Here is a 57,671-nt window from a genome sequence, read left to right as displayed (position 1 = left end):
ATCAATCGGCAGTAAGCCTTTCGCGTAGTTCGTCTCGTCGAATGAAGGACACTTACCTTGTTCTTTCGCCAGTGCTACAGATGCTTTCAATAGGTAGTACTGTATTGCTTCGAACGTACGGTGAGTTAGGCCGTTCGCGCTACCGTCAGAGTATTTCACGCCATTCTTCGCTAAGTAGTAAGCAAAGTTAATCACACCAACACCTAGCGTACGACGGTTCATAGTCGATTTGTATGCCGCTGGTAGAGGGTAATCTTGGTAATCAAGCAGTGCATCTAACGCACGAACAACAAGATCGGATAGCTCTTCGAAATCATCTAGAGACTTGATAGCACCTAAGTTGAATGCAGAAAGCGTACACAGTGCGATCTCGCCTGAGTCATCTTCAACGTTAGTTAATGGTTTCGTTGGCAGTGCGATTTCTAAACATAGGTTCGACTGACGAACTGGAGCGACTTCAGAATCAAATGGGCTGTGAGTATTACAGTGGTCCACGTTCTGGATGTAGATACGACCCGTTGATGCACGCTCTTGCATTAGCAGAGTGAACATTTCAATCGCTTTAACCGTTTCTTTCTTGATTGAAGGATCGTTCTCGTACTTCACGTATAGACGCTCAAACTCTTCTTGGTTTTCGAAGAATGCGTCGTACAGACCAGGTACATCAGATGGTGAGAATAGCGTAATATTGCCGCCTTCAACTAAACGTTGGTACATCAGTTTGTTTAACTGAACACCGTAGTCCATGTGACGAACACGGTTTTCTTCAACACCACGGTTGTTCTTAAGTACCATTAGTGAGCGTGCTTCACCGTGCCACATTGGGTAGAACACAGTAGCTGCGCCACCACGTACACCACCTTGTGAACAACATTTTACTGCTGTTTGGAAGTACTTGTAGAACGGAATACAACCAGTGTGGAATGCTTCACCACCGCGAATTTCTGAGCCTAATGCACGGATACGACCTGCGTTGATACCAATACCAGCGCGCTGAGATACGTAACGAACAATTGAGCTTGCTGTTGCGTTAATAGAATCAAGACTGTCGCCACACTCGATCAGAACACATGAGCTGAACTGGCGAGTAGGGGTACGCACGCCAGACATAATTGGCGTAGGTAGAGAAATCTTAAATGTCGATGTCGCATCGTAGAAACGTTTGATGTAATCAAGACGCGTCGCTTTTGGATATTTCGCAAATAAGCACGCTGCTACAAGGATGTATAAGAACTGAGCACTTTCGTAAATTTGGCCCGTAACACGGTTCTGTACGAAGTACTTACCCTCTAGCTGCTTAACTGCCGCGTATGAGAAGTTTAGGTCGCGTTTATGGTCGAGGTACGCATCAAGTTCGTCGAGTTCTGCTTTTGTGTAGTCTTCTAGAATATGTTGATCGTACTTACCCATATCGACGAGGCGAGACACGTGATCATAAAGCGTTGGTGGCTCGTATTGGCCATACGCTTTTTTACGCAGATGGAATACCGCTAGGCGAGCAGCTAGGTATTGGTAATCCGGAGTCTCTTCAGAGATCAGGTCTGCCGCAGACTTGATGATTGTCTCGTGAATATCTGTCGTTGTGATGCCGTCGTAAAACTGGATGTGAGCGCGAAGTTCTACTTGAGAAACCGAAACATTATCTAGACCTTCTGCAGCCCAAGTGATAACGCGGTGGATTTTATCCAGATCGATACTTTCTTTACGGCCATCACGCTTGGTGACGGTAAGTTGTTGGTTCATTCTGCTTTATTTCCCTAAGAAAACTGATAAAAGCCGTATTTTTGTTTGTTTATGTGCAATATGAGTAAAGCTTGCGGCGGCTTTGTGATCAAAGTCTATCTATATATTGTCGCTTAAACACAACATATAGGGGTTCATTTGTTTGCGGGTTACAAGATAGTGCTATTACACTGATTTATCAAGGTACAGATCGGGGATGACTTGTGGATAACTGACAAAATGAAAAAAATCAGTAAGTGAACACTAACCGATGAGAAAAGGGCAGACTTGAATGGTTAAAAGTACGGTTTCGAGATCGGTTTAGAAATAACCGCATGCAAAAATATTTTCCTTGATCTTTGGCCGTTTTTATCTACGAAAAATGGCTTGGTCAAAATGGAATCTAGAGCACGAATTTTAGCCATAAAAAGACAAAAAAAGCGGCAACTTTGTGCTACCGCTTCCGATTCATTTTCTTTAAAAAATGTCAATCACAAAACTCATTTTTTAACTTAATAGCGTTCAGTATTTTTTAGTATGAACGATGTAGTTTACATCTACATTACGACCGAGTTTGTAGCTATCATTTAGAGGGTTGTAATGAAGCCCAGTAATGCCCATTTCCGTCAGGTCAGTTTGGTCTATCATCTTCATCATTTCGGCTGGCTTGATAAACTTATCGTGCTCATGAGTGCCTTCAGGAACAATCTTAAGAAGCTTCTCAGCACCGACAATAGCAAATAAGTACGACTTAATGTTTCGGTTCAAAGTTGAGAAAAACACGTGACCACCGGGTTTGACTAGCGCAGCACAAGAGCGGATAACGGAGAGAGGATCTGGAACGTGTTCAAGCATCTCCATACAAGTCACGACATCGTAAGTTCCTGCGTTTTCTATAGCGTGGTCTTCTATTGTGCTCTGAATGTAGGTCAGTTGAGTGCCTGTTTCTAATGCATGTAGTCGCGCGACTTCTAATGGTTCTTTACCCATATCAAGTCCCGTCACAATAGCGCCTTCTTTTGCCATGCTTTCAGCAAGAATGCCACCACCACAGCCGACATCAAGTGTTCGCTTGCCAAACAAGCCATTTGCTTTTTCAAGTACATAGTTCAAACGAAGTGGGTTAATTTGATGAAGCGGCTTAAACTCGCCTTCTAAATCCCACCATCGAGAAGCCATGTCCTCGAATTTCTTAATTTCACTTGGGTCGACGTTTTGTGCTTTAGTCATAATTGGTTTTATTGCATTCAATCTGAGTCCTTTAGAGGGCGCCAGTATACTCCAACGTTTTACACCCAAACAACCTCGATGTGCTTAGTTAAGGGACAATGACAGAGTTCACTGGCGCGGCAATCGAGACAGGTGCCTGTAATTTGTAAAGCGCTAACTATTGTTTTTGGTTCATCCTTGAACTGGTGCCAGTGATAATAACTCTAAAACCTGCATTTTCGCGTTGTGTGGTTAAAGGAATTTACCTCGCTTTTCCGCGTAAAGGGTCCGATTTTGCTCAATATTGACCGAAATATAACCACTAATCAGAAAGATATGGGATGAGTGTGCAAATTCTCGACATTTGATTCATAACCAAGCTCACAACCTGATAAAAGGAGAGGGAAAGTGATGCCGAAGTGATGAATTGTGTGTTATATTTTTGCACCTTACACGTATCGTAATTACGATCAGATAATAGAGGGATAATGGCTCTATGAGCGATTTAGCTAAAGAGATCACGCCCGTAAACATTGAAGATGAGCTTAGAGGTTCATACCTAGACTATGCGATGTCAGTCATCGTGGGTCGTGCTCTTCCAGATGTGCGTGATGGCCTAAAACCAGTACACCGCCGCGTTTTATTCGCGATGAACGTACTAGGCAACGATTGGAACAAACCATATAAAAAATCAGCCCGTGTTGTCGGCGACGTAATCGGTAAATATCACCCACATGGTGATAGTGCTGTGTACGACACAATCGTACGTATGGCTCAGCCGTTCTCGCTTCGTTACATGCTGGTCGATGGTCAAGGTAACTTTGGCTCGATCGATGGCGACTCTGCTGCGGCAATGCGTTACACCGAAGTTCGAATGGCAAAAATTGCCCATGAACTATTGGCTGACCTAGACAAAGAAACCGTAGACTACGTACCAAACTACGACGGTACTGAGCAGATCCCAGCGGTTCTTCCAACTAAAATTCCAAACCTATTGGTTAACGGTGCTTCTGGTATCGCAGTAGGTATGGCAACCAACATCCCGCCTCATAACCTTGGCGAAGTGATTGATGGCTGTCTTGCATACATCAATAATGAAGAAATCACTATTGATGAACTAATGGATTACATTCCTGGTCCTGATTTCCCAACGGCGGCGCTTATCAGCGGTCGTAAAGGCATTGTAGACGCGTACAAAACAGGTCGCGGCAAAATCTACATGCGTTCGAAAGCGGACATCGAAGTGGAGAAGAATGGTAAAGAGACCATTATCGTCACTGAAATTCCTTACCAGGTGAACAAAGCTCGCTTGATCGAAAAGATCGCTGAGCTAGTTAAAGATAAGAAAGTAGAAGGTATCAGTGCACTGCGCGACGAGTCAGATAAAGACGGTATGCGCATTGTTATTGAGTGTAAGCGCGATGCTGTGGGCGAAGTAGTTCTAAACAACCTTTACGCTCAGACTCAGCTGCAAACCACTTTCGGTATCAACATGGTGGCCCTAAACAATGGCCAGCCACAGCTATTCAACCTAAAAGATATGTTGAAGTGCTTTGTTGATCACCGTCGTGAAGTTGTGACACGCCGTACTATTTTCGAACTGCGTAAAGCGCGTGAACGTGCTCATATCCTTGAAGGTTTAGCTCTAGCGCTTGCTAACATTGATGAAATTATTGAGCTTATCCGTAAGGCACCTACACCGGCTGAAGCAAAAGCGGGTCTTATCGCTCGTGGTTGGGATTTAGGCAACGTTTCAGCAATGCTAGAGCGTGCTGGTACAGATGCTGCGCGCCCTGAATGGCTAGAGCCTGAATACGGTATTCGTGATGGTCAGTACTTCCTGACTGAGCAACAAGCACAAGCTATCCTAGATCTACGTTTACATAAACTAACAGGTCTAGAACACGAGAAGATTCTTGGCGAATACAAAACACTTCTAGAAGAAATCGCTGAACTCATGCATATCCTTGCGAGCACTGAGCGTTTGATGGAAGTGATCCGTGAAGAACTTGAAGCGGTTCGTGACGGCTTTGGTGACGCTCGTCGTACAGAAATCACAGCTGCGAGCCATGATATTGACATGGAAGAGCTGATCGCACGTGAAGACGTTGTGGTTACTCTATCTCACGGTGGTTACGTTAAGTACCAAGTACTGAGCGACTACGAGTCACAGCGCCGTGGTGGTAAAGGCAAGAGTGCGACTAAGATGAAAGATGAAGACCATATCGAGCGTCTTCTAGTGGCGAATACCCACGATAACATCTTGTGTTTCTCTACTCGTGGTAAAACATACCGCCTGAAAGTTTACCAATTGCCTCTAGCGAGCCGTACTGCGCGTGGTAAGCCAATCGTAAACATCCTTCCACTCGAAGAAGGTGAGCGCATTACCGCGATTCTACGTGTTGATGAATTCTCTGAAGACAAATTCATCTTCATGGCAACAGGTGACGGTACGGTTAAGAAAACGCCGTTGAACCAGTTTGCAAACGTACGTTCAAACGGCCTAATCGCTGTGAACCTACGTGAAGACGATTCGTTAATCGGTGTGGATATCACTAACGGCGAAAATGAAATCATGCTGTTCTCTAAAGCGGGTAAAGTGGTTCGCTTTAAAGAAGCAGAAGAGATTCCAGTACTTGATGAAAATGGTAAACCAGTTCTTGATGAGAATGGTCAGCCAGAGATCAAGTTTAAAGGTGTTCGTCCTATGGGTCGTACCGCCTCTGGTGTTCGTGGTATGAAACTGGCTGAAAATGACCAAGTTGTATCACTTATTGTTCCTTCGCACGAAGGCGACATCCTAACGGTTACAGAAAACGGTTATGGTAAACGCACAGCACTTAGCGAGTACCCGACAAAAGGTCGTGGCACTCAAGGTGTAGTTTCTATCAAAGTTTCTGAGCGAAATGGCCCGGTAGTTGGTGCTATCCAGGTTGTTGAAGGTGATGAAATGATGATGATCACCGACGCTGGCACGTTAGTACGTACTCGTGTGGGTGAAGTTAGCCAAGTTGGTCGTAACACACAAGGTGTAACGCTTATCCGTACTGCGGAAGATGAATCAGTTGTTGGTTTGCAACGTATTGAAGAAGTTGATGATGAAGAGCTGCCTGCTGATGAAGATGCAGAAGCGTTAGAGTCAACAGACGAAAATACGCAGCAAGACGCTCCAGCTGCTGATGATGCAGAGGAAGGTAACGAAGAGTAATCTTACATCGTTATCCTGATATGAAAAGCCGAGCCTTAGTTGCTCGGCTTTTTTGTATCTGTATCAACGCATTTAAAGTAAGAAATGCGTACACTGACGTTATCTTTGTTTACAGGACGTGTTATGTCTGTTTGGTTTTTCGCTGCCATCACTCTGATGGGGCTGTTTATCGTACTCTTATCACTGAGTGCATCAAAAGTTAAACCTGCTCAATGGTTTGGCTTTTGCCTGTTAGTACTTGTCGTGACGAGTGCCAGTTTCTTATTGCTGCATCAAACTCCGCCTAAATCAATACAAGCGGAAATGTCACGAATGATGACTGCTCGTGACATCATGAAAGAGATTCAAGACCAGTTGCGTGAAGATCCGAACAACGCTGAATTGTGGTTCCAACTCGGGCAGGGCTACCTGCTAGAGGGGGAATTTGATGGCGCGCTGATTTGTTTTGATTACGCGATCCAACTGACTGAGCCAGTCAGTGCCACGCAACTTGCCGCAAAAGCGACGACCTTGTACTACATTCACCAGCAATCAATGACGCAAGAAGTTAGCTTGCTTTTGGAGCAAGCTTTGCAGATAGAACCGCACAATGAAGCCGCTTTGTCTTTGATCGCAAATGATCATTTTCTGTCATTCCGATTTCAGGAAGCGATTGATGCCTGGGTACTATTATTAGATTCTAATGATCCAAATTTAGATAGGGTGCAAATCATTAACTCTATTAACAAAGCAAAAGAGCTGTTGTAAGCGTACAATTTAACAAGCGATAGAGGGAAAGGTGGGCAACGAATGAAAAATAAAGCACTAAGCATATTGGTTTTGCTGTGCGGCTCTGTGCTGGCGGGTTGTAGCTCTTCCGATCATTCTGGCTCTTCCTCTACGGTTTATTATTCATCGGGTTACTACGACCCGTGGTGGTACGATCATGACGACTACTGGATTTATTACTATCCGGGCTGTTGCGATAACGACGATGAATACAAAGAGAAACTGGAAGAGTGGTGGAATGGTTTAGATGAAGACCAACAGCAATCCATCAAAGACAAAATCGAAGATTGGAAAGACGACGATATGTCCGCCAATATCGATAACATGAAACGCCAACTTGACGATCATTGGCAATCACTGCCTGACGAGCAAAAGCAAGAGATTCGAACCCAATGGGAGAATCGTCCGGAGCATATTGAACCAGCGACTTTACAAGGCAAGGCGGTGAAAGAAAAGGTTCAACAAAGAAAAGCATTACCGGAAACGAAGATCCAGCGTCCAGTTGCTCGTCCAAATGTGCAGATACCTAAAGCACGTCCAAATATTCAACCTAGACCTAGGCTTCCTCGTCGCTAGTACATTCGATTTTTGTCTCTCGATAGAATCAGGATGAAGAGATAAAGATAATAAAGAAAGAAAAGGGGCGTTCAGTACGCCCCTTGTTGTATCTATAAGTTAACCGTTGCCAGTTAGACTAATACGTGGCTTCGCGTTCAGCTGCTGCTTTATCCCACTCTGGCGCTACTGTTTCTAGGAAGTGTTTCTTGTCTGCGTTCATCTTATCCATATCCATGCCCAGTGCTTGTTGTGCTTTCGCTTTGGTCGAGATATCTGGAATTTGAACAGGGTCAGTAATGCCTTTGGTTGCCAGTAAACGAACCAATTTGGTACGGGCGTCAGCAGCGCGGTCAACTGCAGTACCTAGTACTTCAAGTGCTACCTCAGGAGCATGCATGTGAACACCGTGAGAAGCAATCGCGTAGTCCCAACGCCATTGTGCATGGCGAATATCTTGTAGGATAGGTTCCATCTCTGCTTCTGTTGCACCTGCTTTCCACGCTGCTCCTGCTTCAAAGTGTGCCGCTACGATTTGCTTCTCGGCGGTTAGCTTCATGTTCAGTACTTGCGCTTTGCGAGTCGAGACGATGCCTTGTAGCTGCTCTTTAGTTTGGGTATGGCATTGCGCACAGGTGTCTTCAAAACGATCAAATGGGTTACCCACTTTGTGGTCTGTGTACACCGTACCGTCTTCTTTGGTCACTTTAGGCATGTGGCAGTCCACACACACCACTTTGTTTTTACCATGAATACCCGCTCTCCAAGTTTCGAAACCTGGATGTTGCGCTTTTAGCATCGGCGCTTTAGATACGGCATGCGTCCAATCTTTGAAATTCAACGCGTCGTAGTATTTCTCCATGTCATTAACGGTGGTGCCCATATCCCATGGGAATTTAACCGCTTTAGTTGGGCCGGTGAAGTAGTATTCAACGTGACATTGAGCGCAGACCGATGCTTGCTTATCTAGGCGAGACTGTTCATCAAAGTTTTTACCAATAGTATCAAAAGCACGCTCGACGTATGGGCGAGTCAGTGCTAGCGCAGGTTCGCCTTTCTTGAAGGCTTCAGAGCCTGTGTTGTGGCAATCGGAACAACCGATAGGGTTGATGATTTCTGAGCCTAAGCGTGCCCATTTACCTTCGAAATAACCGTCTTCACCACGTTCATCAATCACGCGAGCAACGTCTGGGCTTTTACAGCTCCAGCACGCCATCGGCATAGGCCCGGACTTCTCGTCGGTTGGTGCGCCGGTACGTAAGGTTTGGCGAACATCATCAAGTGCGTAAAAGTGACCGCGCGCTTTGTTGTAGTCTTTCGCGAAGCCATAACCTGCCCACAGGATAACCATGTTTGGGTCTTCACTTAGAGCATCTTCAATGTGCTCACTTTCGGATGTTGCTTTCCAAGAATGGTATTGATCAGGGTGGTTCTGTTCAAAGACATCGTTACGAGGATCGATAAAATCCTTCTCTTCTGCCGCTAACGGAGCGTCAACCAAAAATAATTGGCTGGCGAATAAGGTCGCAACCGCAATAGGTGCGCTCATCCAGTGTTTTATGCTCACAGTGTTATCTCCATATTCGTTTTTATTAGCAGCGTTGTGAGGAGCTATTCCAAATAAGAACTGGAGATCTACGATTAATAATATTGCTTAATTGGATAGATGAAATAGTGAGTGAATCTTGTCTTGTTTTAGATCAATTTACACCAGTGATCTCAGTCATGTTTGAATTTATATACCTCTAAAGTGGTAGTTGTTAAGTCATTGTTCTGCAATGCTTTGGGTTTTTAACCTTTTTAAAAATAGGGTGATTTAGTTCGCTTTTTGAGCAGGCGTTTCTACCCCTTATGAATAATAGAGGTATTATAAATATAGGTTTAGCGTTGTGGCTTTCCGAAATAAGAATTGATGTCATTTGAAGATCTAAAAAATATCTTCAGAGGAAATTAATTGTCGCTCAAATAAATAATTGAGAATAGTTATCAATTATTATCGAGCTAAGGAAAGAACAATATGGGCAATATAAAATTGACCATAGAGACAATGCTGAAACTTCTCTTCGTCTTTGCCATCTATGGTTTCTCCATCGCCGCCCATGCGACTTCTTCAGAGCCGATTGAAGGTGCTCAAGCTGAGCGTCATCAAGTCGAGTTGATCCGTGACCGTGACTACAAGTGTCTGCAATGTCATAAGGATGCAAAAGAGACTCTGAACCTTTCGCATGACCCGCAAGCTCTACTCAGCCAAGGGAAGCAACTTAATTGCACCAATTGCCATAGCAACATTGGTCCCGACCATCGTGAAGGTGCGCCTGATGTGATTAAGTTTTCTGCCGCGCAATCGAAAGAGGTACACGACAAAGTGTTCCTTGATCCAAGCATGATTCTTAAAGCCAACGGCCAATGTGTGGATTGCCACGCACCGACACAGCTGAGAGAAAGCCACTGGACGCACGATGTGCACGCCAAAAACCTCACTTGTTCAAATTGCCACGATGTACACGCAGCGAAAACCAAAGCGTTGTCGTACGACAGAAAACAACTGATCAAGCAGTGTGTGGATTGTCACTCTGAATTTGCCGTCGAACCTGAACTTGCCAAAGAAGAGGAGAGATAGCATGAAATGTTCGAGAAGAAACTTTTTAGCCGGCAGCGGCGCGTTGATTTTAACTACAGGCGTTGCAGGCACTTCCGTTGTTAGCTCCTCTCTCTATGCCAGCAACAGTGAACAAGCGAAACGCATGGGTATGGTTCATGATGAAAATGCCTGTATTGGCTGTACCGCTTGTACCGATGCTTGTCGCGAAGTAAATAAAGTCCCTGAAGGCGTAACGCGACTTAAAATTCATCGCAGTGAACCGATTGGCGAATTTCCAGATGTGGAATACCAGTTTACTCGCGAATCCTGTCAGCACTGTGATAACCCACCATGTGTGTACGTTTGTCCAACAGGCGCTGCATACAAAGATGAAGCGACCGGCATCGTGGATGTGCACAAAGAGAAATGTGTCGGATGTGGTTATTGCCTTGCCGCTTGCCCTTACCAAGTGCGCTTCTTTAATCCAGTCGATCACTCTGCGGATAAATGTAACTTCTGCCGTGATACCAACCTAGCGCAAGGTAAACAGCCAGCTTGCGTGGAATCTTGCCCAACAAAAGCACTCATCTTTGGTGATTTGAATGACCCAACTAGCGAGGTGAGCAAAGCTATCGAAAGCCATGTTGTCTATCGCGATAAATCGCATTTAGGTACGCAACCTAAACTGTACAAAATTCCGCATAGCAAAGGGGAGGTGTCATCATGAACGGCTTCGAAAGTGCATTCCACTTTGACTCGTTAGTCTGGGATTGGATCATCGCGATTTACTTATTCCTTGCTGGGATGTCAGCAGGTGCGGTGATGATTTCTATCTATTTAAAACGCAAAGTGATTGAAGGTGATCCCGCAAACAACGGCATCATGAAAGCTATGGCTTGGCTTGCGCCATTTGGCATCATTGCTGGGTTGGCAATTTTGATTTTCCATTTAACCAAGCCTTTAGAGTTTTGGAAGATCATGATCTACTACAACCCAACGTCTGTGATGTCGATGGGCGTGATCTTGTTCCAAGTGTACATGCTGGTGCTGTTTGTTTGGATCGGCGTTATCTTCCGCCATCAAATCATCAGCTTTTGTGAGGGTAAGTTACCGAGCAAACTGTTGGATTTTGCCGATGGCATTTTGATTAAGGCGGGGAAAGCCAACAACGCAATTGAATTGTTCTTGGGCTTCTTAGCCATCGTGCTTGCAGCGTACACTGGCTTTCTATTGTCTGCATTGAAGACTTACCCAATGCTAAACAATCCAGTACTGCCAATCTTGTTCCTGTTCTCTAGTTTGTCCTCGGGTGCAGCGGCATGCTTGATGTTCGGCATCTTGGTGTTTAAAGAGTCGACCAGCAGCCCAAGTGTGTCTTGGGTGCACGGATTTGAACGCCCTGTAGTGTTGTTTGAGTTGTTTGTCTTAGTGACATTCTTTACTGGACTGATCTTCAGCGGTGGTCAGAACGAAGTCGCGGCTTGGAATGCTATTTCGAGTGGATTCTGGGCTCAATGGTTCTGGGTTGGCGTAGTGTTCATCGGCATGATTACGCCTTTGACTCTCAATTGGTTAACGCCTTCAGAAGTGCGCCACAAAGGCAGTTACGTTTTTGTGGTCACGACGTTGAGCTTGGTTGGCGTACTTATGCTACGTACTTTCATTCTCTATGCCGGTCAAATGACCATAGTGTAAGGGGGAAAAATGGAGGCTGAGCTAGGGTTCTTCTTACTGATATTGGTGGCTGTAACATCGACTTGTGCATCGTTGCTGCATTGGCTACGTCGTGCTATGGGTAAGAAGGCGACATTGCCGCATCAAGTCGCGATGTCCCACATCATTAGCTTAGCTTCCATCATTTGTTTAGCACTTCTGATCGTCTGCTTCGTGCAAGACAACTTCGCGTTGGAATATGTTGTTACGCATTCCAACAGTCAACTTCCCGTGGCGTTCAAAATTGCTGCCGCTTGGGGTGGGCACCAAGGCTCCATGTTGTTTTGGGTCGTCACCTTGAGTTTATGGGCGTCGTTTATTGCATTTAAGTCACCGCTCAACGCCCAATATACTTGTGACTGTTTAGGAATCATGAACGTTCTTATTGCGACATTTGCTTGGTTCACGTTAATGACCTCTAACCCGTTCGAGTATGCCCAAGTATTGGCGTCGGAAGGACGAGATCTAAACCCAATGTTGCAAGATGTTGGGCTTATCATTCATCCACCATTGCTTTATCTCGGTTATGTCGGTTACGCAGCAATATTAGCTTTTGCATTAGCAGCGCTATTGGGTAAACAACCGATGAGCGATTGGTATGTGGTTGCTCGAAGCGCAGCGTTTTTTGCATGGGGAACGCTCACGTTGGGTATCTTGGTGGGATCATGGTGGGCGTACAATGAGCTAGGGTGGGGCGGCTGGTGGTTTTGGGACCCTGTGGAGAACGCTTCTCTACTACCTTGGCTTACTGGTACTGCTTTGTTGCACAGCGGTGTTGTCGCAACACGTAACAGAGGCGCAATTTGGAGCACCTATGCACTGGCGTTTGCTACGTTCAGCCTAAGCATTTTAGGGACATTCGTGGTGCGCTCTGGCGTGCTGACTTCAGTGCATGCTTTTGCGGTGGACCCAACTAAGGGTTTAGTGCTGCTTGGTGTATTGAGCTTGCTTATCATCATCACTTTTGGCGTATTGATTTTGCGAGGAGAACAACTCCCTCGCTTCAAACTTCAATCTCTAGCGAGCCGAGCTTACACTGCTTACATCGCCAAAGGGCTGCTGGTTATTGCGACTGCTATCGTTTTTCTTGGCACTTTTTATCCGATGGTTTATCAACTGCTCGGTTTAGGGAACATTTCAGTTGGCGCACCTTATTTTAATAGTCTGATCTTCCCATTAAGCATACTGGCTCTGATTTCCTTAGCTTTCACGCCGCTGCTGAAATGGACAAAAGGCACAGTGCCGAGTGTAAGCGCTGATATTGCGATCAGTATTGCGTTATCTCTTGTCTCTGGGATCGGGTTTATCTTCTTAGTGCACGCACTGCATTTCGAAGTATTGCTAACCATAACGTTGGCTACTTGGGTGATTGCGGCGCATCTCGTTATGCTGTTTCGTTGTTCCAATAAGCGCAAACTCATGCCAATCGTGATGGCACATATCGGTTTTGCGCTGGCGGTGAGTGGAGCTGTATTCAACAGTCACTACTCATATGAACACAGTTTACGTGTCGAACCCGGCAGTTCTCAACAAAGGGCGGGGATCACTATCGATTATCATGGTATCGAATGGCTGGTGGGGCCAAACTACACCGCTGAACAAGGACAGATCACCTTGCACTTGGAAGATGGCCGCATGCTCAATTTCAACCCGCAAAAGCGTCATTACCCTGTGCGAGTGATGAATATGACCGAGCCTGCGATTCGTTCACTATGGCATGGCGATTATTACGTGACATTGGGTGACAAAGTCGATACTCATGCTTATGCGATTAAAGTTCAGTACCGCGCAGGTATTTGGTGGATATGGTCTGGCGGGCTACTAGCTGTGTTTGGCGCGCTATTAACCGGCCTAAAGAAAAGGAGAGAGGCTATCAATGCGATCGAGAAATACGCTTAAACTCGCAGGTCTGTTTGTGGCTGTTGCCGTGTTTGCTGTAGTAACTGCGGTGGCTTTGTCTGAGGGACCACATGTTGAATTGTCCCCACAACGAAATTTAGAGACACCTAATTTTCGCTCTACTTCTCTGATCTCTGATGACATGGTTTCTGAGCAGTTGTTCAAAAGCGACGGATATAAATTATTGAATGTTTGGGCATCTTGGTGCGGAGTATGCAAACGAGAGCATGAAGAATTATTGCAGTTAGCAGAACTCGGTGTGCCTATTATTGGGCTGAATTATAGAGATCAAAAACAAGCCGCTCGTGAATATTTGAGCTCTAAACGAAATCCATATATTGAAGTAATTAGTGACCCTAATGGAAAGCTCGCTGTGGAGCTAGGTGTTATCGGAACGCCGGAAACTTACTTGATTGATCCAAATGGTCGTATATTGATCAAATATCGTGGAGAGCTAACGGCAGATAAATGGAACGATATATTTTCAGGATACTTGAATGTTTCGATTTAATAATCTTCTCCTCACTTTAATCCTATTTATACTATTTTCTCCTTTCACGAGAAGTGCGGATATAGAACAGAATGTTGATCTGTTTGAATTTCATTCTGTTGAAGTGCAACAGCGTGCAACCTCGTTAGCCAAGACATTGCGCTGCCCGCAGTGTCAAAACCAAAACCTTGTCGAGTCTAATGCACAAGCGGCTAAAGACCTGAGGTTGAAAGTGTATACGATGGCCAATGAAGGCAGCTCAGATCAAGAAATAAAGGACTATCTAGTTGCTCGTTATGGGAATATTGTTCTGTATCAACCACCATTAAATTATTCCACGGCGCTGTTGTGGATCTTTCCTGTGCTATTTTTGATCTTTTTTGTCTTATATTCGATCCGAATGGTGAAGCGTAATTAATGTGACCATTATTCCACTATTAAAAATAAATTGTGCACTTAACAAGCAGAATGTTATCATTTTTCCGAATTTATGAAGTTTCCAGTATAAAGAAAATAAAAATTTTGAGCTGGATAAGTAATAAAAGAACGAATAGGTGCACGCAGTGGATTCAGTTATATTACAACTTAAAAAAGACTTCTATTCGCAGATTCGTGCATTGCAATCACCGAACCTGCCTCAAGTTACTTCAACGCTCGCCGTGTTGACCGACGAGGAAATCCAAGAACTCGAAGCAGTTTGGATTGAACTCGCCGTTTGGAAGCGCAGTCAGACCCATTAAAAGATAGACCAAACGACCTTCTTGAAACCCCAGACAAAATTTGTCTGGGGTTTTTTATTGTAGTTTTTTTAAATTGTTATAATATAACAATTGTTCAGTTGGAGAGTGGTTCTCTTTTGCTGTCTTGAGTGGATAACTGCCCTCAATTGTGATCTCTATATTGCAAAATGCGGTATCAGTCCCCATAGTTGAAGAGCAACGAGTAAATCCCATGAATGCAATAACGAAAACGCATCAAGCGCATCAAGCAATAAATCGAGTGAGTATAGATATGGCGGAAGTACGTGCCAGAGTAGATTTTAAAGTCGGGGCAAAAAGTAACATTGATGCCGAAATTCTGTCTTTCCATGGTCTGAAGACAGACAAAGAGCATGTTGCTATTATCTTTAAACAAGCGGACCAAACTCAGGACATGCCTTTAGTTCGTATGCACTCTGAGTGTTTGACAGGCGATGTGTTCCACTCTTCACGCTGTGACTGTGGTGAGCAACTAGAAGAGACGATCAATCGCATGGGCGAGTCCGGTGGTATCATCTTGTATCTCCGTCAGGAAGGTCGTGGTATTGGTCTGTACAATAAGATCGATGCATACCGCTTACAAAGCCAGGGCATGAACACGTACGAAGCTAACAACCATTTGGGCTTTGATGATGACCTGCGTGATTTCACAGAAGCAGCACAAATGCTAGAAGCTTTAGGCGTGAATAAGATCCGCCTCGTGACGAACAACCCTAAGAAAATTCGTGAGTTATCTGAGTACGGAATTGAAATTGGCGAGGTTGTCAATACCTCTGCACATATCAAAGATGGCAACGAAAATTATCTGAAGGCAAAAGTCTCTCACGGAAAACATGACCTAAAGGTTTAATCCTAAAGATAAAACTGACAATAAAGTCTGTGAAAAACCTCATTTTTATGAGGTTTTTTTGTATCTGGAGTTGCAAATAAATTGTAAATTTGTATTATCTCGAGACTAAAGTGCAAATAAGAATAATTAGCACTACCAATACGATAATTGAAAAGCTCAACAAGGATGCTTCAGATGAATGCAAAAAAAGTTTTAGTCCAATCTATTGCTGCATCACTCCTCATTGCCAGTGGTTCTACCGTTGCTGCCACAGTAACTAAACAACAAGTAGTCGAACATTACGCGGACGTTGCCCATGCTGTATTTGCTGATTCAGTAACAACAGCGAAAGCGCTTGATGTGAAAATCGACGAATTTCTACAATCACCATCAGCGAAAAAGCTTGAAGAAGTAAAACAAGCTTGGCTAGATTCTCGCGTGCCTTACCAACAGTCTGAAGTTTTCCGTTTTGGTAACGCGATTGTTGATGATTGGGAAGGTCAGCTGAACGCATGGCCACTTGATGAAGGTTTGATTGACTACGTAGCGGCTGATTACCAATACGAATTGGGTAACGAGGGCGCTGCTGCCAACATCATCGCGAACACTAGCCTACAGATCGGTGCTTCTAAACTGGACGTTTCAAAAATCACTCCAGAATTGCTAGCGGATCTAAACGAAGTAGGCGGTTCTGAGGCAAACGTTGCATCAGGTTACCACGCGATTGAATTCTTGCTTTGGGGTCAAGACCTAAACGGCACTAACGCGGGTGCAGGTCAACGTGCTTACACTGATTTCGTTGTGGGTTCTGAGTGTACGAATGGCCATTGTGAGCGTCGTGGAGAGTACCTAAAAGCAGCCGCTGATCTACTGGTTCAAGACCTTGAGTGGATGGAAAAGCAGTGGTCTGCTGAAGTAAAAGGTAACTACCGTGAAGAGCTACTGAACGACTCAGCGGACAATGGTCTACGTAAGATGCTATTCGGCATGGGTTCTCTTTCTCTAGGTGAGCTAGCGGGTGAGCGCATGAAAGTGGCACTAGAAGCGAACTCAACTGAAGACGAGCACGATTGTTTCTCAGACAACACGCATAATTCTCACTACTACAACGAGCAAGGCATCTACAACGTTTACACAGGTACATACAAAGGTGTAAACGGCAAAGAGCTATCTGGTCCAAGTATTGCTGATCTTGTTGCTCAAAAAGATAAGAAAGCCGCGACCGACATTCAAAAGCAGTTTGATACAACACTTAGCCAAGTTGGTGAGCTAGTGACTTCTGCAGAGAAGAATAACCAGCATTTTGACCAACTTATTGCGGCGGGTAACGCACAAGGCAACGCGCTGGTAAACGACACCATCATGTCGTTGGTAGCGCAAACTGGTGCGATTGAGCGAGCGGCAAACATTGTCGGCATCGACAGCCTAAGCCCTGATACTGCTGACCACGAGTTTTAATAAGAAAACCATAATAAATAAGGGCTCTTTGTGAGCCCTTTTGCCGTTTGAGCTCGTTGTTATCACCCTTGTTGTCTATGTAGAGCAATGATATGAAGCCATACCTAATTTCTGCGCTAGCCGCGATCCTTTCTTCTTCTGCCATGGCTTACGATGTTAAGTCTGGTGGCAAAACCAGTGTTAAAAAAGATGGCGCGAATGCCTATTCTCTTCCTGCTGCCAACCTGCCGATGAGCAAACGCCTAGATTTTAGTGTGGGTAACAGCTTTTTCCGCAACCCTTGGGTACAAGCGCCAGCGTCAACAGACGCTCGTGATGGCCTAGGTCCGCTTTTTAACACCAATGGTTGTCAGAACTGTCACATCAAAGACGGTCGTGGTCATCCGCCAGAGAAAGATGATTTACATGCAGTGTCTATGTTAGTGCGCTTAAGCATTCCTGCGATGACGCCAGAACAAAAGAAAGCTTACATCAAAGATGGCGGCATACCTGAGCCGACTTATGGTGGCCAGCTTCAAGATTTCGCCCTGCAAGATCAAACGCCAGAAGGCAAAATCGAAATCACTTACACCGATGTCCCAGTGAAATTTAAAGACGGTACGACGGTGACGCTAAGAAAACCTCATTTGAACATTACCGATCTGGGTTACGGCGATATGCACCCTGATACCGAGTTCTCAGCACGCGTGGCACCGCCAATGATCGGCCTTGGTTTGTTAGAGAGTATTCCCGACGAAACGCTACTTGCTTGGGCTGATGAACAAGATGCCGACAAAGACGGTATCTCAGGCAAAGTAAATAAAGTGTGGGATATTGAGAGGGACAATTTCTCGATTGGTCGTTTTGGCTGGAAAGCAGGACAACCGACGCTAATGCAGCAAAATGCAGCAGCATTTAATGGTGATGTGGGTCTTACGAGCCATTTATTTCCAAATGAAAACTGTACCTCGAAACAAAGCATTTGTGACGACATGCCAAATGGCGGCAAACCAGAAGTGAGTGAAAATATTCTCGACTTCGTAGAGTTTTACAGCCAACACTTAGCCGTACCTATTCGCCGTAACGTCAATGATCCTAACGTGAAACTTGGTCAGCAAATCTTTGCTGCGTCTGGCTGTGAAAGCTGCCACAAGACCAGTGTTAAAACGGCGAAACGACCAGAGTTACCAGCGCTTTCTGAGCAGCTTATCCACCCATACACAGACATGCTTTTGCATGACATGGGTAAAGGCTTAGCCGATAACCGTCCGGAATACTTAGCAAACGGCCGTGAATGGCGAACGGCACCGCTATGGGGTATTGGTTATACCGAAGAAGTAAACGGACACACTTACTTTCTACATGATGGCCGCGCTCGTAACCTGATGGAAGCGGTGTTGTGGCACGGCGGCGAAGCTGAAACGGCGAAACAAAACGTCTTAGCACTGAACAAAAAAGAACGTGACGCATTGATTGCGTTTCTGAATTCTCTATAAGGAAGCAACCATGAAAAAAACACTATTAGTGAGTGCGATTGCCGCAACGTTAAGTTTGGTTGGTTGCCAATCGACCATCGGTTCGAGCTCTGCCAAGCCTGAGAGTACAAGTCATATTTCTCAAAGCGTGTACGAGGTCGAGTTTCAATCAGCTCAGACGTTTTTAGCGCAAACCACAGAACTTGAACAGCGCTTCGCGGATTACTGCGCATCAGAGTCGAAAGATGATGCACAAGTAAAACAGCAGTGGCATCAAACTATGCTTGCGTGGATGGCATTACAAGGTCAAGAACGTGGCCCTGCTACGGCATTGGAGCAAAGCTGGAATGTTCAGTTTTGGCCAGATAAAAAGAACACTACTGGTCGTAAAATGTCTATATTGACGAAATCTGACCAAGCTTGGAGTGCAGAAGATATCTCCACCCAAAGTGTCACCGTGCAAGGTTTAGGGGCTCTGGAATGGCTGCTTTACGATAAAGCGTCGACCTTATCTAGCAACAGCAATACTTGTGTGACAGGCGTAGCGATTGCAGAAAACCTCGATAACAAAGCGCAGATCATCGCGGATTCTTGGGCAGAGAACCCTTGGAAATCGCTAGAGATGACGGAATGGGAGTCTGAGTACATTTCACTGCTCTCGAATCAGCTTGAATACAGCATGAAGAAGTTGAGCCGACCGCTAGCGAAGATTGGTAAGCCTCGCCCGTATTTCTCAGAGTCATGGCGTTCAGAAACTTCGCTTTCAAACCTAAAAGCCAACCTTCAAGGGATGGAAGCGTTGTACTTTGCTAACGGAAATGGTTTAGATGCGTTATTAAGAGAGCAAGGCCATGCAGATCTCGCAGACCGTGTTGTTCATCAGTTTGAAATGGCGTTAGAAACTTGGCCAGAAGATAAGAGCTTGTTTGCTGCACTACAAACAAAAGAAGGCTATCGCATGGTGCTCTCTCAATACAATAAGCTAGAGCAATTGAAGTACCTGATTCACGAAGAAGTGGCGATCGAGCTTGGCGTAGTTATAGGATTTAATGCAACCGATGGTGACTGATCAAACCCGCCGAACTTTGCTGAAAGCCGCTCTATTCGGGGCGGCTATACCTATGATGCCATTTGGTTGTTCTTCAACAAGCTCACGTGAGCCTGCGTTGATCGGCTGCTCTATCATTGGCCGAGATAAATATGCAGCGGTGGTGGCGGATGAGCATGGTATGCCGCTATCTTCATTGCCGATTCCTGAGCGTGGTCACGGTGTGGCAACAAACCAACAAGGCCACGCCGTAGTTTTTGGTCGTCGACCTGGTACTTTCTTCATGGTGTTTGATTATCGCTCAGAGCAGATGATCAAACTGCAACTAGCAACGCCAAATCGTCATTTTTATGGACATGGTGTTTACTCCCATGATGGCACGTTGCTATTTGCCACAGAAGGGGAGAGGGGGACAAGCCGCGGGATCATTGGTGTTTATGATGTGCAGAAGCAATATCAAAAGATTGATGAGTTAACGGGTTTTGGCCTTGGCCCTCATGAAGTGATCATGATGCCTGATGGCGCATTAGCGATTGGCGTCGGTGGCGTACACACCAACGGCCGTGAACCTCTCAATCTTGATAGCATGAGACCCAGCCTGAGTTACCTTTCACAAGAAGGTGAGCTGTTGGATCAAGTGTCTTTACCGGATCATAAGTTGAGTATTCGCCACTTAGCTCATGATGGTGCGGAAACCGTGCTTTGTGGTCAGCAATATCGTGGTGAGCCGGACGAGTATCCAGCCTTGATCGCCATGCACACGCGTGGTGGTGAAATGCAAGATCTTCAAGCTGAGCCTGAAGAGTGGGCGCGTTTCAATCACTACGTTGCGAGTATTGCAGCAACCGATGAATGGATCTTAGCCACTTCGCCTCCGGGCAGTTGCTATGGTATATGGTCTAAATCTATGGGCAAATTGGTCGAGTTAAGTGCGTTACCAGACGCCTCTGGTGTTGTGGTCTATGGCGATGAGTTCCGAGTCAGCTCTGGGGCGGGAAAAGTGGTAGAGCAAAGGCCTGAAGAGTCAAAAAGTACCTTCGCAAGCGGTGTGCAATGGGATAACCATTGGTCGAGAATTATCTAGAAAGATCATTGAGTAATTACTTATAGAGAGTTTTGTTGTCGTTTTCGGCATCAGATTCTTAATTTTAAACCTGCAAGCTGTGAGATATTTGCCATACTTTTTATTATGGCAAGTAGCGCAAGGATCATTTCAGTGTTTGCTAGGGTTTTAATCATGACGGCACTTCTGGTGCCGTTTTGCAGCTTTTCCACCGTCGTTTCTCTCGAAGCTTCAGCGCAAGTCGAGCAAGAGGGAGCGGTACAAAAGCTGTCTGTAGAAAAAATGATCCATTATCCAGAGGTGATTGATCAACTGTATCAAAGCACCAATTACCGTTTGAACTGGGAAAATGAAAGTGATATTGAGCAGTTTCTTTTTCAAGTAAACCTGGTTGCACTTGCGGATGTCACCGATGAATTCGAAAATCAACTTCACCGGATAAACCAAGTAAGGTGGCAGGGAGATAATCTCGACTTCGATTTAGTGATGACAGACTCACTCTTGATGTACCTTAGTTATCTTGAGCAACTCCCCGAAGAAGGGATTAATTGGCTATTTACAGACAAAGCCCATGTTACGTTACCCGCTCCTAGCATCGATACTTTATCGGTTCTGAGTAATGAGATTACGGTTGGCAAACTTGGTCAGTTTTTGGCAAGTCTCCGGTCTCCATTACAAACAGATGATGCTTTCTACTCCGCCTATTCTTCGCTATCGGAACATTCTCAGTACCAATATCCTGCCTATCAACAAACTGGGCTAGCACGTGTTGGCGATATATTAGAAAACAGACCCCTATTGATTGAGCGAATGGAGATCGTAGGCGTAGATGTTTCTTACTTGGATTTAGTCACTGAAGAATATGACGAACAATTAGAGCTTGCGATAAAAGAGTTCCAGCGTATTCATGGTTTGAAAGAAGATGGCGTTATCGGCCCGAATACCATTCGATGGATCAACTTTTCTCCTCAAGAGAGATTGCATCTGCTGGCGTTGAATTCTGAGCGTTCAAGAATTTGGTCGAAAGAAAGGGATAATGTTGTCTTTGTTAACGTGCCTGGATACGAAGTCACGTATTGGCATGACGGTCAACCCTTGTTTGAGTCTAAAGTCGTGGTAGGGAGAGCATCAAGAAAAACGCCCATCATGTCGGTAGCACTGGATTCAGTTATTCTCAACCCAACTTGGAACGTGCCTTGGACTATCATGGTTAAAGACATTATTCCTAAAGTAAAACGTAATCCGATGTATTTGATTAACCATAACATTCAAATCATTCGGTCTTGGACTTCGAACGAAATTATTGACCCTACAACCATCAATTGGGCAACGGTGAATCCGAGAACATTTCCTTATCGTATGCGACAGGCGTCGGGCTTACAAAATGCACTGGGATTGTACAAGTTCAATATGCCTAACCCACAAGCTATTTATTTGCATGACACGCCAAGTAAGAACTTGTTTGAACAGGACAGACGCGCATTCAGCTCAGGATGTGTCCGTGTCGAACATGCAGACCAGTTAGCAGAACTTCTGTTCAAAACTCAGGGGTTGGAAGAACGTTTAGCGAAAAAGCGAGAAAGTTCTCGTCGGTCTAACACGTCAGTTCCTTTGGGAGAGCGCATTCAAGTACACATCATTTATCAAACAGCATGGTTGGAAGAGGGAACGCTTTACTACCGTGATGATATCTATAAGTACGATCACCGCAGTTGAAATCTTTAAGGAAAATTTACAAAACGAAGAATTCTCTTTTCGTTCAATAATTAATCAATAATTACTGCATCTGAAAATCAAGATGGAGCATTTTATGCATTTGACGTTACAAATGTGTTTGGTTAATGTCCACGACTTGTCTAGTTGTTGAGCACTGTATTTTGAAATGGTAAGTCGTAACTTTTCCCGCCGAGATTTCCTTAAAATGACCGCTGGTGGTGTGGTGTTGGCGTCTGCCCTGCCATCATTTTCTTGGGCTTCACTCCCTGACGAGCCACGTGCGCTGGCGATGAACAATCTTAATACTGGAGAGATCCTCGAAACATGCTATTTCGATGGAAAACGATACATTAATGATGAACTTCAAAGGCTGAATGAGTTTTGTCGAGACCATCGACGAAATGAGGTTCATCCCATGGATAGACGCTTGTTCGATCAAATAAGTCAAATTCAAAAGTTAATTGGTACAGAAGCAGAGGTGATCGTCATTTCAGGTTACCGTTCTCCTGCCACTAACGCCTCGCTGCGCAACGGGTCTTCTCGTGTAGCGAAAAAGAGCATGCACATGGAAGGAAAGGCCATTGATTTTCGTTTAGACGGCGTGAAGCTTTCAACGGTTCGTGATGCTGCATTAAGCCTAAAAGCCGGTGGCGTGGGTTATTATCCAGGTAGTAACTTTGTTCATATCGATACGGGAGCTGTTCGTTCCTGGTAGTGCTAGTTGAGACAAGGTTTCTAGTCTCAGAACGTCGTCGATTACCCACAGTTCAAAGCTTGAAGTCGCTAGGCCTTAGTGTCATAGTTGCGGCAGTTTTCATGCAAATTTATTCGGTATAGGTTATCTATGGCTCTGAAATACCAAGTTGTTCCAGTAACATCTTTCTCTCAAAACTGTTCTATTGTCTGGTGTGACGAAACCATGAAAGGTATTGTGGTTGACCCAGGCGGCGATGAAAAGCAGCTCGCTATGCTTATCAAAGAGCTGGGTGTTGACGTGGTAAACCTAGTGCTAACACACGGCCACTTGGACCACGTAGGTGGCACGGAGCCGCTGTCTGCACTGCTTGGCGGTACAGAGATTGTTGGTCCTCACAAGGCAGATAACTTCTGGTTGCAAGGTTTGGAAGGTCAGAGCCAAATGTTTGGTTTCCCGCTGACAGAAGCGTTTGAACCGCACCAATGGCTAAATGAGGGTGACACTGTCACTTTCGGTAATCAAGTGCTGAACGTATTCCACACACCTGGTCATACACCTGGTCACGTTGTGCTTTACAGTGAAGAAGCGCGTTTAGCGTTTGTGGGTGACGTTTTGTTTAACGGTAGCATTGGTCGAACTGACTTCCCACAAGGTGATTTCAATACGTTGATTAGCTCTATCAAAGAGAAATTGTGGCCTTTAGGCAATGATGTCACGTTTGTCCCTGGTCACGGCCCTCAATCGACTTTCGGTCATGAGCGTAAAACTAACCCGTTCGTTGCTGACGAGATGCCGCTTTACTAAAAGTGCGTGTACTAAGCATTATTCTGGCTCGGCGGCAGCTAAGTATCGCCGAGTCAGTCCCACAAAATCCTCAGCCTCACGATCTAGATCACTTGCTGATATAAATAGATCGTAGCCGTAGAAACCTCTCTGATACTTCATCCGGTTGGCGAGCATCGCTAACAAACCTTTGTACTCAATCCCATCTCTGTTTATATACGGTTTAGGGTCAAGCACCATATCCTCAAACTTATCTTCACACTGATTTTGTTTCGCGCCTAAGTAAAGCAGTGCTCGCTGGCTGAGGAGAATTTCTGTCGCTATACGAGGGCAGATTGAATTTAAGTAGGGCGAGTAGTGTTTTAGACGAATACCGATCCAAGGTAGCGGTTGGTGCCACCCTTCCTGTTGGTAGCTACAAATACCGATTGACTCAATATTTCGCCATCGGACGACCCAACCTCCTTTAAAAAGGTGTTGCTGAAAGTGAGAAGCTGTCAGCGTAAAAGTGACTTGGCTTTTCTTAATCATCAAGATGGCGAAACCAACGATTGCAGACATCAAAATGACCGACAACATGGCTTGCTTCCATCCCGGAGAAATGGCAACCAAAAACAAAGTGATGAGTGCAACAAGCAACAAAAGTATTCTGTTGATAGGGGAGTCGGGTTTGAAATGTGAATTTGTTAGGTGCAGCGTTTCCATGCTTATAACCTCATCGAATACTTGTCCAAAAATAAGTGGGTAGCTTTATGTGCATTGATTTGCATTTAAAATAAAACAAACCTCTGTTTTTATACCCAGTATTCAATAAATCCGTTCATAAAATATCTGATTAAATAGTAGACGTTCTATGCTTTGAGCGCATTTTTCATCGCGTTTCGCCGCTAAAACCTACAAATTGCTTGTGAATTTTGGTATAAAACGCGCTTCAAATTTTCATCCCTGCTGAGATGCAGTGAACTGGAGAAATATTCAATGAGACTTGCTCATAAGCGTAAAGTGCAGATGAAACTGCAAAAACGCATTAAAGCGACAGTAGCAAACTTAGCTGCAGCACCTAAAGCAGTGAAGCCTGTTGCGGAAAAAGCAGTAGCACCTTCTGTTGCTGAAAAAGCTGTTGCGGAGAAAGTAGTAGCTGATAAAAAAGTAGCTGCAGTGAAAACAGTTGATGTTGCCCTTACTCCTAAGCAACAACAAGTATTAGACATCGTTATGGCGAATGCTGAAGGTATTAACCCTAAAGGCATCGGTCTAGCTGCAGGTCAAGAAGATACTAAAGCGGCATCATGGGCTACTGGCGCACTAAAGAAGCTTCTTGAAGAAAACCTAGTTCAAAAAGAGCAGTTAGCAGGTAATAAAGTTATCTACAAAGCAGTTTAATTACCGCTACCGTTCTAGATTGAATACCTCGGCCGATGCCGAGGTATTTTTTTATCTTGGTATTGGAAATAATGCATTAAGTACTGACTTTAACACTACCAATAAGTGGTTTGTCACATTTTCTTAAATACTATGTAAATTTTTTGGCAGAAAAATACGTAAGTATTGTCTTTTATTTTTATTCATAGATAAAAATATAATTTATTGATTTTGCTATTATTAGTCTTTTGTCATGACGGTTTTCCTACGTACTTGTACGTAATACCTTAGGCTAATGCCTTATTGATGAATTACTCGCTTCCGTGTTCATGCCCATTTCGCATTAGACAACATTGTTACATCTTTTATACCGAATACAGCCAATCCTAATGAAATGGATGACAACAATAACCTTGGTGATAAAGGACGTGAACGATGAGTCTAATCCAAAAATCTTTAAAACGAGTGCTCAAAACAACCGCTGTCGCTGCCGCGATGGCACTCGCAGCGACTTCTGTAAACGCTGCTGAAAAAGTCTATCGTTTAAAGCTTGCTGAAACTTGGGGGCCTAATTTCCCAATTTTTGGTGATACCACAAAAAACATGGCCAAAATGGCGGAAGAGATGTCTAACGGACGTTTGCAAATCCGCATTGATTCCGCAAACAAGCATAAAGCGCCTTTTGGGGTGTTTGATATGGTTAAGTCGGGTCAGTATGACATGGGTCACTCAGCGTCTTATTACTGGAAGGGTAAGGTTCCAAACACACTTTACTTCACTTCTATGCCCTTCGGTATGTTGCCAACTGAGCAGTATGCATGGTTTTACTACGGCGGTGGTATGGAGCTGATGGAAAAAGTGTACTCTCCACATAACTTGATGTCTTTCCCTGGCGGTAATACCGATACTCAGATGGGCGGGTGGTTCCAAAAAGAGATCAAGTCCGTCGAGGACTTACAGGGTTTGAAAATGCGTATCCCAGGGTTTGCTGGTGAGATTTTGGCTGAGTTAGGTGCCAAGCCAACGAATATCGCCCCTGGTGAGCTATATACTTCTCTAGAGCGTCGCACAATTGATGCCTTGGAATGGGTTGGTCCATCGCTGGATCTACGTATGGGCTTCCACAAAATCGCGCCTTACTACTACACAGGTTGGCATGAGCCAGCGACTGAGCTTCAGTTCCTCGTTAACAAGCGTACCTGGAATCGTCTACCTGATGATCTAAAAGCGATTTTGCAAGTAGCCATGAAAACGGCCGCTTACGATATGTACACGCAATCGAAACACGAAAGCGGCAAAAACTGGGCATCTATTAAGTCTGAATACCCAAATGTTGAAGTAAAAGATTTCCCACCTGAAGTAGTAACTGCGTTGCGAGAAGCAAACGATCGTTTGTTGAAAGAACATGCAGAAAAAGATGCTTTGGCGAAAGAGATTCAAGAGTCGCAAGCGAACTATATGAATCAAGTTCGACCATGGTCAGATATTTCGCACCGAGCGTACTTAAACAGTCAAGCTCAACAATAACGTTATGAAGCAGGCGATGCCGAGAGGTTTAGCCTGCTATCGAAGCCCAAGAAAACTTCATAATGAATGCTCCGCACCATAGCGGAGCGCATCTAAACGTTCCACGGAGTTCGGAATGAGAAGTCTTATTTATATTGAGCGATTATTTAACCGCTTTAGCGATTTTCTCGGATGGTTATCCAGCATCCTGTTTATTTTGTTGTTAGCAAACGTTGTGTACGACGTTGTCATGCGTTACGTGTTTAATGATGTGTCTATCGCATTCCAAGAAATGGAATGGCATCTATTCTCTGCCGTGTTCTTGCTTGGTGTGCCTTACGCAATTAAGTCCGGTGGCCATGTTCGCGTCGACATTTTTTATGAACGCTTATCTTACAAAGCACAATCCATCATCGACATCATAGGCACACTATTTTTCTTATTCCCTTTTTGCCTACTGGTAGCTTGGTTTGGTGTTGATTTCGCTAAGGAAAGTTACGCGTTAGGCGAGACGTCTGGTGACCCAGGTGGCTTACCATATCGTTGGATTATCAAAGCGATGATTCCGCTGTCATTTTTCTTTATGGCGGTGAGTGGTATTGGATTGTTACTTCATTCAATCAACAAAATTGTCAACCCTCATCTCATCTATGCCGGTAATAACGGTAAGTCGTAAAAGGAAGTCATTATGATCGGTATAGTGATGTTTTTTGTTGCGCTCTTTGCGCTTCTATTGGGATTTCCCGTTGCCTTTACTTTTGGTGGTATCGCGCTGATTTTTGGTGTTTGGGCTGAAGGCATCGAGATGTTTGCTTTTATGCCATATCGAATTCAGTCCATTATGGAAAATACGGTGCTAATGGCCGTACCGCTGTTCGTTTTTATGGGGCTAGTGCTACAGAAAACGAAGCTTGCTGAACAGCTACTAGAATCAATGGGGCGTTTGTTCGGTGGCGTTCGCGGTGGTATCGCTATTTCTACCGTGTTAGTTGGCGCATTGCTTGCCGCTTCAACGGGTGTGGTAGGCGCATCAGTTGTTGCGATGGGCTTAATATCTCTTCCTGTGATGCTCAAGTACAATTACGACAAAGGTTTAGCGTGTGGGACTATTTGTGCGTCTGGCACGTTGGGCCAAATTATCCCACCTTCTATCGTGTTGATCTTGTTGGGTGATGTACTTGGCGTACCGGTAGGGGACCTATTTCAAGCTGCGATCTGGCCCGGTATTACACTTGTTGGCGCCTATGTGATCTACATTCTCATCTACGCGAAGTTGAACCCTCAAGCCGCACAGGCGATAGAGCGTGATGAGTCGATCAGTCGTAAACAAGAAGTGCTCACCGCACTGAAAGCTGTATTGCCACCTTTAGCATTGATCATCGTGGTATTGGGCTCCATCTTTGCAGGGATTGCAACACCAACAGAGTCAGCGGCACTGGGCGGTGCAGGTGCGATAATTTTATCGCTATTGTATAAACAGTTTAGTTGGTCGATGATTTATGATGCATCAAAAGAGACAGTTAAGGTAACCGCAATGGTCTTTGCGATCTTACTTGGTGCGACCGCCTTCTCAATGGCATTTACCTACACCGGTGGTGATTATTTAGTTGAAGAGTGGATGTTAGAACTGCCGGGTGAAAAGTGGGGATTCCTTATTATTACCATGGTGGTGATTCTGATTTTAGGTTTCTTTATCGACTTCGTTGAAATCTGTTTTATCATCGTGCCAATTATTGCGCCAGTCGCTGAATTGATGGGCATTAATATGACGTGGTTTGCGATTCTTATTGCGATGAACTTGCAGACGTCGTTCCTCACACCGCCATTTGGCTTTAGTTTGTTTTATCTAAAAGGTGTCGCTCCAGCAGGGGTTACTACGCGTGATATCTACAAAGGTGTGATGCCATTTATCGCGATTCAGATTGTTGTGTTGGCGTCTTTGCTGTTTTTCCCAGGTTTTTACGGTATGAGTTAATCACTCGATAATAAAGAGATTTTGTGAACTGAGAGTTTTTACCTTTTGAGACAAGTTGTTAAGCTGTTAATTATGTCTATGCAGACACAATCGATACGTTTGTACTGCTAAGATAGTAAGCTGTAAAGGCAGCGTTTCATGGAGGGAAGGGATGCCTCTCAAAGCAAAGTTAATTCTGCTGACACTGATACCCGTGGTATTGGTGTCAGCGAGTATCAGCTGGATCTCTATCTATCAAACCAAGACCCTTGGCAAAAGGGAGGTGGAGATCTTTCATCAAAACCTGATCCAATCAAAAGAAGCGGCGCTGAAAGATACGGTCGACGTCGCTTTTGACTCCATTTCTTACATCTACAACGATCCGACTTTAGAAGAGAGTGTTGCCAAAACGCGTGTGAAAGCGATTTTAAATCGTTTGAGTTATGGGTCGGACGGCTATTTTTTTGCTTATGATAAATATGGTACCAACCTTGTACACCCAGTTCTTCCGGAGCTTGTCGGGGAAAACTTACTCTATCTTGAAGACGAAAATGGCGATCGCTTAATCGAAGCTTTATTGTATCAAGCGCAATCCGGTGGTGGATTTCATCAGTACCTGTGGCAAAAGCCATCTACGGGTGAAGTCGTCCCTAAGCTTAGTTACGCTGCATGGCTCGATAAGTGGGAATGGATGATAGGTACTGGGCTGTATATTGAGGATGTAAGCCGAGAAGTCGCCAATATGCGCGCGGCAGTGAACAAAAATATCGAAACGACATTTTTCTCAGTCGTCGTGATCTTAGCGGTGACCGTTGCTGTAATCATTGTTCTCACTTTGGCGATCAATCTGCACGAGCATCGCCTCGCTGATAAGAACCTGAAAGAATTGGCACATAAAACCGTGATGTTCCAAGAAGATGAGAAAAAGCATTTAGCGCGAGAACTGCATGATGGAATCAATCAGTTGTTAGTCTCCAGTAAATGTCATTTAGACTTAATGAGTCATAGACTGGAAGACGAAAAACTCAAATCCCACTTAGATAAATCACAACGATCGCTCGTCACCGCGATAAATGAGGTGCGGCATATTTCTCATCAGCTCCGTCCAAGCGCCCTCGATGATATCGGTTTAGAAGCAGCACTGACGACCTTGCTACAGGATTTTCATTCCCATTCCGGGATTGATATCGAGAGCAATTTCGATACTCAGCAGCACAAACTGACTTCGGAAGTCGCAACGACGCTATATCGCGTCGCTCAGGAGTCTTTGAATAACATTGAAAAACATGCGCGAGCGAAAAAAGTAACGGTTACTTTGCAAAAAATGGGCAATATGCTGCAATTACTCATACGTGACGATGGGGTTGGATTTGTGGTTAACCATGCAGTGCACCAACAAGGGATTGGGTTAAGGAACATGCAAGAGCGTGTAGAGTTCATCGGTGGTGAATTTGAGCTAATGAGTGAGCTTGGCTTGGGAACAGAGATTACTGTGCTGCTTAATTTGGATGAAATAGTTTATGGATAAACCGATTAGTGTAGTGATTGTCGATGATCATCAAGTGGTATTGGATGGCTTCATGGCTCGTTTGGAGTTAGAGTCTGACATCGAAGTGGTGGGTACAGCAAGTAATGGCTTGGAAGCGATAGAGGTCGCAAAACACTTGCAACCGGACGTCATATTGATGGATATCAGCATGCCAATAATGAACGGTATTGAAGCGACTGGTGTAATTAAAGAAGCGCGCCCAGAGAGCAAAATACTTATGTTGACCATGCACGATAATCGCGAATACATCATGAAGGTCATGCAAGCTGGTGCCGTAGGATATATGCTCAAGGAAATCTCGGCCGAGAAAATGGTGCAAGCAATAAAAACGGTGAACCAAGGCTCGACGTATTTCTGTGAATCCGTCACACAAACACTCTTTACCCAAGAAGTGGTGCCTGCCACGCAAAAAACGAATCCTCTCAGCCGCAGGGAAGAAGCGGTACTTAAATTAGTTGCTCAAGGAAACAGCAGCAAGAAAATCGCCACTTTACTCAATATTAGTTATCGAACGGTAGAGACGCATCGCCATAACATTAAGCACAAGTTAGACTTACATTCGACGGCAGAGTTAGCAAAATATGCGTTTGAAACTGGGTTGACTGAGTAGGAGAGTAGTGCCCGCAAAAAGCGAGCACGTGGGAGCGAAACTAATCGGCTTTGGTAATGCTACCAAGCTCTAGCATTGGAGCAACATCGATGTCCTCTGCATTCATCATCGTCGAGATGCGTTGAACGGAAGATAGTAGAAGGGATTGCTCCCATTCTTCCAATTTTTGGAATCGATTAATGAAGTGCTCTTGCAGCGGCGTTGGTGCTTGTTTTAAGGCTTCTTGGCCCTTGCTCGTAAGTACAGCATGCACTTTACGCTTGTCTTGAACACTGCGCTGACGCTCAACAAACTGGCCTCGTTCTAGTCTATCTAGAATGGTCGTTGCGGTCGCTTGGCTCATGTTAGTGTGGCTAGACAACTGTTTAATCGTCACGTTATCTAAGTCATTGATAGCGCGCATCAAAATCAACTGTGGAGCAGTCAATCCAGACTCTTTGCTCAGCTTTTTAGAATGTAAATCAATAGCGCGGATGATCTGACGAATCGAGACCAATACTTCTTCGTACTTTTCCAATTTATTCATCCAGTCTGTAGGGAACATTTATCGAGGCGACACTAACTTAAATGCGCCCTTATTTAAAGGGGGGAAATCAAAAATTACCTCTACAATTTTACGCCGTGTCCTCAATACCATTTTGTCGCGCCTTTTCGACAAAATAAGAAGAGCTAAAATTATTATAGCAATAAATGTTTGTGGTCTAACTATTGTGGTAGTGATTTGTTCTATCAAAGGCCGTAACCACACAGTGAAAAGTAAGTTATTGGATTTTTTAATAGCAAAAAGATAGACAAAAACGTGTCAAATGATAGGATCTTGCGCCTTCACGGAATGCAAAACGTATCGTGTTCGAAAGATTTTTTTGTTTGGTACGTAAAAACACTACAAAAATAGAGAGGAACGATGACAAAGGGTATAGATAAGTACAGTATCGATAGTACCGACTATACGGTAGGTCAGGACAACGTTCAAAAATGGGGTTTTGATGTTCATAACCCAGTTTTTGGTATTAGTGCAGGTTTAATTGCGCTGTTTCTTGTCGCTGCATTAGTTCTAGATGCACATACCGCAAAGACGGCACTTGATGGGCTGAAGTGGAAAATTATTGGTTCATTCGATTGGTTGTTCATTATTGCAGGTAACATTTTCGTTATTTTCTGTTTGGCGCTTATCGTCTCACCAATGGGTAAGATCCGACTAGGTGGTAAAGACGCTGTTGCCGATTACTCGTTTATGTCATGGCTTGCAATGCTATTTGCAGCTGGTATGGGTATCGGTTTAATGTTCTGGAGTGTTGCAGAACCTGTCGCTTACTTCACCGGTTGGTATGAAACGCCACTTGGTGTTGAGGCAAATACACCAGAAGCCGCGAGATTGGCACTGGGTGCAACGATGTTCCACTGGGGCCTTCACCCATGGGCAATTTACGGTGTTGTAGCACTTTCTTTAGCATTCTTTGCCTACAACAAAGGTTTACCGCTATCTATGCGTTCGATCTTCTACCCACTTCTGGGTGATCGTGCATGGGGTTGGGCTGGCCACATTGTGGACATTCTGGCTGTGCTTGCGACTTTATTTGGTCTTGCTACATCCCTAGGTCTAGGTGCGCAGCAAGCAGCAAGTGGTATTCATCACGTATTTGGTGTTGAGCCAGGCCTAGGTCTGCAAATCGTCGTTATTACCGTGGTGACTTTACTTGCTGTTGTTTCAGTCGTACGCGGCATCGATGGTGGTGTTAAAGTCATTAGTAACATCAACATGGTTGTGGCGTTCTTGCTACTTCTCCTTGTTGGTCTTATCGGTTGGGCGGCGAGCCTAGGTTCGATTCCAACCACACTTATGGCATATGTAGAGAATATCATCCCACTAAGTAACCCGTTTGGTCGTACGGACGAAGCTTGGTTCCAAGGCTGGACAGTGTTCTACTGGGCTTGGTGGATTTCATGGTCGCCATTCGTAGGCATGTTCATCGCGCGTGTTTCTCGTGGCCGTACCGTTCGCGAGTTCATCACAGCAGTTCTGCTGGTTCCAACTGCGGTTACCGTTGTTTGGATGTCTGTATTTGGTGGCCTTGCGATCGAGCAAGTTGTTGATAAAGTAGGTGAGCTGGGCACAAATGGCTTGACTGACGTATCACTTGCTATGTTCCAAATGTTTGATGTTCTTCCATTTGGTAGCATGCTTTCTATCATCGCTGTTGTGCTGGTACTTGTGTTCTTCATTACGTCTTCTGACTCTGGTTCACTTGTTATCGACAGTATCACGGCAGGTGGTAAAGTCGATGCACCTGTACTTCAACGTGTCTTCTGGGCATTCATGGAAGGTGCAATTGCGGTTGCTCTGCTATGGATTGGTGGCTCCGAGGCTGTTCAAGCTCTTCAGGCCGGTGCCATTTCTACAGCACTGCCATTTACCTTCATTCTGCTTGCAATGTGTGTGAGCTTATTGATGGGTATGCGAACTGAGCGTCAGTAATTCGGCATTTTATAAAACCGTCTGACTAACAATTAATCAAAAGGCCAGCAATTTGCTGGCTTTTTTTGTGCGGTTTTTATGACGCTTGAGACAAAAAAATGACACATGAAAGTTCATATTTTACAAAGAGTTAATGTGCTATTTTGTTTTTTAAAAATTAGTGAATAGTCGTAAAAAAGTGTGTAATATTCATGCACCTTAACTGTTCTCCCAACTCAAAAAACTATAAATATGAAATTATCATTAAAACAAAAGCTTATAGGCGCAAGCCTTTCTGCTGTTGTTGTGATGGCAACAGCACTTACTTGGTTGTCGGCTGGTCAATTATTTGATCAGACTCGTTCAGGTGTCTATTCACGTGCGCAAAGTCTTAGTACTACTGCGTCAGAGGGAATTTCTGATTGGGTCAATATCCGTAAAGATATTGCCACTGCGTTCAACGACTACTCGACCGAGCAAGACGTTGTTCCTTTCCTACAACAAGCTCGCAAGGCTGGTGGCTTCGATGACATCTTCCTTGGTACACCAAACGGTGATATGTACCGCTCTCATCCGGAGCGTAACCGTGCTGATTATGACCCTCGCACACGTCCTTGGTACAAGGATGCTGATGCCGCGGGTAAGCAAATCATCACAGCCGCATATCAAGACGCAATCACGAATGCACTACTTGTGACCATTGCTGAGCCAGTAATGAAAAATGGTCAGTTTGTTGGTGTTGTTGGTGCGGACGTACTGATCGATCAGCTTATCAGCGATGTGATTAACTTAGATGCAGGTGAAAACGCGCATGCGATGCTAATCGACATGAATGAAGGCACCTTCTTAGCGCATCCAGATAAAAGCTTGACGCTTAAGCCTATCACCAGTGTTCTAAAAGATTTTTCAGAAGAGGCAATTGAGCGTGCCGCCGATGAAGGTCGTATCGAAGATACGGTAATCAAAGGAAAAGAGAAGCTTTACTACTTCAATAAAGTTCCTGGTACGCATTGGATGTTTGCGATTGAAATGGATCGCGCAACAGAAGAAGCAGGTCATGCGGTATTGCTACGAGATCTATTGTTCACTGCTGTGGCGATCACGATTGTGGTTATTCTTGCAGTTTCTTGGCTAGTTGGTTTCTTGTTCCGTGACTTGAACCGCGTATCAAATGCACTGGAAGAAATTGCATCTGGCGAAGGTGACTTAACGCAACGCCTAGAGCCACGCAGTGATGATGAAGTAGGTAAACTGGCGGAAAACTTCAACCGTTTTGTTGGCAACATGCACACAATGGTTACTAAGCTTAGCCACGTATCTTCTGCGCTTTCAGAGCAAGCACGCACGACAGCACAGCAAGCTGAGGAGCGTAGTCAGCGTATCTCTTACCAGCAAGATGAAATCAACATGGTGGCGACGGCTGTGAACGAAATGGCAGCAGCGACACAAGAAATTGCAGGTAATGCTGATAGTACGGCAAGTAACTCAGAAGAAGCGGTTCAAGCTTGTTCACACGGTTCAAGCCAAGTAACTCAAACGCAAGGCTCTATTCAGAACTTAGCGCAAGAAGTTCAAGTTGCTACTGATGTGATTCAAGAGCTAGAAGCACACGGAAATAGCATCAATACGATTCTATCAACGATTCAAGGCATTGCAGAGCAAACGAACCTACTTGCACTTAACGCGGCGATCGAAGCGGCACGTGCAGGTGAGCAAGGCCGTGGTTTTGCTGTGGTTGCAGATGAAGTCCGCGTATTGAGCCAACGTACTCATGCTTCAACGCAAGAGATTCAAGAAACTATCGAGATGCTACAAGGCACAACAGCCAAAGCGGTCGGTATTATGGGTGACAGTCGTCGTCTAGCTGATACCAGTGTTGATGATGCCAATGCGGCTGCAGCGAGCTTGACGCAAATCCACACTGCTGTTGAGCGTATCAGTGATATGGCAACGCAGATTGCTTCAGCAGCAGAAGAGCAAGCATCGGTAACCACTGAGATCACTCGTAACACTGAAGGTATTCGTGACGTGTCTAACGAGTTGTCAGTCGAAGCTCATCAAGCAGCAGAACAAGCTGCTCACCTGTCTGAGCTATCACACGAACTTGAACAAGAGATTCAACGCTTTAAGCTGTAATCTTGTCTCAAGCTAAGCAAAAAAAAGGAGCCATCTGGCTCCTTTTTTGATCGCTATTAAGCGTGAAGTATATTACAGCCAGAACTCACTGATGGGTTGCTCTTCACTGTAATGATGGGCGAGTTGCGCTTGCAGTAGCTCTGCGGTAGCAATTGCATCGGTTAATGCATGGTGAGGCGTATAGTCTGGCAGCCCATAACGGCGTCGAGATTGCGCTAGCCGAACCGATTCTGGTTTTTTCCCTTTTAAACGCTTCCAGAGAGAGCCTGAACGTTTCTGTTGAATCGTTTCTTCAAGGTGCAGCGTATCTAAAACAGGAAACTCAATACCTTCCCCTAAACGGCTTTTGAGCGCTTTATCCAGAAACTCTCTCTCGATACGACGGTAATGAACAACAATGATTTTCCCGCTTAAGCATGGTAGCAGCTCGCTTAAGATATCGCCTAAGTCAGGTGCATCGATCAATTCGCTGTGAGTAATACCGTGTATAATGACTGAATCTTCATCGAGTGCACGCTGTGGACGTACCTTCCAATGACGCGAGTTACGTAGGAAAATTCGCTTCAGGTTAAACGGCACCAAACCAATAGTAATGATGTCATGTTTTTCAGGATTCAAACCCGTCGTTTCGAAATCTAACGCCACGAACTCCACCTCAGATAACGGTGTTTCTGGAGCAGGCGGCTTGTTGCTATAAAACGCAATTAAATTCTCATCCTTCGCCATCTCCAGCTTTTGTTCAAACTTCGTTGGCCACTGAATGGTTGGCTTCTGAAAGAGCTTTTTAATCATGCTAAACCTCACTTAAAGCTCTTGTTCGCTTGGTAGCGGAACTTAAGGAAATTTTGACCATTGCTTAGGATCTGGAATGCATCCTTTAGGTTGCGACGTTCAAACTCAGAGAGGTTTTCCGGTTCGATATTGTTATCAGGCTCAATGCCTAGTTCCACATCCGTCGCTTGGTGACGAATACGTACCATGGAAATAAATTCTAACGCGTCTTTTAAGTCTTGTGCTCGACCTTTTGGCAAAATGCCAGCATCAATAATGTCGTCAAGACGCTCAAACGAGTTCTGTGCACGTGAACCAACCGCCAGAGAGTGAACGCGAATTAAGTCGACCAGAGGAGCAGTACCGCGACGTTTGAGGTTGATGGAGTTGTTGTGTCTGCCATCTTTTTCCATCACGAAGTCTTTAAAGAAGCCTAGAGGTGGTGTTCTGTTTAGTGCGTTACGAGCCAAACACGCTAAGAAGCGGTTGTTCTTTCGAGCGCGACGAACAATAAAGCTAGTTAACTGTTCTGCCCATTTTAAGCGGCCATAGACGCCATCCAAGTCGAAAAAGATGGAGGCGTTGAGTAGTGCTTTCGGGTTCGGGTTATCAATCCAGTCAGCAAAACACTCTTCCCACTCTGAACGAGTCATGCGCCACAGTGGGTTGGTTGCCATAATATCGCCTGTGCAATATTTGTAGCCACAGGCATCTAACCCATCGCTGACGTATTTTGCTAGGGCTTCGAAGTATTTACCATGTTTCTCTTCTTGATAGGTCTCATCTAGAATGATGGCGTTATCTTGGTCAGTCACCAACAGTTGCTCATCTCGCCCCATTGAGCCAAGTGCAAGGAAACAATAAGGAATTGGCGGTGGGCCAAGCTTTTCTTCTGCCATTTCTAGCAGACGCTGTTTGAAGCTTCGGCCAATGACCGACATCGCGCTACCCACCATGTGAGAGTTGGCATCTTCATTGACCAGACGCACGAAGCTGCTTTTCACTTCTTCGGCAACAACTGCTAAATCTTCGATAGTCTGTTGTTGGAAAATACTACTCACCAGCAACAACGAATTCTGAGATTCATAACGAACAATGTCGGTTGTTTCGATAATACCAATTGGTAATTGGTTTTTTACCACTGGTAGGTGATGTACGTTGTAACGCAGCATCGTTAACATTGCTTCATAGATGTAAGCGTTGTGGTCAAGAGACATGACCTCCGTGGTCATCACACTAGACACATCGTCCTGTGGGGACAAACCTTCAGCTAACACACGGGTACACAAATCACGGTCAGTAATGATACCAAGTACTGGGGACTGTGGATCGTCTTCGTCACGAACGAAATCTGGGTCGACGATAAGTAAAGCCGATACGTTGTCATTCGCCATTTGCTGCGCGGCTTGCTGGATTGTCTGACCACGATCAATCGTATGAGCATCGCCAGTCAGCAAGGTTTTCACTTTCGACGTCGTCAGGTCATTGGCGTCTTTGTTTTCTGAAATGGCTTGGCGTAAACGAGCGCTATTTTCAACTTCAACAAAATCCGCAAAGGAATCAAAGTTATCGTAAATTTCTTGGAAAATGTCACCAGGAATACAGTAGAGCAGGGTATCCTCAATGGCTTTTACCGGAAAGCGGACTTTGTTATTGGTGAGCATGCCCATCTGGCCAAATAGGTCACCTTCGTCAAGGCGGTTATACAGCTCACCTTTGCGTCGATAAACTTCAACAACACCGCTTCGCACCACGTATAAATCTTGGATATAGTCTCCAAAATGGATGATGGGGGTATCTTCTCGGTAGTACGAGATTTCGACACTCTCTGTCACCTTGTTTAGTGTTTCTTCAGGGAGTTCATTGAACGGGGGATACTTGGCGAGAAAGTTGTAAATCTCGAGAAGTTCTGCATCCATCGAAGGCGCCTTTTAGTTCGCAAATAATAAAGTAATCTTAACTTAGTTTTAAAACAGAGTCTTATCTGAACCGCGATTTTCGTGCTCAGTCATAAGATTCTGACATATCGCACGATAAGGGAGCTTCATTTTTACTACTATATGGTCACCTCAATTGAAAAAGACGTCGTCGATATGTTTTCTTCGTGATGACTGATTAGATCTTTGGCTGTTTCAGATCGTTATCACGTCTTTAGATTAAGCTATTCTTCTTGAGCCAAGTAGCTCAGGCGATGGAATACAGTGTTTAGATAATTCTCATGAAAGGAAGTCGAATGGTGAGAAATTTATTGCTTGTTTCTTTAGCTGCTTTGCCGGCGATATCAAGCGCAGCGGTCATGGACCAAGCAGAAAAATTTGGGTACGAACACATTCATTTGGATGTTGGTGCCGGAACGACAAACGAAGAATGGTTAGATAACTCTAATGCGACCACAGTTGGACTCGGTGGTAACTATTTGTTTACTGAGAACTGGTTGTTTAATGTTGATTACTCAGCGCAGTTTTTCCATCCGGATGATTTTACTCTTCGCATTGACCGCCTTTTGTTTGGTGGTGGTTACCGTTATGGAGTTACAGAGCAATTCGATATCTACGGGCTATATGGAATAGGCGCAATCAAAGCGAAAGCGACGGACGACAAAACGGATAATACGTTGTCTTCCGATAGCGAATTGATTCAAGCTGTAACTGTTGGGGTGAATTACTTGCTCAGTGAAAAGCTTATTGCGACAGCTGAAGTGGAGTTGAACAGTAGTGATATCGTTGATGAGAACAATTTTAAGATCGGTCTTAACTACCAATGGCATAAAGTCATCGGCACTGGTCTTTTTTATCAGTTTAGAGATACTGATTACAGCGGTGAAAGCTCAGATTACGTCAATGAAGTTGGGCTGAGTTTGAAGTTTGTCTACTAGATCGGACGGGTTCGTTTTTGGCGTTAAGTTAAAACAAAAAAGGTCAGCTTATGCTGACCTTTCCTTTTAATGAAGTATGCGACAGTCGATTATAAAACCGCTGCAATGCCTTTACACAGAGGGCCCATATTTGACTTCGTCATACCAGCAACACTGATTCGGCCAGAACCGACAATGTAAATACCGAACTCTTCTTTAAGGCGGTTAACTTGCTCTTTAGAAAGACCAGAGAAAGAGAACATACCATTTTGACGTTCGATGAAACTAAAGTCTGCGTCCACACCCTCTGCTTTTAGTGTCGCTACAAACAGTTCACGCATTTCTTGAATACGGTCACGCATTTCTGCTACTTCAGCTTCCCATTCCGCACGCATTTCGGCGTTGCCAAGAATGTGAGTCACGACAGCGCTGCCGTGTGCAGGTGGGTTAGAGTAGATAGAGCGAATAATGGCTTTAACTTGAGAAAATGCGGTTGTTGCGACTTCTTCTGACTCTGCTACTAACGTGAAGGCACCTACGCGTTCATTGTATAGGCCAAAGTTTTTCGAGAAAGAGCTCGCGACTAGGATTTCTTTGTTGTACTTAGCAAAAGTACGAAGACCTGCAGCATCTTCTTCCACACCTTTAGCAAAGCCTTGGTAGGCGAAGTCGAACAGAGGAAGCAACTTCTTCTCTGCGATAAGTTTCGCCAATGTTTCCCACTCTTCAGCCGTAGGATCGATCCCTGTAGGGTTGTGACAGCAGCCGTGTAGAAGCACGATGTCGCCTTCAGATGCAGATTGCAGATCATTTAGCATCGCATCGAAGTCTTTGTCTTTTGTTTCAGCATTGTAGTAGCTGTATTGTGCCGTTTCGATACCAGCAGCAGTAAATACGCCGTTGTGGTTTGCCCATGTAGGGTTGCTGATCCAGATCTTTACATCGCCTAGTTGACGTTTAATGAACTCGCCGGCAACACGTAGTGCACCAGTACCACCCGGAGCTTGAGCTGTTTTAGCGCGTTTTTCGTTTACAATTTCTGCATCAGAGCCGAAAAGCAGTTTTTGCACTGCAATGCCGTACTCTGCTGTGCCTTCGATGGTTAGGTAAGATTTGGTTTTTTCAGTTTCAACAAGTGCTGCTTCAGCTTTCTTTACTGTCGCAAGAACGGGAGTTTCGCCTTGCTCGTTTTTGTAAATACCTACGCCAAGGTTAATTTTGTCTGCGCGAGCATCTTTTTTAAACTCTTCAGTAAGGCCAAGAATAGGGTCAGCCGGAGCGGCAACTACTTTTTCAAACATAATCTTCATCCATGTTAATCGAAGGGGTGTGCTAACATTTATACCTTTCAGCAATATTGGTTACAACCGTTACTGAAAAGAAAACCTAAAAAAGTTGCGATTTGAAACAGAATTCTAACATAACTAAAGTTTTTGCCATGAAAACGTTTGGTAGGCACAGAGTTTGAAGGGCATTTATGCCATGGTTGGAGAAGTTTTGCACACATCCCAATCGTTTCAATTCAGTGCTTTGCGTTAACGCGTTTATAGTTGTCTAGTGAGGATTTGTTGAGACAAAAACGCCCCACCAAAGGTGGAGCGTTTACTGTTAGAAGTATGGATATCGGTTGGGGTTATTTCTTCAGATTGATTTCCGACTCAACCGCATTGGTTTCGATGTCAGGGTTAGAAGAAAGCTTTTCAGTCGCCCAGTCATTCACATGCTTTAAGATCGCTTTTAACGCGTGCTTTTCGGTTGGTACTTCTGTCTTTTCAACTTCAAGTTTTTGCTTCGGGTGCGTACCCGTCGCATCTTCTGCAACGTGTAACCAATCTGGATGCCAGTAATAAGGTTGGCCGGAAGGAGAGCTCCAAGAATGTACGCCGTTGGATTCACCTTTGTATTTAATATCTTCTTCGTTGTATTTCGCCATTATTGTTTTCTCTCATAATCCATGAGTTGAGGTGTGCATCACCATTACTATTTAAATGTAACAGATGTAATGAAAATTAATGTGATAACAATCGACTTATTTTGCCCTTTGAACGCTATAGAAGATGCGTACTTCTCATTCAGAAGAATTTACTATTTGGCAGGTTTTAGCTTTATTTGTGTTTAAAGCATACAACGATGGATTCGCCTACCTAGTGCTATTCTTGAACGGTGATAGAGCCTAAACTACTCGTCATTCAAGTGTTTGAGAATCGCCGCTTTTGCATGCTCTTCTGTCGCTGTTTCTCCATCAGGGACTTCAAGGTCAGCCTTTTTGTGTTCACCCAAAGCATCTTCAGCGATATGCAGCCAATCAGGATGCCAATAATAAGGGGTGGTACTGCCAGGATGGTCCCAACTATGTACACCTTTATGTTTTCCGCGATACGAGAGATCGTCCATTGTAAAAACTTTCATCGCTTCCTCCTGATTTAAAGACCGTAGCTCGAAGTGAGTTTAACGAACTCAGTCCAACGTAAAACCTTGGCTTTTAGGTATTGCAAAGATGTGAGGCAATATGTGTGTAACGGTCAAAGTATGGGATATAAACGCTCACTTCGTGGCTGAAATATCTATTATAAGCTTGATAAATTACGTTGCTAAATTGAATACTCCCATATCAGAATGCTGGCGCGAAGTATGCTATGGTGCGGCTGTAAGTGAAATGAGGGAAACATGAACCGATACCGTCAACTGGCTGAGCTGTTCAAAACGCAGATTCAGCAAAATACTTGGAGAGCAGGGGAAAAGCTGCCATCAGTGCGTGTAACAAGCCGAAACCATTCTGTCAGCGCAGGTACGGTATTACAAGCTTATCAGCTGCTCGAAGCACAAGGTTGGGTCGCAGCGAAACCTCAGTCTGGATACTTTGTGACTGCGGAGTTGGACCGCTTCGAACCGAGTTCTCCAGCCACTTCCGTTTATCGCTCCAGCATCAACGATGAACTTTACGACTACCTCAAAAATCAGGCCTCACCGAATGCGGTGAAGTTTGGCTCCGCGTTTCCAGACCCTGCATTGTTCCCATTAGAAGCGCTAAACCGCAACCTAGCCAGCTCAGGCAGGAAGATGGGGGCAGAGACGTTATTGGATAACTTGCCGCCGGGCTGTGAGTCTCTACGCCGTTTGATTGCTCAACGGTACATCCAACAAGGTATGGTTTTTACCCATGATGATATTGTCGTTACTTCTGGCGCATTAGAAGCGTTGAATTTGAGCCTTCAGGCCGTGACCCAGCCTGGAGATACTGTTGTAGTTGAATCACCGACGTTTTATGGCGCACTTCAAGCGATTGAACGTTTAGGTCTAAAGGCGATAGAAATAACGGTGGATCCGTTAACTGGACATTCAGTGGATCAAATTGAAGCGACTTTTGCCGACAATGATGTTCGCGCATGTTGGTTAATGACTAACTTTCACAATCCAACAGGAACCTTATTAAGTGACGGGCAGAAGCAACGTATCGTCGAACTGGCTGATAAATACGATGTGTACTTGATCGAAGATGATGTGTATTCAGAGCTTTATTTTTCTGAAAAAAAGCCAAGCTCACTTAAAGCTTTTGATACACAAGAACGCGTGTTGCATTGTGGATCATTTTCAAAAAGCCTTTGCCCTGGCTATAGGCTGGGCTGGGTGGTAAACAAACGCTTCAATGAGCAACTTCAAAAGCTGCAACTTATCTCGACGTTGTCAGGCAGTGCACCAATCCAGCAGGGTATCGCGCATTACTTACAAAACGATAGTTATGATAGCCATCTTAGAAAACTGCGAAAGAATCTTGAGCAGCGGCAATTGGCGTTTATTGAACTGGTTGATAAGTACTTTCCCCAATCAATTCGTTACACGCAACCGGAAGGCGGCTATTTTCTTTGGATAGAACTGCCGAAAACAAAGTGCGGAAAAGCGATTTATCAAAAGTTATTGGAAGCGAACATCACTGTAGCATTTGGTCAGTTGTTTTCTGTCGCTCCAAATTATGAGAACTACCTGAGGCTTAATACATCGTTACCTGTAAATGATGAATTAGAACAAGCCGTGAAGACGGTCGGAGAATTACTTCATTAGCCAACTGTTTACCTGTTTTTTGCTCAAACTGTATCAGTGGACGATACCGAAGCTGTGTTTCAATCATGGGCAGACAACCATTTAGGTTAGGAGCCGTAATGAAAAAGCAGTTGGTAAAGCATGAACTTAGGTTGATGGGTGTTGCTATTTTTAGCGCATTTTTGTTGGTGTTTGCACACTTGATATTGGCGAAATCTTTCTCTCATATGGTTTGGACGGAATACACTGCTGCCGTTATCCCATTTGTGATGTTTGGCTTGTGTGTGGTTGGAGTAAAATACGCAGCGCGAGCAGATGAGGATGACGACGAAGATAACAACTAGAGTGCATACACCGGTTGCTAGAAAATCATTCGTACAAAATAAAAGACCTCCACATGGGAGGTCTTTTTAATTCAATATCACTAAAAAGTGATTAGAAGTTCGCAGAGCGAGGAGTACGTGGGAATGGGATCACGTCACGAACGTTGCCCATACCAGTTACGTAAGATACTAGGCGCTCGAAGCCTAGACCGAAGCCTGCGTGTGGCACTGTACCGTATTTACGTAGGTCGCGGTACCAGCTCATATGTTCAGGATCGATACCCACTTCACGCATACGTGCATCTAGAATGTCTAGGCGCTCTTCACGCTGAGAACCACCGATGATTTCGCCGATGCCCGGTGCTAGAACGTCCATCGCTGCAACTGTTTTACCGTCATCGTTAGCACGCATGTAGAATGCTTTGATGTCTTTCGGGTAGTTCTTAACGATTACAGGTGCTTTGAAGTGTTCTTCAGCAAGGAAACGCTCGTGCTCAGAAGACATATCGATACCCCATTCAACTGGGAATTCGAACTCACGACCTGAATCAAGAAGGATCTGGATTGCGTCAGTGTAGTCAACCTGCGCGAAGTCAGAAGAAACGAACTGCTCTAGACGAGTGATTGCTTCTCTGTCGATGCGTTGAGCGAAGAACTCAAGGTCATCGCGACACTCTGCAAGCACTGCTTTAAACACGTACTTGAGCATGTCTTCAGCCAGTTTCGCTACATCATCCAGTTCTGCGAACGCAACTTCAGGCTCAACCATCCAGAACTCTGCTAGGTGGCGGCTTGTATTTGAGTTTTCAGCACGGAAAGTAGGGCCGAAAGTGTAAACTTTGCTTAGCGCACAAGCGTAAGCTTCTGCGTTTAGCTGACCAGATACGGTTAGGAACGTCTCTTTACCGAAGAAGTCTTCGTTGTAGTCCACTTTACCAGCGTCAGTGCGAGGAAGGTTTTCCATGTCTAGCGTAGATACACGGAACATTTCACCAGCGCCTTCAGCATCTGAAGCCGTGATCAACGGCGCAGATACCCAGAAGTAACCTTGCTCGTGGTAGAAGCGGTGGATTGCTTGAGATAGGCAGTTACGTACACGTGCTACTGCACCGATTACGTTTGTGCGCGGACGTAGGTGCGCAACTTCACGTAGGTACTCGATTGAGTGACGAGTTTTTGCCATTGGGTAAGTTTCAGCATCTTCAACCCAACCAACAACTTTAACGTCAGTGGCAGCAAGTTCGAAGTCTTGACCCTTTGCAGGAGATTCAACAATCTTACCAGTTACTTCAACAGAGCAGCCAGTCGTTAGCTTTAATACTTCGTCTTCGTAATTATTAAGATTATTTGGGACCACGGCCTGAATCGGGTCGAAACAAGAGCCGTCATATATGGCAAGGAAAGAGATTCCAGCTTTGGAATCACGACGTGAACGGATCCAGCCACGAACAGTCACTTCGCTGTCTACTGCTAGCTGACCTTTCAATACGTCTGATACAGGCGCGTAAGTCATGTTTTCAATATTCTCCATTGAGGTAAAAATTCAACTCAACGCTTACTTAAAGTACTTGTCTAATAACATTTTTGTTCAAAAAACAAGCTAAGCGCTGAGTTGGGTAGCATTTTACAGATTCAACGAGACATATTACCTGTCAATTCGCTCGCATCAACCTTTATATTCGTTTTGATGGGGAGAATCTCTCTATTTATTCACTCTTTTGTGCTCTGAAAGTGTGAATTGGTTTAGTAATTGCTCTAAACGTTCGGATAGATGCTCTAAATCAACACTAATATCACGCGTGTGCGATGCTGATTGCGATGTGTCGTTAGCATGCAGTGTGATCACATCTATTTTAGATTGAATATGCTGACTTACATCAGATGTGGTTTGCGTCTGGTTTTGGATATCTTCTGCATGTCTGAGCACTTGGCGCATTTCGTCAACAACGTTATGCATTGTGGCTGATAGTGTCTCGACATCGACAGAGCGTTGATGAGCAAACTGGCAGACGGTATCAACAGAAGTTAATGACTCTTCACTTCCTTGCTGGAATTGAGAAATGATATGTTCAATATTACCAGTGGCCTCAGCCGTCCTAGAAGCCAGGTTACGCACTTCTTCCGCGACGACCGCAAAACCGCGCCCTTGCTCTCCGGCTCGGGCGGCTTCAATAGCAGCATTCAACGCGAGCAGATTGGTTTGTTCTGCAATACCCTTAATAACCACAAGAATGGACGACACTTCTTCGGTTCTTTGATTTAGAGAGCTGATTTTTTCCCGTACGGTATCAATGTTACTTACTAGTTGTTTGATGTCTTCACTTACATTGTGTGCTTGGCTTGCACTATGAGTGGCGACATCAACGGTGTGATTGACCAAAACAGTAGCGTTGTTAGTCGAGTCCTCAACCGCAGTTTGTTGCTGCAGCATATCGGTGATATTGCTTTGTACTTCGCTGGTCTCTAGCTGTTGGTTATTGGCAGCTTTATCTGTGGACTGCGCGACAGCAGTTAGTTTACTCGCGGAGTCGGCAAGTGAGTGAGAGGTGTCTTGCACACGTTCTAAGCTTTCGGAGACCGTATCCATGAATGAATTGATGGCAGTAGAAAGTTGGCCCACTTCATCCTGTTGGTGATGCATAAGTCGTTGAGATAGATCTTTGCTATGGCTCACATTCGACATGAATTTCGACGTTCTTTGAATTGGTCGTACAATGATTTTCTGAATCAAACTCATCGTTATGATGAAGCCCACAAATGCGATTACGGCCATTATTCCCATCGCAAACATTGCCTGTTTACTGATCATTGAATTGACATGATTCATGTTGTATTCCAAGCGAATCGCGCCCAACACTTCTCCTGCTGGTGCAACGTGGCAAGAAACGCAGTTGGTGCCACGGTAATTTTCGCTCGATTTCATTGGTAGTGCGACTACTAACCCTTTGCCCCAATCGGCTGAGATTGGTTCAATCACCAGTTCACCATTCAACGCTCGTTGATCAATATCATCGACAGGCTGCTGGTTTTGTTGCCCAGGTCCGTAAAGTTTGGTCACAGTATCAGCTCGTAACACGCGAACTGCTTCAATGCCTTCTTGGGCCAGGGCCTTTTGACGTAAGGTTTCTTTTTGCGACATGGTGCCCGTAAGCATCATCATATTTAGGCTATCGAAATAATTACTAGCCTTATCATGGAGTTGTTCACTAAGAACATCATTGATTAAGGTTTTTTGTTGATGGTATTGGTAAGCCGTAGAGGCAGCTAGAACGCAGCTGAAGACAGCAATTAACGCCAGTAAGAGCTTAAAAGTGATAGTTGAGCGCATAAATTTATAAGTGTAATTGGAACGAACTGCACAATATTAATGTGCACAAATGCGCACTGCGAACAACGAAATGAATGATTGTGACCCCACACATGTTGGGGATATGTAATTGTGATGTGAGTGCTGTGTAATCAAATGTTTGGCGCGTGACAGAAATACGGCGCTTTGGTGTGAGTGATAGCAAAGAGGCCAGGAACCAGCGGAAGTTTTTGCTACGCTTGTATGGGGTAACGCTTGTCTCTTGGCAGCGAATTCCTTAGTATTGTCTGTCTTTTTAAAGCCTGAGAATCAAGATGAAAACAGAATTATACAAAGAGTTTATGTTCGAAGCAGCACACCATTTGCCACACGTACCAGAAGGTCACAAGTGTGGTCGTTTGCACGGACACTCTTTCCTTGTTCGTCTTTATGTAGAAGGTGAAGTTGATCCACATACAGGTTGGGTAGTGGATTTTGCAGAGATCAAAGCTGCATTTAAACCAATTTACAATCGCTTAGACCATTACTACCTAAACGACATTGAAGGGTTAGAGAACCCGACTAGCGAAGTGTTAGCAAAATGGATTTGGCAGCAGCTTAAGCCAAGCTTACCACAGCTAAGTAAAGTAGAAATCAAAGAAACGTGCACAGCGGGTTGTATTTACAAAGGCGAATAAGTCACTTTCTATTGAGCATTAAACAAAGGCAAGCGAGAAGCTTGCCTTTGTTGTATCTGAATGGCCCAATTTTGATTATGCTTCACCAGCTAGCTTAATGGGTGTCGTAGAATCCATTCTTTTTCATTATCACCCAATGTTGTTTCCTCTGTATTAATGAATCCGCACGCATCAAGAAAACTGATAGCGTATTGCTGACTTTGTGGGACAGTGGCGCAAAGAGAGGTGCTTTTAGGGTTAATGGTATACGCATAAAGGAACAGTTTACGCAATGCCTCACTCCCAACCCTTTGACGTTGAAAACGTTGATCAATCATCAAGTATTTAAGCTCCAGTTCGTATCGTTTAGCAAACGGCGCATGTTGGGAGAAACCTTTATCGATAACAAGATAGCCTACTAATAGGTCATCAGAATAAATCGTAAAGAACGCCTCTGACTTACTACGTTTTTGATAAGCCATTTCAAACGGCGTAAAAAATCCTTTTTGCTCTTCTTGCACATCCAATTGCATCAAACTTGAAAAATCTTTCAGTTTGGTGGGTTTAATCGCAATCATCGCTCAATCACAAATTGGCGGCATACCTTTATGCCACCACGAGTTTTTATAGAGTATTAAATCTATTTTAAGTAACTAACCGAGTGAAGAAAAGCTAGCAATGAAGAGGGTAATAATAACCTTGGTGAATGTATGCGCCCAATGTTGTGAGTAAGTGAGCACTGTCTGCCGTTTCTACGCCTTCAACAATGACCGTGCAGCGATACGTATTGCCCATAGCAATTAACTGACGCAAGGTTTCTATCTTTTTATCATCAGTTTTTAGGCCAATAACAAATTCTCGGTCGATTTTGAGGTAGTCCGGATTCAGCTTGCTGATAAGCGCCACATTATTATTACCGGTGCCAAAGTCATCAATACTGATTTTACAATCCAGAGCTTTTAGTTTCGCGACATTGCCATAAATCTCAGAGGTATAGTACATCGATGCATTTTCTGTGATTTCGATTGTCAGCAAACGGCAATCCCGATTAGATAGCTCTCTATATAGGATTGAAAAGTTACGCCCTCGCAGCAAAGAAGGACAAACGTTAATGCTGATAGGGATGGGCAACGCTTTTTGTTTGGTGTAGATGGAATCAATCACCAGTAAGGTATGAGTTAGCAGCAATCCATTGCGGATCAGTGTTTCAATAAACCGTTGCGTATTTTTTACCTTAAACCGGGAGAGGGCTTCGTAGTGCACAATCTTTTGTGCCGAAGTGTTATAAATCGGTTCCAGTTTTATTTTGAATTGTCGAATTGCGCACAAGTAAGCCATAAAGGCTTGTAGGGAGCGGTGACGCAGTATAATGAGAAAAAGTAAGCTCAGTAGAATGATACTTTGAAACGGTCCAGAGATGTAATACACCTCTTTATAGCCACTATTCTTTACGTGATAATTGAAGAAGCGTTCATTGGTGTTACCAATCTCTAACGATGTTCCGGTATTCGTTGATAGCTTCATACCGGAAAGAAAAAAACGTGAAATATGATTTTCAACATTGTCGGATAAGTTAATGTTTTTAACACGAACCAAAACAGTTGCGTTATTTAAGTCAAATGATTGGGTAGTGTAATTGCTATTGTTACTCCACTCTTCAAACGCTTTTTTGCTGACAGGGACAACGGTTTCTGGAGTGACTAAGCATCGAATATTGAAACGATCTAGCATCATGCTCGATTCCACCAACTTCACATTATCAAATAGTGACTTCAGTTCGCTTTCATTAGCAAAGCAACTCCTGCGGGAAAGGTTCTCTGCAATTTCGAAGGCGTTATCCAGATAATTATGTTTAACGATGCTGTTTATCGCGTAGTAACAGATAGCAAAGAAAATGATCGCAGTGATCAACACAACCCACATTGCTTCTGAATAGATCTTTTTATTACGCAGGCAAATACGAAGCGCTTTGCGAAGACTATTGGTTGTGTATTGATTGATCTTCTGTTGATGTTCGATGCCATTCTGATGGTTGTTTTGCATAGTAAAAGGGATGAAGTATCCGGTCCGGTGAATGTTTTCGATAATGTTTTTGTTAGTGGTTAAATGTTCTTCCGTGAGCTTGCGAAATTTCTTTCTTAGAGCGGCCACCGCGTTTTTAAAGCCATTTTCAGGCAGTGTCATTTTGTATTGTTGAGTGATTTTGCTTTCTATTAACCGCTGACTAATCGGCGTATTTAAACTGCCGTATGTGGCGATAGTTGACAGAATGGCGTACTCATTTGGGTTGACAGGAATGGAGTGGTGGAGTGACTGATTGAGCTCTAGAGATATTTCGTTTTCGGACAAGCAAACGCAGATTTGGTTTCCAATTTCAAACCTAATCATGTGTTGATGTGCTCCAAGTTTAATTTTTGGCTACGTTATCAATAAAGCTAGGGAAGAGATGTGATTTTTTACTGAGATATCCATAATATTTGGATATATTCAACGTTTTAGGTTTTTTTTACTTGTCCTGATAACGTATTTTTCTGGGTTTTTTAGGTATAAAAAAACCCGAGCATAAACTCGGGTTTTGATTGGTATTCAGAAAGGCGTGTTAGCAAATCACTTTGATTGCTAGACCACCTTGAGATGTTTCGCGGTATTTTGCGTTCATGTCTTTACCTGTTTCTAGCATGGTTTCGATAACCTTATCTAGAGAAACAGTTGGAGCTGAAGAGCGACGTAGTGCCATACGAGTAGAGTTGATTGCTTTTACTGCCGCAATACCGTTACGCTCGATACATGGAACCTGAACCTGACCTGCAACTGGGTCACACGTTAGACCTAAGTTGTGCTCCATTGCGATTTCTGCTGCCATACATACTTGCTCTGGGCTACCACCCATAAGCTCAGCAAGGCCTGCTGCTGCCATAGAACATGCCACGCCAACTTCACCCTGACAGCCAACCTCTGCACCAGAGATAGACGCGTTGCGCTTGTAAAGACCACCGATTGCGCCAGAAGCCGCAAAGTAACGGATGTAATCTTTTTCAGTCACAGTTTGGATGAACTTATCGTAGTAAGCCAGTACCGCAGGGATGATGCCACACGCACCGTTAGTTGGTGCTGTAACAACGCGGCCACCTGCTGCGTTCTCTTCGTTTACTGCGAAAGCAAACATGTTTACCCAATCAACAACAGACATTGGGTCGTTTGTCGTCTTTTCTGAAGTAAGTAGCTGCTGGCGAAGTGCTGCTGCACGACGAGGCACGCGTAGTGGACCAGGCAAAATACCTTCTTCATTCATACCGCGATCCATACACTCGCGCATTGTGCGCCAGATGTTCGCGAAATAAGTACGAGTTTCTTCATCTGAATGAAGCGCATGCTCATTCTTCATGGTTAGTGCGCTGATGGACAATCCACTTTCGTGGCATTGGTTAACCAGTTCCTCTGCCGTTGTAAACGGGTAAGGTACTTTTACTGGGTTTTCAGCTTCTTTACCGAAATTTTCTTCATCAACGATGAAACCACCGCCGATAGAGTAGTAAGTTTTTGAGTACGCTTTTTCGTCATCAATCCAAGCGTGGATCTGCATGCCGTTTTCGTGTAGCTCTAGGTTTGTTTTGTGGAAGTTCATTCCACCTTCACGTGGGAACGATACTGTGTGACAGTGCATGCCAACAGGAAGGCGTTCAGTTTCTTCTACACGAGCGATAAAGCCCGGGATAGAATCGATATCAACTTTCTCAGGAGTGTTGCCTGCAAGACCCATGATGATAGCAATATCTGTGTGGTGACCTTTCCCTGTCAGTGATAGTGATCCATAAACGTCAACGGTGATTTTAGTGATGTCGCGCAGTTTTCCCATTGCACGAAGATCATCAATAAACTCTTTACCCGCTTTCATTGGGCCTACAGTGTGTGAGCTTGAAGGTCCAACACCGATTTTATAGATATCAAAAACACTAATCATATCGATTACCTCAGAAGAAAGCCTCCCAAGGGGAGTTGGGAGGCTTAATTTTATCGTTATATTTTTGGATTAATCATACTGCACTGGGCAGAGATGATTAAAGAGCGCCGTAGATTACAGAACTAATTGCAGCAAGACCACAGATTGCTGTGAAAATTTGCACAGGTGCTGAAGTTTTGTACTTAGCCATCGCAGGAACTTTTTGCATTGCGAAGATTGGCATCAAGAATAGGATTGCCGCAATCATCGGTGCACCCATTGTTTCAATCATACCTAGGATGCTTGGGTTAACGATAGCAACGATCCAAGTTGTGATTACAATGAAGATTAGAGACATCTTCTCGATCTTGCTTACTGGTGATTTTGAACGAGATTTCACTAGACCAACTAGACCTTCGTGCGCACCTAAGAAGTGGCCAAAGTAGCTAGAGGTGATCGCTGCGAAAGCAACCAATGGACCCATGTAAGAGATCAGTGGAGATTCATGCACGTTTGCTAGGTAAGAAAGAACAGAGATATTTTGCTCTTGCGCCGTTGCTAGTTGCTCTGGAGACAGAGAAAGTACAACAGAGAAAACGAAGAACATAACAAAGCCCATCAGCATCATTGCTGCGCCACCAGTGATAGCGTCAGTTTTCTTAACTGCGTCATCACCATATACACGACGTTGCTCTTTAGAGAACTGAGAAATGATTGGGCTGTGGTTGAAAGAGAACACAATAACAGGGATTGCTAGCCAAACGATAGCTGGCATTGCACCCCAGTCAGGTGACACTTCCATCATTGAAGTGTTCCAACCAGGAATTAGGTATACAGACAGTGCTAGTAGGATGAACACGAGAGGGTAAACCATTGCTGAAGTTGCTTTCAGCATAAGCTCTTTACCGAATACTACGCCTGCTGTCATTGCAGCAATAAGTGCACCAGAAAGTAGCCAGCGAGGAATAGATTCCATGCCCATTTGGTTAACTAGGAAAGAGTCAACTGTGTTTGTGATACCAACACCGTAGATAAGTACGATTGGGTAGATAGCGAAGAAGTAAGCGAACGTAATAAGGTTTGCGCCAGTCTTACCAAAGTGCTCTTCTACTGTGTCGGTGATGTCCGCTTCAGGGTTTTTCGCAGAAAGAACGAAACGAGCTAAAGATTTGTGTGCGAACCAAGTCATTGGTGCTGCAATTAGGGCTAGGATTACTAATGGCCAGAAGCCACCTGCACCTGCTTTAATAGGAAGGAACAGTACACCTGCACCTACTGCCGTACCAAAAAGGGACAGACACCAGGTAAAGTCTTTGTAAGAAAACTTACTAGACGATTGTGCGGTAGAAACCGCAGAAGTAGTTGTATTCATTTTTTAGTTACTCATTTTGGGAACAGGAAATAAGTCGGGAGTAATTTTGCAAGATTTTACACTAGGAAAATTAGATCTAAATCATTTATTGCTTACGCTTATTGAATGATATGTCAAAAACCTGCTTTTTATCACGAAAATGATGTGCTACTCGTGATTTCTGCTAATGAGTAAAATTAGAAAAACTTATCAATAGGGCTGTTTGTATAAATTTATTTCACCGCAAGCGTTTGCGGTGAAAATGGAAAATTAATCTAATGTGAATGAATGTTTATGAAGCAACGTTTTATTAATATTGATGCGCATAATGATCGCGCCTATAAAAGCACCGATATCAACAACTGTTTAATGTGAAATAATATGTTTTTGCATTGATTCGATAATTTGTGCCGTCATGCCCCAGATGAAATGCTGTCTATATGGGATAGCAAATACACGATGACTGCTTCTTTTTAGGTCAAATTTGGTGCTATACAATTTTTTGGGGTTCAGAATATGGTTGGCTGGAACCTCAAAAACTGACTCTACTTCATTTGGGTCAATATGCGTTTTATATTCCGGAGAAACAAAAGCCAAAAAAGGTGTCACATTAAACTGACTAATCGTTGGTAGTGTAGGCAGTTGACCAAACACATGAATATGCTCATCTTCTATCCCAACTTCTTCTTTGGTTTCTCTTAAAGCGGTATTCACGAGCTGAATATCTTCCTGCTCATATTTGCCACCGGGAAAGCTGATTTGTCCCGGATGATGGCGTAAGTGGGCTGCGCGCTTAGTCAGAATGACTTGTAACCCGTCATCGCGTTCCACAAAACCGATTAAGACTGCCGCATCTCTCAGGGACTTTTCTTTCATCCATTTCAGTCGTGCAAGGGACTCTTTGTGGTAGCCCGTTGGAAGCCGAAATTGAAAGTTCTGTAGTAAATGAGTTTTGTCGATAACCAAACTGGGTCCTTATTTATCGTGCCTAACCATTATTTATTATACTCAAAGACGGCAAAGCGTATGGCGTTATCGTTACTGGTTACCAAATAAAGCATTCGCATTAAAACACTCGCCAGCACTTTCCCTCTTTGTGTTGTGTGTCTCACTCTGCTTGAACATATTAATTTGAAACTTATAAGGTTATACACCATTCTTTATTTTAGGACGTCACTATAGGGCAAGCATTGGCCAATGAAAGGGATTATTTTCACCGAGTTCATGGAGTTAGTGGAAGAGAAATTCGGTCTTGATGTGTTAGACCAAGTTCTCGATCTTTCTAACGATGAAGGTGTTTACACCGCTGTTGGTAGTTACGATCACAAAGACTTGGTTAAGTTGATCGTGAATCTCAGTAAAGTATCTGGTGTTCCCCCCGAGCAACTGCAAGAAGTGTTTGGAGAGTGCGTCTTTTTGAATTTACTTCGCTCCATTCCTAGTCACGCCAGTTTGCAACAGTGTGAAACGACGTTTCAATTTGTTCGCCATGTTGAAGACTTTATTCATGTCGAAGTTAAGAAGCTCTATCCTGATGCTAACCCTCCGCAGTTTGATTTCATTAGTGAAAACCAATCCCAATTGGTATTTGACTACCACAGCGCAAGATGTATGTCTCACGTATGCTTAGGATTGATAAAAGGCTGTGCTGCACATTTTGGTGAGGTAGTTCATATCAAACATCAAAACCAGTCAGAAGATGGCAGCAAAGTACGTTTTTGGTTAGAGGCTCAATAAGAACGATATGACGGGAAGTTCCTCATTAGAAAGGAAACTCAAACGAGAAGTTGCATCAAGAAAAGCAGCTGAGCAGCTGTTGGAACAGAAAAGCTTAGAGTTATATGAATCCAACCAGCAACTCAGTGTTGCATTGAAAAAGCTGGAGCTGAAATCTAAAAAGGATCTTCGTAAGTTTGAGTTTGAAGAGCAAATTGATGCGACGTTGATTAAGTTCGGTCGTACTTTTTTATCGAGCACGTTCGATGAAGCAATGATAGCGAGCTTTATTGAGCAGCTCACTTCTAACTCGATCATTTCTGCGGCTTACTTGTTTCTTGACGCTACAAAGCTGAGCTCATTGCGTCGTCATCACTTTGGTCACTTACAGCTTCGTCATAACAACGAGATTTTCACCACTCCTAATTGGCAGGGAGAGAATTTGCATTTGCCAGTTATCATTGATGGAGAAACGGTTGGGGAGTTGATTTTCTCTGTGTTGCAAGATCAAATCGATCAGTCTTTTATTTCCAAACAGATGGAGCTCGTGTCTGACTTAGTTCATGGTGTTATTGGTCGACACTTAAGTTTAGAGCGAGAGGTCGAGCTGAGAAAGCGGGCTGAGGAATCAGAAAAAGCGACGAAGGAGTTTGTCGCCATGATTAACCATGAGCTGCGAACTCCTCTCAATGGCGTATTGGGTAGTGCGGAGTTATTGAGTCGAACCCAATTAGAAGAAGAGCAGCGTCAATACTTGAGCAATCTGACTCAATCAGGGGACTTATTGAGAGTTATCATTAATGATCTTCTTGATTTCAGTAAGATGAATGCCGGTATGATGGAAATCATACATAAAGTTTTTGCCTGGGAGGAGCTTGAAAAAGCCATCATGGGTGTATTTGCAGCTAAGGCTGCGGAAAAGCGCATCCATTTCTCTATCGACAAAAAGCTGGGGATTCCAGAATTTTTAGTCGGTGACTTAGAGCGCATTACACAAATTTTGGTTAACTTAGTGGGAAACGCGATTAAGTTTACTCACTTGGGTGGCGTCGTGTTACGGGTGGAATGGCTTAACGGCACGGCTTATTTTGAGGTTGAAGACACTGGTATTGGCATCCCAATAAAAGCACAGCCGTCACTCTTTGATCCATTTGTCCAAGTTGATCGCTCGGCGAAACGCAGCTTTGAAGGCTCAGGTTTAGGTCTCGCGATTTGTAAAAACCTCGTGGATTTGATGCAAGGTCAAATTAGCTTTGAGAGTGAAGAGCGCAAAGGGACAACTTTTAAAGTTGCTATTCCTCTTGAGGAAGGGCAAGCACAAGGCACAGCAGAGGGGGAATTGGTCACCATAGAGCGAAGCGATTTAGCAGGACGCTCAATATTAGTGGTTGATGACATCAGAATGAATCAAGTCATTGTTACTCAAATGCTGAAAAAACTCGACATTACACCTGATTTAAAAGCCAACGGCAAAGAAGCATTAGAAGCGGTGAAAAGTAAAGACTACGAACTGATATTCATGGACTGCCGAATGCCTGAAATGGATGGTTATGAGGCGACGATGTATCTGAGAGAGCGTGGCTTTACTCATCCTATTATTGCATTAACCGCTGGCACTACCATCGAAGAGCGTCAAAAGTGTATTGATTCAGGCATGGACGACATCCTCACTAAGCCGTACACCGCAACCGATATTGAACAGATTATGTGTAAGTGGCTTGAGCAGTAGACGCTGCCTCTTAAAAAGTATGTTTGTTGGCCAACGGCTAAAAGCTAAAGTACATGCAAATAAAATACACAAAAAAACGCACCACACTGGATAATGCCGATCATTTAACGATGTTTTTTGGGTCATTCTATCGAGCCTTGGCGAGACTAAGAATCTAGTAGCAGCACGCCGAGCGGGTAATGAAACAAATTTGACCACAAAGTGCTTGAATAGAAGAACCTGTATCACGCTCCTTCGTCGCTGTGCAGGGTGATGAGATACAGAAATATGCCACTCGCTGTTAAATGAGCGGCATTACCGTTCTGGAGGCGTTTTAGATTGTTTTCGTCAATAGCATTAAAGCGACGTTGTCCACGGTTGAAATCTACGATTGCAGCGCTGGTAAAATCTTTGAAAGCTTGTCCAACGTTTCTTGATACTCAGAGGCGCAATCGCTATCTGCCACGACGCCGCCGCCAGCCCAAGCGTAAAGTTTGTTTTGTTCCGCTACAAGAGTTCGGATAGTAATGCTGGTGTCCATACGACCATGGCGTGAAATGTAGCCAATACTGCCGCAATACGCGCTGCGTCGATGCGGCTCCAGTTCTTCAATGATCTGCATTGCGCGAACTTTAGGTGCGCCCGTAATTGAACCGCCTGGAAAACACGCTCGCAGCAAATCCGCAGGAGCGTATTGTTCATCCAAATTTGCACGAATGGTGCTCACCAAATGATGCACGGCAGGGAAGCTTTCAATATCGAACAGCTTTGGAACGTGAACGCTACCCGGTGATGCAACTCGACCAATATCATTACGCAGCAAATCGACAATCATCAGGTTTTCTGCCTGATCTTTTTCCGCTGTCTGCAAGTCATAGGCATTAGCGTTATCTTTCGTTGGATCTTCGCTGCGTGGTCGAGTACCTTTGATTGGTTTCGTTTCAATGACGCGATCTTTGAGCTCTAAAAAGCGCTCTGGAGAGATACTCAAAATCGAAGACTCAGGCATACGGATAAACGCTGAGAATGGCGCTTGGTTTGCGGACTCCAATTTCAGATACGCTTGCCACTCACTGCCTTGATACGGTGCGTTAAAGCGCTGCGCCAAATTGATCTGATAACAGTCACCGCTCAACAAGTATTCTTGCACCTGGTCAAAGCGAGTGGCGTAGCTCTCTTTCGTCATGTTTGACTGCCAATCACCAGACAAAGCGAAGTCAACGGTTTGTTCTGCTTTTTGCTCGTTTAACCATTGCCAAGCTTGCTCGATGTTCTGACCGACTAAGCATGCTTTTTTTAGCTGGTGGTCAACAACAACGGCCCATTCATACAGACCTACCGCCATATCCGGCGTGTTGAGGTCCTTTTCTGCCACTTCTGGCATCGTTTCTACGCGGCGACCTAAATCGTAACTGAAGTAACCGAGCGCACCGCCGACAAAAGGCAAATCCAATTCTTTATTTAACTCTACGTGAGGAAGCCAC

The 57,671-nt window shown here is 44.3% G+C and carries 50 protein-coding genes (2 of these 50 only partly in view); 32 read left to right on the top strand and 18 right to left on the bottom strand.

Going from position 1 to position 57,671, the window contains the following annotated elements:
• Positions 1-1,743, bottom strand: the 5' portion of a protein-coding gene (gene nrdA / locus R7R24_RS17100; protein ID WP_017820470.1) for a class 1a ribonucleoside-diphosphate reductase subunit alpha. 540 nt of this gene lie to the left of the window's left edge; the window shows 1,743 of its 2,283 coding nt (coding positions 1-1,743); it begins with the start codon at positions 1,741-1,743; its stop codon lies off the left edge, out of view.
• A gap of 501 nt (positions 1,744-2,244) precedes the next feature.
• Positions 2,245-2,952: a bifunctional 2-polyprenyl-6-hydroxyphenol methylase/3-demethylubiquinol 3-O-methyltransferase UbiG gene (gene ubiG, locus R7R24_RS17095; protein ID WP_017636129.1), complete on the bottom strand. Its 708-nt coding sequence runs from the start codon at positions 2,950-2,952 to the stop codon at positions 2,245-2,247.
• 475 nt (positions 2,953-3,427) lie between these two features.
• Here ubiG and gyrA point away from each other — a divergent pair, with 475 nt between their 5' ends.
• The 3 genes from gyrA to R7R24_RS17080 all read left to right on the top strand — a co-directional run bounded on the left by gyrA (position 3,428) and on the right by R7R24_RS17080 (position 7,483).
• The gene (gene gyrA, locus R7R24_RS17090; RefSeq protein ID WP_017636128.1) at positions 3,428-6,139 is read left to right on the top strand and encodes a DNA topoisomerase (ATP-hydrolyzing) subunit A; all 2,712 of its coding nucleotides are present in this window, start codon (positions 3,428-3,430) and stop codon (positions 6,137-6,139) included.
• A 123-nt stretch (positions 6,140-6,262) separates the two neighbouring features.
• On the top strand, positions 6,263-6,886 hold the full coding sequence (locus R7R24_RS17085; protein WP_017636127.1) for a tetratricopeptide repeat protein: 624 nt from the start codon (positions 6,263-6,265) through the stop codon (positions 6,884-6,886).
• Positions 6,887-6,928: 42 nt separating this feature from the next.
• Positions 6,929-7,483: a hypothetical protein gene (locus R7R24_RS17080; RefSeq protein ID WP_017636126.1), complete on the top strand. Its 555-nt coding sequence runs from the start codon at positions 6,929-6,931 to the stop codon at positions 7,481-7,483.
• Between the two features lie 118 nt (positions 7,484-7,601).
• On the opposite strand, the gene nrfA is transcribed toward R7R24_RS17080, so the two are convergent.
• Positions 7,602-9,029, bottom strand: coding sequence for an ammonia-forming nitrite reductase cytochrome c552 subunit (gene nrfA / locus R7R24_RS17075; protein ID WP_170890387.1), 1,428 nt, complete (start codon positions 9,027-9,029; stop codon positions 7,602-7,604).
• 450 nt (positions 9,030-9,479) lie between these two features.
• Here nrfA and nrfB point away from each other — a divergent pair, with 450 nt between their 5' ends.
• From nrfB to R7R24_RS17000, 15 genes are all read left to right on the top strand, one after another.
• A complete protein-coding gene (nrfB, locus tag R7R24_RS17070; protein WP_053306575.1) occupies positions 9,480-10,082 on the top strand; it encodes a cytochrome c nitrite reductase pentaheme subunit in 603 nt (200 codons plus the stop codon).
• Position 10,083: 1 nt separating this feature from the next.
• Positions 10,084-10,770 (top strand): cytochrome c nitrite reductase Fe-S protein, encoded by a 687-nt coding sequence (gene nrfC, locus R7R24_RS17065; protein ID WP_017636123.1) that lies wholly within the window; start codon positions 10,084-10,086, stop codon positions 10,768-10,770.
• On the top strand, positions 10,767-11,738 hold the full coding sequence (gene nrfD, locus R7R24_RS17060) for a cytochrome c nitrite reductase subunit NrfD (RefSeq protein WP_005386801.1): 972 nt from the start codon (positions 10,767-10,769) through the stop codon (positions 11,736-11,738). Before nrfC ends, nrfD begins: the two co-directional genes overlap by 4 nt.
• A 9-nt stretch (positions 11,739-11,747) precedes the next feature.
• Positions 11,748-13,655, top strand: coding sequence for a heme lyase CcmF/NrfE family subunit (locus tag R7R24_RS17055; RefSeq protein ID WP_206947077.1), 1,908 nt, complete (start codon positions 11,748-11,750; stop codon positions 13,653-13,655).
• Positions 13,633-14,166, top strand: coding sequence for a DsbE family thiol:disulfide interchange protein (locus R7R24_RS17050; protein WP_062730522.1), 534 nt, complete (start codon positions 13,633-13,635; stop codon positions 14,164-14,166). The genes R7R24_RS17055 and R7R24_RS17050 overlap by 23 nt, the downstream gene beginning before the upstream one ends.
• Positions 14,153-14,563 carry a heme lyase NrfEFG subunit NrfF gene (nrfF, locus tag R7R24_RS17045; protein ID WP_025767282.1) on the top strand — a complete coding sequence of 137 codons (411 nt, stop codon included), beginning with the start codon at positions 14,153-14,155 and terminating at the stop codon, positions 14,561-14,563. Before R7R24_RS17050 ends, nrfF begins: the two co-directional genes overlap by 14 nt.
• Before the next feature lie 145 nt (positions 14,564-14,708).
• The gene (locus tag R7R24_RS17040) at positions 14,709-14,885 is read left to right on the top strand and encodes a hypothetical protein (RefSeq protein WP_020480909.1); all 177 of its coding nucleotides are present in this window, start codon (positions 14,709-14,711) and stop codon (positions 14,883-14,885) included.
• A gap of 271 nt (positions 14,886-15,156) precedes the next feature.
• Entirely contained in the window at positions 15,157-15,753 is a 597-nt protein-coding gene (locus R7R24_RS17035; RefSeq protein WP_025767283.1) for a GTP cyclohydrolase II, read from the top strand.
• 174 nt (positions 15,754-15,927) lie between these two features.
• Positions 15,928-17,190: an imelysin family protein gene (locus tag R7R24_RS17030; RefSeq protein WP_054577693.1), complete on the top strand. Its 1,263-nt coding sequence runs from the start codon at positions 15,928-15,930 to the stop codon at positions 17,188-17,190.
• Between the two features lie 92 nt (positions 17,191-17,282).
• Positions 17,283-18,665 carry a di-heme oxidoredictase family protein gene (locus R7R24_RS17025; protein ID WP_170893458.1) on the top strand — a complete coding sequence of 461 codons (1,383 nt, stop codon included), beginning with the start codon at positions 17,283-17,285 and terminating at the stop codon, positions 18,663-18,665.
• 10 nt (positions 18,666-18,675) lie between these two features.
• Positions 18,676-19,713: an imelysin family protein gene (locus tag R7R24_RS17020; protein WP_064368585.1), complete on the top strand. Its 1,038-nt coding sequence runs from the start codon at positions 18,676-18,678 to the stop codon at positions 19,711-19,713.
• Complete coding sequence (locus tag R7R24_RS17015) at positions 19,694-20,776, top strand: DUF1513 domain-containing protein (protein ID WP_191115985.1); 1,083 nt, start codon at positions 19,694-19,696, stop codon at positions 20,774-20,776. Before R7R24_RS17020 ends, R7R24_RS17015 begins: the two co-directional genes overlap by 20 nt.
• A gap of 153 nt (positions 20,777-20,929) precedes the next feature.
• The gene (locus R7R24_RS17010) at positions 20,930-22,471 is read left to right on the top strand and encodes a L,D-transpeptidase family protein (protein WP_005376852.1); all 1,542 of its coding nucleotides are present in this window, start codon (positions 20,930-20,932) and stop codon (positions 22,469-22,471) included.
• Between the two features lie 166 nt (positions 22,472-22,637).
• A complete protein-coding gene (locus tag R7R24_RS17005) occupies positions 22,638-23,186 on the top strand; it encodes a DUF882 domain-containing protein (RefSeq protein WP_031778936.1) in 549 nt (182 codons plus the stop codon).
• 129 nt (positions 23,187-23,315) lie between these two features.
• Entirely contained in the window at positions 23,316-23,972 is a 657-nt protein-coding gene (locus tag R7R24_RS17000; protein WP_005376855.1) for an MBL fold metallo-hydrolase, read from the top strand.
• An 18-nt stretch (positions 23,973-23,990) separates the two neighbouring features.
• On the opposite strand, the gene R7R24_RS16995 is transcribed toward R7R24_RS17000, so the two are convergent.
• Positions 23,991-24,656 carry a DUF2982 domain-containing protein gene (locus R7R24_RS16995; protein WP_005376857.1) on the bottom strand — a complete coding sequence of 222 codons (666 nt, stop codon included), beginning with the start codon at positions 24,654-24,656 and terminating at the stop codon, positions 23,991-23,993.
• A 273-nt stretch (positions 24,657-24,929) separates the two neighbouring features.
• On the opposite strand from R7R24_RS16995, the gene R7R24_RS16990 reads away from it, so the two are divergent.
• The 6 genes from R7R24_RS16990 to R7R24_RS16965 all read left to right on the top strand — a co-directional run bounded on the left by R7R24_RS16990 (position 24,930) and on the right by R7R24_RS16965 (position 30,932).
• The gene (locus tag R7R24_RS16990; RefSeq protein WP_005376863.1) at positions 24,930-25,334 is read left to right on the top strand and encodes a hypothetical protein; all 405 of its coding nucleotides are present in this window, start codon (positions 24,930-24,932) and stop codon (positions 25,332-25,334) included.
• A gap of 414 nt (positions 25,335-25,748) precedes the next feature.
• On the top strand, positions 25,749-26,840 hold the full coding sequence (locus tag R7R24_RS16985) for a TRAP transporter substrate-binding protein (protein ID WP_158156641.1): 1,092 nt from the start codon (positions 25,749-25,751) through the stop codon (positions 26,838-26,840).
• Positions 26,841-26,955: 115 nt separating this feature from the next.
• A complete protein-coding gene (locus R7R24_RS16980) occupies positions 26,956-27,495 on the top strand; it encodes a TRAP transporter small permease subunit (RefSeq protein ID WP_053306570.1) in 540 nt (179 codons plus the stop codon).
• A gap of 12 nt (positions 27,496-27,507) precedes the next feature.
• On the top strand, positions 27,508-28,794 hold the full coding sequence (locus R7R24_RS16975; RefSeq protein WP_005376871.1) for a TRAP transporter large permease: 1,287 nt from the start codon (positions 27,508-27,510) through the stop codon (positions 28,792-28,794).
• A gap of 151 nt (positions 28,795-28,945) precedes the next feature.
• Positions 28,946-30,301, top strand: coding sequence for a cache domain-containing protein (locus tag R7R24_RS16970; protein ID WP_005376873.1), 1,356 nt, complete (start codon positions 28,946-28,948; stop codon positions 30,299-30,301).
• Positions 30,294-30,932 carry a response regulator gene (locus R7R24_RS16965; protein ID WP_017636110.1) on the top strand — a complete coding sequence of 213 codons (639 nt, stop codon included), beginning with the start codon at positions 30,294-30,296 and terminating at the stop codon, positions 30,930-30,932. Before R7R24_RS16970 ends, R7R24_RS16965 begins: the two co-directional genes overlap by 8 nt.
• 40 nt (positions 30,933-30,972) lie before the next feature.
• Here R7R24_RS16965 and R7R24_RS16960 read toward each other — a convergent pair whose 3' ends face one another.
• The gene (locus R7R24_RS16960; RefSeq protein ID WP_005376877.1) at positions 30,973-31,449 is read right to left on the bottom strand and encodes a MarR family winged helix-turn-helix transcriptional regulator; all 477 of its coding nucleotides are present in this window, start codon (positions 31,447-31,449) and stop codon (positions 30,973-30,975) included.
• 387 nt (positions 31,450-31,836) lie between these two features.
• On the opposite strand from R7R24_RS16960, the gene R7R24_RS16955 reads away from it, so the two are divergent.
• Both R7R24_RS16955 and R7R24_RS16950 read left to right on the top strand, forming a co-directional pair.
• Complete coding sequence (locus tag R7R24_RS16955; RefSeq protein WP_005376879.1) at positions 31,837-33,408, top strand: BCCT family transporter; 1,572 nt, start codon at positions 31,837-31,839, stop codon at positions 33,406-33,408.
• Between the two features lie 231 nt (positions 33,409-33,639).
• Entirely contained in the window at positions 33,640-35,523 is a 1,884-nt protein-coding gene (locus R7R24_RS16950) for a methyl-accepting chemotaxis protein (RefSeq protein WP_005376880.1), read from the top strand.
• Between the two features lie 72 nt (positions 35,524-35,595).
• On the opposite strand, the gene R7R24_RS16945 is transcribed toward R7R24_RS16950, so the two are convergent.
• Both R7R24_RS16945 and R7R24_RS16940 read right to left on the bottom strand, forming a co-directional pair.
• Positions 35,596-36,315 carry a 3'-5' exonuclease gene (locus R7R24_RS16945; RefSeq protein ID WP_191115983.1) on the bottom strand — a complete coding sequence of 240 codons (720 nt, stop codon included), beginning with the start codon at positions 36,313-36,315 and terminating at the stop codon, positions 35,596-35,598.
• A gap of 8 nt (positions 36,316-36,323) precedes the next feature.
• Positions 36,324-38,213 (bottom strand): DUF294 nucleotidyltransferase-like domain-containing protein, encoded by a 1,890-nt coding sequence (locus R7R24_RS16940; RefSeq protein ID WP_191115982.1) that lies wholly within the window; start codon positions 38,211-38,213, stop codon positions 36,324-36,326.
• A 314-nt stretch (positions 38,214-38,527) separates the two neighbouring features.
• Between R7R24_RS16940 and R7R24_RS16935 the strand changes: the two genes are divergently transcribed.
• A complete protein-coding gene (locus tag R7R24_RS16935; RefSeq protein ID WP_064368581.1) occupies positions 38,528-39,169 on the top strand; it encodes an outer membrane beta-barrel protein in 642 nt (213 codons plus the stop codon).
• An 89-nt stretch (positions 39,170-39,258) separates the two neighbouring features.
• On the opposite strand, the gene R7R24_RS16930 is transcribed toward R7R24_RS16935, so the two are convergent.
• From R7R24_RS16930 to R7R24_RS16920, 3 genes are all read right to left on the bottom strand, one after another.
• Positions 39,259-40,449, bottom strand: coding sequence for an amino acid aminotransferase (locus R7R24_RS16930; protein WP_042522780.1), 1,191 nt, complete (start codon positions 40,447-40,449; stop codon positions 39,259-39,261).
• A 332-nt stretch (positions 40,450-40,781) separates the two neighbouring features.
• Positions 40,782-41,081, bottom strand: a complete 300-nt coding sequence (locus R7R24_RS16925) for a hypothetical protein (RefSeq protein ID WP_104975446.1) — start codon at positions 41,079-41,081, stop codon at positions 40,782-40,784.
• A gap of 245 nt (positions 41,082-41,326) precedes the next feature.
• Positions 41,327-41,557 carry a hypothetical protein gene (locus R7R24_RS16920; RefSeq protein ID WP_017636104.1) on the bottom strand — a complete coding sequence of 77 codons (231 nt, stop codon included), beginning with the start codon at positions 41,555-41,557 and terminating at the stop codon, positions 41,327-41,329.
• Between the two features lie 258 nt (positions 41,558-41,815).
• Here R7R24_RS16920 and R7R24_RS16915 point away from each other — a divergent pair, with 258 nt between their 5' ends.
• Together R7R24_RS16915 and R7R24_RS16910 are read left to right on the top strand one after the other, a co-directional pair.
• Positions 41,816-43,207: a PLP-dependent aminotransferase family protein gene (locus R7R24_RS16915; RefSeq protein ID WP_154204464.1), complete on the top strand. Its 1,392-nt coding sequence runs from the start codon at positions 41,816-41,818 to the stop codon at positions 43,205-43,207.
• 98 nt (positions 43,208-43,305) lie between these two features.
• Complete coding sequence (locus R7R24_RS16910) at positions 43,306-43,530, top strand: hypothetical protein (RefSeq protein WP_033905633.1); 225 nt, start codon at positions 43,306-43,308, stop codon at positions 43,528-43,530.
• Between the two features lie 91 nt (positions 43,531-43,621).
• On the opposite strand, the gene asnS is transcribed toward R7R24_RS16910, so the two are convergent.
• Both asnS and R7R24_RS16900 read right to left on the bottom strand, forming a co-directional pair.
• Positions 43,622-45,022, bottom strand: a complete 1,401-nt coding sequence (gene asnS / locus R7R24_RS16905; RefSeq protein WP_054577700.1) for an asparagine--tRNA ligase — start codon at positions 45,020-45,022, stop codon at positions 43,622-43,624.
• 189 nt (positions 45,023-45,211) lie between these two features.
• Entirely contained in the window at positions 45,212-46,837 is a 1,626-nt protein-coding gene (locus R7R24_RS16900) for a methyl-accepting chemotaxis protein (RefSeq protein ID WP_005376889.1), read from the bottom strand.
• Positions 46,838-47,130: 293 nt separating this feature from the next.
• On the opposite strand from R7R24_RS16900, the gene queD reads away from it, so the two are divergent.
• The gene (gene queD, locus R7R24_RS16895; protein WP_054577701.1) at positions 47,131-47,493 is read left to right on the top strand and encodes a 6-carboxytetrahydropterin synthase QueD; all 363 of its coding nucleotides are present in this window, start codon (positions 47,131-47,133) and stop codon (positions 47,491-47,493) included.
• 89 nt (positions 47,494-47,582) lie between these two features.
• Here the strand turns inward: queD and R7R24_RS16890 are convergent, their stop codons facing one another.
• The 5 genes from R7R24_RS16890 to R7R24_RS16870 form a co-directional block, all read right to left on the bottom strand.
• Entirely contained in the window at positions 47,583-48,050 is a 468-nt protein-coding gene (locus R7R24_RS16890) for a GNAT family N-acetyltransferase (RefSeq protein ID WP_025767296.1), read from the bottom strand.
• A gap of 94 nt (positions 48,051-48,144) precedes the next feature.
• On the bottom strand, positions 48,145-49,860 hold the full coding sequence (locus R7R24_RS16885) for an EAL domain-containing protein (protein WP_054577702.1): 1,716 nt from the start codon (positions 49,858-49,860) through the stop codon (positions 48,145-48,147).
• Positions 49,861-50,071: 211 nt separating this feature from the next.
• The gene (locus tag R7R24_RS16880) at positions 50,072-51,433 is read right to left on the bottom strand and encodes an L-serine ammonia-lyase (protein ID WP_005376899.1); all 1,362 of its coding nucleotides are present in this window, start codon (positions 51,431-51,433) and stop codon (positions 50,072-50,074) included.
• Positions 51,434-51,530: 97 nt separating this feature from the next.
• Entirely contained in the window at positions 51,531-52,784 is a 1,254-nt protein-coding gene (locus R7R24_RS16875; protein WP_005388284.1) for an aromatic amino acid transport family protein, read from the bottom strand.
• A 345-nt stretch (positions 52,785-53,129) separates the two neighbouring features.
• Positions 53,130-53,729, bottom strand: coding sequence for a CoA pyrophosphatase (locus R7R24_RS16870; RefSeq protein ID WP_005376901.1), 600 nt, complete (start codon positions 53,727-53,729; stop codon positions 53,130-53,132).
• A 231-nt stretch (positions 53,730-53,960) separates the two neighbouring features.
• On the opposite strand from R7R24_RS16870, the gene R7R24_RS16865 reads away from it, so the two are divergent.
• Together R7R24_RS16865 and R7R24_RS16860 are read left to right on the top strand one after the other, a co-directional pair.
• A complete protein-coding gene (locus tag R7R24_RS16865; RefSeq protein ID WP_005388282.1) occupies positions 53,961-54,500 on the top strand; it encodes a heme NO-binding domain-containing protein in 540 nt (179 codons plus the stop codon).
• 7 nt (positions 54,501-54,507) lie between these two features.
• The gene (locus R7R24_RS16860) at positions 54,508-56,208 is read left to right on the top strand and encodes an ATP-binding protein (protein ID WP_005376903.1); all 1,701 of its coding nucleotides are present in this window, start codon (positions 54,508-54,510) and stop codon (positions 56,206-56,208) included.
• 364 nt (positions 56,209-56,572) lie between these two features.
• Here the strand turns inward: R7R24_RS16860 and pabB are convergent, their stop codons facing one another.
• Positions 56,573-57,671, bottom strand: the 3' portion of a protein-coding gene (pabB, locus tag R7R24_RS16855) for an aminodeoxychorismate synthase component 1 (RefSeq protein WP_033905626.1). Its footprint extends 266 nt past the window's final position; only the last 1,099 of its 1,365 coding nucleotides appear in the window; its start codon lies off the right edge, out of view; the stop codon is at positions 56,573-56,575.

The organism is Vibrio sp. 704 (assembly GCF_033339295.1).
This window is presented reverse-complemented; position numbering and strand designations above follow the sequence as displayed.

Excerpts from the sequence above, each read along its gene's own strand:
- ubiG (WP_017636129.1), bottom strand. The coding sequence starts at position 2,952 with ATGACTAAAGCACAAAACGTCGACCCAAGTGAAATTAAGAAATTCGAG.
- gyrA (WP_017636128.1), top strand. The coding sequence starts at position 3,428 with ATGAGCGATTTAGCTAAAGAGATCACGCCCGTAAACATTGAAGATGAG.
- R7R24_RS17085 (WP_017636127.1), top strand. The coding sequence starts at position 6,263 with ATGTCTGTTTGGTTTTTCGCTGCCATCACTCTGATGGGGCTGTTTATC.
- R7R24_RS17080 (WP_017636126.1), top strand. The coding sequence starts at position 6,929 with ATGAAAAATAAAGCACTAAGCATATTGGTTTTGCTGTGCGGCTCTGTG.
- nrfB (WP_053306575.1), top strand. The coding sequence starts at position 9,480 with ATGGGCAATATAAAATTGACCATAGAGACAATGCTGAAACTTCTCTTC.
- nrfC (WP_017636123.1), top strand. The coding sequence starts at position 10,084 with ATGAAATGTTCGAGAAGAAACTTTTTAGCCGGCAGCGGCGCGTTGATT.
- nrfD (WP_005386801.1), top strand. The coding sequence starts at position 10,767 with ATGAACGGCTTCGAAAGTGCATTCCACTTTGACTCGTTAGTCTGGGAT.
- R7R24_RS17055 (WP_206947077.1), top strand. The coding sequence starts at position 11,748 with ATGGAGGCTGAGCTAGGGTTCTTCTTACTGATATTGGTGGCTGTAACA.
- R7R24_RS17050 (WP_062730522.1), top strand. The coding sequence starts at position 13,633 with ATGCGATCGAGAAATACGCTTAAACTCGCAGGTCTGTTTGTGGCTGTT.
- nrfF (WP_025767282.1), top strand. The coding sequence starts at position 14,153 with ATGTTTCGATTTAATAATCTTCTCCTCACTTTAATCCTATTTATACTA.
- R7R24_RS17035 (WP_025767283.1), top strand. The coding sequence starts at position 15,157 with ATGGCGGAAGTACGTGCCAGAGTAGATTTTAAAGTCGGGGCAAAAAGT.
- R7R24_RS17030 (WP_054577693.1), top strand. The coding sequence starts at position 15,928 with ATGAATGCAAAAAAAGTTTTAGTCCAATCTATTGCTGCATCACTCCTC.
- R7R24_RS17025 (WP_170893458.1), top strand. The coding sequence starts at position 17,283 with ATGAAGCCATACCTAATTTCTGCGCTAGCCGCGATCCTTTCTTCTTCT.
- R7R24_RS17020 (WP_064368585.1), top strand. The coding sequence starts at position 18,676 with ATGAAAAAAACACTATTAGTGAGTGCGATTGCCGCAACGTTAAGTTTG.
- R7R24_RS17015 (WP_191115985.1), top strand. The coding sequence starts at position 19,694 with ATGCAACCGATGGTGACTGATCAAACCCGCCGAACTTTGCTGAAAGCC.
- R7R24_RS17010 (WP_005376852.1), top strand. The coding sequence starts at position 20,930 with ATGACGGCACTTCTGGTGCCGTTTTGCAGCTTTTCCACCGTCGTTTCT.
- R7R24_RS17005 (WP_031778936.1), top strand. The coding sequence starts at position 22,638 with ATGGTAAGTCGTAACTTTTCCCGCCGAGATTTCCTTAAAATGACCGCT.
- R7R24_RS17000 (WP_005376855.1), top strand. The coding sequence starts at position 23,316 with ATGGCTCTGAAATACCAAGTTGTTCCAGTAACATCTTTCTCTCAAAAC.
- R7R24_RS16995 (WP_005376857.1), bottom strand. The coding sequence starts at position 24,656 with ATGGAAACGCTGCACCTAACAAATTCACATTTCAAACCCGACTCCCCT.
- R7R24_RS16990 (WP_005376863.1), top strand. The coding sequence starts at position 24,930 with ATGAGACTTGCTCATAAGCGTAAAGTGCAGATGAAACTGCAAAAACGC.
- R7R24_RS16985 (WP_158156641.1), top strand. The coding sequence starts at position 25,749 with ATGAGTCTAATCCAAAAATCTTTAAAACGAGTGCTCAAAACAACCGCT.
- R7R24_RS16980 (WP_053306570.1), top strand. The coding sequence starts at position 26,956 with ATGAGAAGTCTTATTTATATTGAGCGATTATTTAACCGCTTTAGCGAT.
- R7R24_RS16975 (WP_005376871.1), top strand. The coding sequence starts at position 27,508 with ATGATCGGTATAGTGATGTTTTTTGTTGCGCTCTTTGCGCTTCTATTG.
- R7R24_RS16970 (WP_005376873.1), top strand. The coding sequence starts at position 28,946 with ATGCCTCTCAAAGCAAAGTTAATTCTGCTGACACTGATACCCGTGGTA.
- R7R24_RS16965 (WP_017636110.1), top strand. The coding sequence starts at position 30,294 with ATGGATAAACCGATTAGTGTAGTGATTGTCGATGATCATCAAGTGGTA.
- R7R24_RS16955 (WP_005376879.1), top strand. The coding sequence starts at position 31,837 with ATGACAAAGGGTATAGATAAGTACAGTATCGATAGTACCGACTATACG.
- R7R24_RS16950 (WP_005376880.1), top strand. The coding sequence starts at position 33,640 with ATGAAATTATCATTAAAACAAAAGCTTATAGGCGCAAGCCTTTCTGCT.
- R7R24_RS16945 (WP_191115983.1), bottom strand. The coding sequence starts at position 36,315 with ATGATTAAAAAGCTCTTTCAGAAGCCAACCATTCAGTGGCCAACGAAG.
- R7R24_RS16940 (WP_191115982.1), bottom strand. The coding sequence starts at position 38,213 with ATGGATGCAGAACTTCTCGAGATTTACAACTTTCTCGCCAAGTATCCC.
- R7R24_RS16935 (WP_064368581.1), top strand. The coding sequence starts at position 38,528 with ATGGTGAGAAATTTATTGCTTGTTTCTTTAGCTGCTTTGCCGGCGATA.
- R7R24_RS16930 (WP_042522780.1), bottom strand. The coding sequence starts at position 40,449 with ATGTTTGAAAAAGTAGTTGCCGCTCCGGCTGACCCTATTCTTGGCCTT.
- R7R24_RS16925 (WP_104975446.1), bottom strand. The coding sequence starts at position 41,081 with ATGGCGAAATACAACGAAGAAGATATTAAATACAAAGGTGAATCCAAC.
- R7R24_RS16920 (WP_017636104.1), bottom strand. The coding sequence starts at position 41,557 with ATGAAAGTTTTTACAATGGACGATCTCTCGTATCGCGGAAAACATAAA.
- R7R24_RS16915 (WP_154204464.1), top strand. The coding sequence starts at position 41,816 with ATGAACCGATACCGTCAACTGGCTGAGCTGTTCAAAACGCAGATTCAG.
- R7R24_RS16910 (WP_033905633.1), top strand. The coding sequence starts at position 43,306 with ATGAAAAAGCAGTTGGTAAAGCATGAACTTAGGTTGATGGGTGTTGCT.
- asnS (WP_054577700.1), bottom strand. The coding sequence starts at position 45,022 with ATGACTTACGCGCCTGTATCAGACGTATTGAAAGGTCAGCTAGCAGTA.
- R7R24_RS16900 (WP_005376889.1), bottom strand. The coding sequence starts at position 46,837 with ATGCGCTCAACTATCACTTTTAAGCTCTTACTGGCGTTAATTGCTGTC.
- queD (WP_054577701.1), top strand. The coding sequence starts at position 47,131 with ATGAAAACAGAATTATACAAAGAGTTTATGTTCGAAGCAGCACACCAT.
- R7R24_RS16890 (WP_025767296.1), bottom strand. The coding sequence starts at position 48,050 with ATGATTGCGATTAAACCCACCAAACTGAAAGATTTTTCAAGTTTGATG.
- R7R24_RS16885 (WP_054577702.1), bottom strand. The coding sequence starts at position 49,860 with ATGATTAGGTTTGAAATTGGAAACCAAATCTGCGTTTGCTTGTCCGAA.
- R7R24_RS16880 (WP_005376899.1), bottom strand. The coding sequence starts at position 51,433 with ATGATTAGTGTTTTTGATATCTATAAAATCGGTGTTGGACCTTCAAGC.
- R7R24_RS16875 (WP_005388284.1), bottom strand. The coding sequence starts at position 52,784 with ATGAATACAACTACTTCTGCGGTTTCTACCGCACAATCGTCTAGTAAG.
- R7R24_RS16865 (WP_005388282.1), top strand. The coding sequence starts at position 53,961 with ATGAAAGGGATTATTTTCACCGAGTTCATGGAGTTAGTGGAAGAGAAA.
- R7R24_RS16860 (WP_005376903.1), top strand. The coding sequence starts at position 54,508 with ATGACGGGAAGTTCCTCATTAGAAAGGAAACTCAAACGAGAAGTTGCA.